This is a genomic window from Streptomyces sp. NPDC051582, assembly GCF_040681715.1.
GTDB lineage: Bacteria > Actinomycetota > Actinomycetes > Streptomycetales > Streptomycetaceae > Streptomyces.
Genome location: NZ_JBFAZJ010000024.1, coordinates 1 through 57,671 on the forward strand (window position 1 = coordinate 1; position 57,671 = coordinate 57,671).

Below are 57,671 nucleotides of genomic sequence, written 5' to 3' on the forward strand. Positions count from 1 at the left end.
ATCCCGAAGAGCGGGGCGAGCTGGCGCATGGTGAGGTTGGTGCGGTAGTAGACGGCCACCAGCAGCACCCGGTCGGCCAGCGGCAGGCACCACGGCCTGCCGCCACCGGGACCGTTCCCGCCCCGCTCCCGCACCACCTTCACCAGCTTCGCGAACCGGTCGATCCGCAAGCCCGTGAACGTCTCCACCCACAACGGCTCAACCCGCAACACCCCACCCATACACGGAAAATGCCCGGAACTCAGCCTTCTGCAACATCCTTTAGGGGGTGTTGGCCGGACGGCGGTCGGTCCGTGCCGGTCAGAATGCGCCGATGGACCAGAACACCCCGACCTCGTCCGCGCCGACGGCGATCACGCCCAGCTCGTCGAACAGGTCCAGGCCCTTGAAGTATTCGACGCTCAGGAACGGGTGGGCCGCGTGCCCGCCCAGCCCCGTCGCGAGGAAGTCCGGCGCCGGGTCCGAGGCGGCGGCCACCGCGTTCGTCCAGAACCGGGCCTCGGGGCCGTAGCGGGCGAGCAGGGTCCGGGCGTCCGCCGTCAGCGCGTCGAGGTCCGGCCGGTCGCGGACGGGACGGGGTTCGGTCATCCACTCCTCGGCCATGACGGTGAGCGCGGCGACCGCCGCGTCCGGCTCCAGCCGGTGGACCCGGTGAACGACCTCTGCCGCGGGAGGCGGAGCGAAGGGATGGGCCGGCCGGACGAGACCGGCGCCATGGTCGCCTGGGTCGGCGTCGATCCGCAGCCATCCTCGTGGATCGGGAACCTGCCGGTGCATCAGGGCGAACACGTCCCGGCCCCAGTCCTCGTGGCGGCGCGGACCCGTCGCCACGAAGACGTGGGGATCTTCGAACAGCCGCAGGGCCGCCGCGTTCCAGGGCGAACGGCGTCGGCGGAACTCCATCACGAGGTCGCCGGCGCCGCGGACGAAGCCGTCCGCCGGCTCCCGGCGCAACCGCGCCAGTCCCGCGAGCCCCCACCGCAGAAGCTCCGAGCCGCCGTCCGCCGCGGAGCCGGCCAGACTCTCCGGAACCGTCGGGAGCGGCTCTTCCTGCCCCCGCGCCCGTGCTTGCGCCGCGTACCAGAGCCTCTCCAGGTGCGCATCGAGGAGGTCGAGGGCGCTGCGGTCGTCGTCCGTGGCCATGACCTCACCCTAAGTCCGCGGCGGCGGCGGGAGTTCCGATGGCCGGCCGGGGGCATGTCGGCGGAGGTGTGGGGCCGCGCCCTGGGCCGCGCATGGGGTGGGAACGGCTGGCCGGGGTGGTCGTGGGCGTGGTGCTGCGCACCGTCGTGCCGCACTGGCCGGCGGACCCTGCCCGGTCCTTCCCCGCCGTGCCGGTCACCTGCTGCGCGGGCACGTACCTGATGGGCCGGCCCGGCGTGCCCAACCAACAGGTCCTCATCACGGCCCCCACGCTGTACGCGGCCGCCGTCCCCGGATACCCGCTGGCCCGCCTGGAGGAGAGCCTCGTCGGCATCGCCGTGGTCGTACTGCTCGGGCCGCTGCTGTGGCCGCCGGGCGGCCCGGCACCGCCGCCGCCCTCGACGACGGGCTGTGCGGCGAGGACTTCACCGCGGAGCCCGACCGGGCCCCGCGCCCTCGACACGGCCCACCGCGCGGCCCACCCCGTCAGGCACGACGCCGTACTGCGCGCAGGGCTCCACCTGACCCACGAGGCCCTGGCCGACCACGCCCCGCACGGCGGTACCGCCGCGGCCGGCGGGACACCACCGTCGGTGTGAACCGTACGAACGACCCCGACCGCCCGGCGGCGTCCCCGTGCCCAGGGCGGGCGGGCGGGATGCTGAGGCCCTGGCCGGAGTATGACCGGACTGTCACAGGATCGGGTTGCGGGAACGGACGGGGAACCTCGTACATCTAGCCGGTCAGCGGGGCCCCTGCGGAGGCCCCGCCTGACGGAATCGGCAAGAACCGGCCGGGTTGGCCGGGGGTGAGTGCAAGGCGGGGCAGGAATGAAGGCGGTAACGGTGGCGGGCGGTTCCCCGGACACTCCGAAGTCTGCGGAGACGGAGGGGACCGAGCTTGCGGGAACGCAGAGCACGCCTCCCGAAGCCGGCGGCCCGAACCCCCCGGAGCACCCGGAGCCCGAAACCCCGGCCGAACCGGCGGCGAGGGAGGAGCCGGAGCCCGAGCCGGAGCCCGACCCGGCCCCTGAGGCGGACGGCACCCGGGAGACCGGGCCCGAGGAGGGCATGCCGGCCGAACTGGTTGCCGCCGCGGACACCGGGACCGAGCTCGACGGAGCCACGGAGGCCGGGTCCGACGAGGACGCGCCGGCCGAACCCGCGGTGGTGACGGCAGCCGCGACGAACCCCGAGGCCGAGGCCGAGGCCGAAGCCGAAGCCGAGGCCGAAGCCGAAGCCGACGCCGCCCGGAAGACCGGCCTCCAGGGCACGCCCGTGTCGACGGCAGAAGCCGGGCGGGAGGCTGAAGCGGCCCCCGAGACGGGGGCCGAGAGCGCACCTGGGGCGGCGGCGGCCGAGAACGGCTCCGAGGCCGACGAGACCGTGCCCGAGGCCGAAGCACGGCCCGACGCGGAAGCCACGGGCGGAGCCGCAACCGAGCCGGACGCAGCGGTGACCGGCGGGGCCGAATCCGAGCCCGGGACCGCGGCCACGAGCGGGGACGTACCCTCGCCCGCGCCCGGAGCCACCGGCGCGGACGCGTCCGAGCGCGATGCCGGGGCAGCCGGCGGGAAGGTGTCCGACCCCCGGTCGGCGGGCACGGACCGGGCGGTGACCGAGTCCGGCGCGAAGGCCGGCGGCGCGGCCGAGCCCGAGCCCGAGCCCGAGCCCGAGGCGGGGGCGGGGGCGGGGGCCGACGGCGGGGACGAACGCGGGGCCGAGGCCGGCGGTGACGGCCGGGACGCGGAGGCGCCGGAGCAGGACGGCGGGGCTGCTGAGGAGTCCGCCGAGGCGGGTCCGGACGACGGCGAGGACGAGGGCGAGGGCGAGGACGCGGGCCCGCAGGACCGGCCGGTGCCGTCCTGGGCCCGGGACGAAGAGACCGACGCGGAGCGGACCAGCCAGTTCGTGGCCCTGAAGGATCTGGACGCCCCGCGGGAGAAGGCCCCTTGGCCGCGCGCCGTACCGCAGAACCGCACCCCGGGCCGGACTTCGGCCCCGCCGGTCACCCCGGACGCGCCCCCGGCCGCGGGCCGTACCCCGGCCCCGGCCCCGGCCCCGGCTCCGGCTCCGGCTCCGGCTCCGGCTCCGGACCAGGCTCCGCCCCGCCCCACGGGCCCCGCCCGGCCGGTGGACCCCGCCCGCACCCCGGCCGCTACCCCGGGCCGGACTTCGGCTCCTGCCCCAGGCCGTACCCCGGCCGCACCCGCCGGGGCCGCCCTGCCGCCCGGTGTCGTCGAGCCCACCCGTGAGGTGCCGGTTCCGCCGCGGCCCCCCATCGACCTGCTGGCCGAGCTCACCAACAACCCGCCCCCGCCCGAGACCCCGCGCCGCACCGCCGTGCGGCGCGTGAAGATCTGGACCCCGATACTCCTGCTCCTCGCCGGCGCGGCCATCGGCGGGCAGCTGCTGCGCCCGCTGCCAGCCCCCAAGATCGTCGCGGCCGAACAGACGCACACCCTCGACGGGCAGTTCTCCGTACCCTGGCCCGCCAAGGGCCAGGGCGCCGTACGCGTCCCCGGCTCCGGGGACATCGGCGCCTTCGGCGAGCAGAAGCCCGTCCCCACCGCCAGCGTCGCCAAGGTGATGACCGCCTACGTCATCCTCAAGAACCACCCGCTGCGCAAGGCCGAGGCCGGCCCCCAGATCGAGATCGACGCGAAGGCCGTCGCGGACGGCACCTCCGAGCACGAGTCCCGCATCGAGGGACTCGTCGCCGGTACCGAGTTCAGCCAGCAGGACATGCTGAAGATGCTCATGATCCCCTCGGGCAACAACGTGGCCCGGCTGCTGGCGCGCTGGGACACCGGCTCCGACTCCGAGGCCGCCTTCGTCGAGAAGATGAACGCCGCCGCCCGGGAACTCGGCATGCGGAACACCACGTACACCGACCCCAGCGGTCTGGACGCCGGGACCGTCAGCACGGCCGCCGATCAGCTGAAGCTGGCCGAGGCGGTGATGAAGGACGAGGCGTTCCGCGCGGTGGTCGCGCTGCCGAGCGCCGAGATCAAGGGGCTGTCCAAGACGCTCACGAACAACAACACCCTGCTGTCGGTCAACGGCCTGAGCGTGCGCGGCATCAAGACCGGTTCCAGCACTCCCGCGGGCGGCACCCTGATGTGGGCGGCGTACAAGTCGGTCGGCGACGAGACCCCGCTGATCCTCGGCACGCTCATGGACCAGCACGTGGACGGACCGGACCTCAACGCGGAGAACAGCCTGAAGCTGGTCCTGGCCAACAGCAGGAAGATCATCGAGGCGGTACGGCAGGCGCTGAACGCGGCGCCGGTCGTCCGCAAGGGCCAGACGGTCGGCCACGTGGACGACGGCCTCGGCGGCCGTACCCCGCTGGTGGCCACGAAGGACCTGAACGTGATCGGCGTACCGGGCCAGCAGCTGGAGCTCACCCTGAGCCCGGGCGCCTCCGGGACCCCGCACGCCGCGAAGGCGGGCACCGAGGTCGGCGTCCTCGCGGTCGGTACGGGGGAGGGCGCGAAGAGCGTCCCCGTGGCGCTCGGAACCAGCCTGGCCGAGCCGTCCTTCACCACCCGGGTCACCCGCCTGCGCTGACCCACGCGCCGGCCCACGTGCCGGCCTGCCCACGCGCCGACCCGCGGCGCCCCCGCGTGCACCGATGCCCGGTACGGACGACATCCCGTACCGGGCATCGGCGTACGCGCCCGACTCCCCCGGGGTGCGGGCGCCCGGTGGACAGGAGCGGGCAGCAGTGGACAGCCGCGGCCCCCGCCGGGCCTGGTGAGTGGACACCGACCGGTACGAACCTGTGGGCCATGGACGCCGCCGACCGGTCGGCACCCCCCACCCCCACCCGGAGGAACACCAGCCATGACGTCCCGCGCGATCCGCACCCTGTCCGTCCTGACCGCCGCGGCGGCCCTCTCCGCCACCGCGACGGCCACCGCCTCCGCCACTGCCGCCCACACCGCGCAGGACTCCGCCCGGCACGCGTCGCCGAGGATCGTCGCCGACTGGGCCCGTGCCTGGAACGGCACCGACCCCCGGGCACTCGGCGCCCTGTTCACCGCCGACGGCGTCTACGTCGACGAAGCCGTGGGCATCACCTTCCGCGGCCGGAAGGAGATCGCGGGGTGGAAGGCCCGGGCCGACAGCATGATCGACAACGTCCAGGTCAGCATCCGCGCCACCCGCGTCGACGGCGACCGCATCACCGTCCGTTCCGTCTACTCGGGCCACCTCAAGGGCGCGCCCAAGCCCTTCGCCGTGCCGATGACCACCCTGCTCGACCTCGACCCGAACCACTGCCGGATCGCCTCCGACCAGGACCGCTACAGCCTGGCCGCGGTCCTCGCCCAGTCCGGTCTCCCCGCCGACTGGACCCCGCCCACCGCCTGACCGGGCGCCGGGCCCATGGCGAGGCCTTCCGGCGGGCCGGGGCGACCCGGGCCCCGGGGCCGAGCTGCGAGAGTGGCTGCCATGGATCGTCTTCCCGCAGACCCGACCGTCCTCCACCCGCTCCCGGACCAGCCGCGCGTGGTGCTGCTGAAGCCGCTGGTGACCTCGCCGCTGATCGAGGTGGGGGAGTACTCGTACTACGACGACCCGGACGACCCGACCGCGTTCGAGACCCGCAACGTCCTCCACCACTACGGTCCGGAGAGGCTGGTCATCGGGAAGTTCTGCGCGCTGGGCACCGGCGTGCGGTTCATCATGAACGGGGCCAACCACCGCATGGACGGCCCTTCCACGTTCCCCTTCCCCATCATGGGCGGCTCCTGGGCAGAGCACTTCGACCTGCTCACCGGCCTGCCGGGCAAGGGGGACACCGTCGTCGGCAACGACGTCTGGTTCGGCCACGGCACCATGGTCATGCCCGGAGTGCGCATCGGCCACGGCGCGATCGTCGCCTCCGGTGCGGTCGTCGTCGACGACGTCCCCGATTACGGCGTCGTCGGCGGCAACCCGGCCCGGCTCATCCGTACCCGCTACGACGAGGACGACGTCGCGCGCCTGCTCGCCCTCGCCTGGTGGGACTGGCCCGCGGAACACCTCACCGCGCACGTCCGGACCCTCATGTCCGGCAGCATCGAGGACCTCGAAGAGGCCGCACCGCGCACCTGAGCCGAGTCCACGACGTCCGCATCAGTGCCCGGCAACCGATCGACGCGCCACGGGGAAATCGAAGTAGGTGTCGGGATACGCCTCGGGCTTGTACGTGAAGTGCCACCACTCCTCGGGCAGGTTGACGAAGCCCTGGCCGGCCAGGGTGCCCTTCAGGAACTGCCGGTTCGCCCTCTGCACCCCCTGGATCCGCGGGTCGTCGGTGTGCGCGAGGGTGTCGAAGCAGTCGAACCCGGTCCCCATGTCCACGGAGTCGTCGGGCCGCCTCTCGCCCTGGGGCGCGTAACAGGGAGGGACGGGTCGCGCCGATCCGCCCGCGGCCCCGGAGGACCCCAGCCTGACGATCGTCAGGTCCACCGTGCTGCCCCTGCTGTGGCCGGACTTCTCCGCGATGTAGCCGTCCGCGAACAGCCGGTCCTTGGCGACCCGCGGGTAGAACTCCGCCTTCATCCGCTCGTCGTCGAGGTCATTCGCCCACCGCACGAAGTGGTCGACGGCCCGCTGCGGCCGGTAGCAGTCGTACACCTTCAGCGAATAGCCCCGCGGCAGCAGCTCCGCCTGCGCCCGGTGCAGCGCCTCGGCGGCCGGCTCGGTGAGGATGCACAGGGGCTCGCGGTAGCCGTCGATGCGCCGCCCGATGAAATTGACCTTCGTGGCATAGCGCATGTCCTGAAGGATCGAAGGATCGACGGAGGACAGCGCGACGAAATCCGCCGGAGCCTTCGACGCCGGCGCGGCGTGTGCGACAGGGGTGAGGGACCCCAGGACCAGTAAGGCGGCGGCGGTGACGAGCGGGGGAGTTCGCATCTTCATGGCTTCCGTTCCGGTTTCCGGTTCGAGATCTGGATCGGCCCTACGCGTGACCGGTGCCCAGCACGTTGTCCACGTAGGCCGCGAGGGAGGACCGCAGGCCCTCCGGTGTCATCCTCTGCTCCTCGATCAGGTGGGTCACGAGGTCGGCGCGGATCGCGGCCAGCAGCGCGTGCGCGGTGAAGTCCGCGTCGCGGACGTTCGGCACCTGCTCCAGTTCCGCGCGCAGCGTCCCGTGCCACCAGCCGTAGTGCCCGGCCCGGTACGGGCTGCTGAGCCCGGCGTCCTCCGCGGCCACCATCAGATGGCGGTTCTCGACCTTGAACCGCAGCGAGGCGTCGAGGAGCTTCAGCACCCGCTCCCGGGGCGAGGACCCGGTCTCGTCCCGCGCCTCCCGCACGGCTCGGTCGAGGGGTTCGAGGCGGGAGGCGATCACGGCGCCGATGAGGCCGGCGCGGTCGCCGAAGCGGCGGAAGAGGGTGCCCTTGCCCACGCCCGCGGCCGCGGCGATGTCGTCCATCGAGACGCTGCGGGGGCTGTTGCTGGCGGCGAAAAGGGCGTCGGCGGCAGCCAGGACGGCTTCTCGGTTGCGCTGGGCGTCCGCGCGCTCTGGGCGCTGGGCCACAGGTCCTCCTCGGTCTCAGGCCCCTCCGGGCCCCGGGAATCATATGCGGCCGTGTCACACGGGCGGCGGCTCGACAGCGCTCGGAGCGGGCGGGCGGCGCGGCAGCAGCAGCGGGGTCGCCAGCAGCAGCACGCCGGCCAGGGCGATCGCCGGCCGCGGGCCGAGCAGCGTACCCAGCACCCCCCACACGGCGGTCAGCAGCGCGGTCGAGGCCTTGGTGGTCACCGCCCAGGCGGACAGCGTACGGGCGACCCGGTCGGCCGCCGTGAGCCGCAGTCGGCAGGTGGCCTGGACCGGGTTGAAGACCCCGCAGCAGAAGATCAGCCCGAGTTCGACGCCCATCACCAGCACCAGCCCCCCGGTCCCCGGCCCCACGAACGCCAGGCCCACGGGCCACAGCGCCCGCAGCGCACCGGCCCCGGCCAGCACCTCCCGCTGCCCGAACCGGGTCACCAGCGGCCCGGCGAGCCGCGAACCGAGCAGCCCGGCGATCGAGGGCACGGCGAAGGCGAGGCCGTACTGCCACGGCGCGAACCCGAGCCGGCCGAGCATCAGGACGGCCAAGAGCGGCTGGACGGCCATCACCAGGCCGTTGAACACGACGGTGTTGAAGAACAGGGGCCGCAGCACCGCGTCGGCCAGCACGTACCGCCAGCCGTCGAGCAGGTCCCCGGCCCGCATGCGCGCGCCGTCCCCCGGGCGCTCCCCGGGCCGCGGCTCGTGCCCGCCGATCGCGCGGATGCCCAGGGCCGAGAGCAGGTGGCTGACCGCGTCGGCCGCCACCGTCACCACCGGGCCGAGGAGCCCGATCGCGGCGCCGCCCAGCGGCGGGCCGATGATCGTGGTCGTCCAGGCCGTGGACTCGAACCGGGCGTTCGCAACGAGCAGGTCCCCGGCCGGCAGCAGCGTCTTCAGGTACGCGCCGGAGGCGGCGCGGAAGGTGATGTCGGCCGCCGCGACGACGACCGAGACCAGCAGGAGCTGAAGGAAGGTGAGCACGCCGAGCTCGAAGGCGGCGGGGACCGTCAGCAGCGCCGCGCACCGCAGAAGGTCCATCGCGATCAGCACCGGCCGCTTGCGGCGGAACTCCACCCACGGGCCGAGCGGCACCGCCACCGCGGCCCCCACCGCAGCCCCCACGGAGGCGAGCGCGGCCACCTCGGCCGGTCCGGCATCCAGTACCCGGATGGCGATCAGCGGCAGCGCGCCGAAGGCGAGCCAGGTGCCGAGCGCGCTGGTCCCGTAGGCCGCCCAGAGCCACCCGAACGCCCGCCCCAGTCGCTGCCCGCTCCCCACGCCCGCCGCCTTCCGCCACTCATCCGTACAACCGATCCGCGTACGGGGTCATCAAAGCGAGCGGCACGACCACGGATCAAACAACCGAGGGGCCATCACCCACAACCCGTGGTTGTACGCCTTAGAATCCAGGTGTGGACCTCGACGCCGTCCGGACCTTCGTCGCCGCCGCCGACACGGGCCGGTTCCAGGAGGCGGCCGCCGAGCTGGCGGTCACCCAGCAGGCCGTCTCCAAGCGCATCGCCGCACTGGAACGCAGCCTCGGCGTACGGCTGTTCACCCGAACCCCGCGCGGCGCCGAGCTCACCATCGACGGGCAGGCGTTCCTGCCCCACGCCCGTGAACTGCTGCGCGTCGCCGAGCGCGCGACCGCCTCCGTGCGCACCGGCCGCCGCCCGCTGCGCGTCGACATCATCGCCTCGCGCGGGGCGGCCTCGGGCCTGATGCGCGCCTTCCACCGGGCGCACCCGGACGTCGAGCTCGACGTGCTCATGCTGTTCGACATCGAGACGGCCGTCGCCGCCATCCGCTCCGGCGAGATCGACGCCTCCTTCCGCGCCGTCGCCGCGCCCGGCCGGCCCCTCCCCGAGGACATCGAGTCCGTACGGGTCCTCGACGAGCCGCTCCAGCTCCTCACCGGCCCCGCCCATGCCCTGGCGGGCGCCCGGTCGGTGCCCCTCGCCGAGCTCGCCGGGCACCGGATCTGGATGCCCGGCATCGTTCCCGGCACCGAGTGGGCCGCCTACTACGAGGACCTCGTCGCCGAGTTCGGCCTCACCATCGAGGCGACCGGCCCCAACTTCGGTTCCGACGCGCTCCTCGACACCGTCGCCGACACCCCGGCCCTGGCCACCTTCATGGGCGAACACACCCGCCTCGTCTGGCCCGCCGGCCACGGCCTGCGCCGCATCCCGGTGACCGGCCCGACGCCCGTGTACCCGCACTCACTCCTGTGGCACCGCGACAACCCCCACCCGGCGCTGTCCACCCTCCGTGCCCACCTGGCCGGCACGACAGCCGCCCCCGAAGCCGGCGGGACCTGGGCGCCGCACTGGGTGCGCCCGCGCTGACCCCGCCGGCGACCGCGTGCGGTCACCGCCTCCCGCTGCGCGTACGCAGCAGCGCGACCGCGCCGACCACCGCGAGGGCGCCCACGCCGAGCGCGGTGAGGGCGGTGAGCGCGGCGTGCGAGCCGGGCGCGCCGGGTGAGTCCGGCGCCCCGGGCGCACCGATCGAGCGGTACGGCCCGGCGGACATCAGGGACCACTTCCCCTGCACGGACAGCACGCTGCCGATGCTCTGGAGGGACCCGGACGACAGCAGCGACATGGAGGACCCGATCGAGCCGACGGACAGCGCGGACCCGATCGATCCGATGGACAGCGCGCTGCCCACCGACCCGATGGACAGTACGGACCCCACGGAGCCGATCGACAGGAAGGAGTCCCTCGACCACAAGGAGAGCGGGGAACTTCCGACCGTGCGGGAAGAGGAGTGCGTCATGGGCCCAGTCTGCCGGGAGAAGGCGCGGCCCACACCGCATCACGCCGCATCACGCCGCATCACACGGCCTCACATCGCCTCACGCGGAAGCGGGGCTGCGCGGGACGTCCTTGACGAACACGAGCCCGTCGCTGGCCGCCAGATGGGCCGGGTCGAACGGGGCGTAGCCGAACCAGGAGGAGACGCGGGGCGCGGGCGGCGCGGCGCCGAGGGCGGTGGCGAGCCGCGCGGTGTCGATGAGGCAGCGGTCCTCCGGGAGCGGGTACAGCAGCCCTTCGAGGGTGTCCGCGGACGGGACGTCCACCCCTTGGTGCCGGATCGTGCCGAGGGCCGTGGCCACGAAGGCGTACTCCTCGCCGAGCTCGGCGCTCACCAGCGCACCGGCGCTCCACCACTCCACCGGCCCCTGCCACATCTGCATCGAGCTCTTCTCCCGCTGGAGGTGGGAGTTGTGGGCGTGGACGAGCGCCGGCCCCCGGCCGGCGAGGGCGAGCAGATTGCGGGCCATCATCAGATCCCGCGACATGCACAGCCGCGTCATACGGGCCGGTGAGGGGTCGGCCATCCCGTGGTGGTAGCGCAGCAGGCCGGTCGCGGTGCGTCCGTACAGGCGCGCCCGGTCCAGGTCCTCCCGCGAGGTCTCCGTGATCAGGTACGGAGCCTGCGCATCGAGCAGCGCCACCAGATCGTCGGCGAGCGGCCGCAGCTCGCGGGCCCCGGCCGAGCGCCCCGCTGAGCGCGCCGGGTCCATCATGGCGCCGGGATCGGTCCACCGGTCGTCGGTGCCGAGCAGGCTGTCGAGCGCTTCCGCGGTGCAGGGGAGCAGGTCCGCGTCCACTCGGGCCGCCAGGTAGCCGTGGAGCGCGGTGAGGGCCTGCCGGGGGCTCGCAGCGTGGGTGATCTCCAGCGGGCCGTCGAAGCCGGCGAAGCGGACCCGCTCGGCGGCCGGCCGGCCTTCGTTGTGGGCGCGCATCCAGCGCACGAGCTCGCGGTTGGCGGCGCAGGCGCCCCAGCCGTGGCTGAAGCCGTGCTCCATGACCTCGTCGAGCGTGCCCGTCCCCGAGACGACGTGGTCGTCCACCAGCAGGCCCGCCATGCAGTCGGTTTCGAGGGCGATCGTCCGGTATCCCTCCTGCTCGACGAGCTGTCGGAAGAGCTCGTTGCGCAGGTCGAGCAGGGCGTCCTCGCCGTGGGTGGGCTCGCCGAGCGCGAGCAGCCGGGGCCGGGCCGGGAGCAGTCCCATGACGGCGGCAGCCTCGAAGGGACGGACGCCGTCCTTGATGTCAGTAGCCATGCCTTCAACGGTATCTTGGAACCTCCGGTTGAAACTTCGTCGCGATACCGTCGGCCTCATGGGCCAAAACCTTCAAAACCCCCAAGACCATGAAAGCCGTCGGACCACCCTGCGAACCCCGCGAACCCCGCGCGGCGGCGAACGGCTCAGGCCGGTGGATCTGGCGCGCGAGCACGGTCTGTCCACACAGGCGGTCAGGAACTACGAGGAGGCGGGCATCCTCCCGGCCGCCGCCCGCACGCCCCACGGCTACCGCACCTACACCCCGCTGCACGCGGCGGCCCTGCGCGCGTTCCTCGCCCTGGCGCCCGCCCACGGCCACCGGACGGCGACGGCGATCATGTGCGCCGTGAACCGGGACGCCGTCGACGAGGCGTTCCGCCTCATCGACGAGAGCCACGCCCAGCTCCTCGACGACCGGCGGACCCTTCAGGCCGTGGAGCGGGCCCTGCGCGACCTGGATCCCCACGTCACCGCTTCCGGGCGAACTGCGGCGGACGGGCCCGGCAGCGCGTTCATCGGACCGCTGGCGCAGACGCTCGGAATCAAGCCCGCGACGCTGCGCAAATGGGAGCGCGCCGGGCTGGTCCAACCGCGCCGCGACCCGCTGACGGGGTACCGCGTCTACGACGAGGCCGACGTCCGGGACGCCCGGCTCACCCACCAACTCAGGCGGGGCGGCTACCTGTTGGAGCAGATCGCCCCGCTCATCGCCCAGGTCCGGGAGGCCGGCGGGCCGGAGCCGCTGGAAGCCGCCCTGGGCGACTGGCGCGCCCGTCTGTCCGCCCGCGGCCGGGCGATGCTGAGCGGCGCCGCGGAGCTGGAGGCGTATCTCGGCGACTGACCGGTGGCTGAGCGGCGACCGGCCGGCGACGGACCGGCGACGGACCGGCGACTGAGCGCCGACTGAGCGGGGGTCGGCCCATTCACCGACAACTCGTCTCGTCTTGACAAATTTTTTTGTCGGTTGGATCCTGGAACGGTGCTGGACGTAGCCGTCATCGAAGAACCCGCCGCGGCCGAGGCCTCCCTGGACCCCATGAGGTCCCGGATCCTCGCCGCCCTCGCCGAGCCCGGATCGGCCGCCATGCTGGCCGTCCGCCTGGGACTGCCCAGGCAGAAGGTCAACTACCACCTCAAGGAGCTGGAGCGCCACGGGCTGGTGGAGCTCGCCGAGGAGAGGCGCAAGGGCAACGTCACCGAGCGGATCTACACCGCCACCGCCGCCTCCTACGTCATCTCCCCCCGGGCTCTGGCCGCCGTCAGCCCGGACCCCTCCCGCTCCCCGGACCAGCTCTCGGCCCACTGGCTGCTGGCCCTGGGCTCCCGGCTGGTGCAGGAGGTCGGTGCCCTGGTGACCGGCGCGACCCGGGCCCGCCGACGGGTCGCCACCTTCGCGATCGACGCGGAGGTGCGGTTCGCCTCCGCGGCCGACCGGATGGCGTTCGCCGACGAGCTGACCCGGGCCGTGACGGCCCTCGTCAGCCGCTACCACGACGAGGACGCCCCGCAGGGGCGCACGCACCGGGTGATCGTCGGCCTCCACCAGATCCCCGGCTCGCCGCCCGGCACTCCCGGCGGCACCTCAGCCGAACCCGAACCCGAACCCGATCCCGAACCCGAACCCGAGCCCGGACCCGAGCCCGAACTTGGACCCGGACCCGGACCCGGACGCGGTCCCGAAGCAGGACAGGAGAACGCGCGATGACCCACCCGTTCGAGATCGAGCAGGAGGCGATCCTGCCGGCGAGCCCCGAACAGGTCTGGGAGGCGATCGCCACCGGACCGGGGATCGATTCGTGGTTCATGGGCCGCAACGAGCTGGAGCCGCGCGTGGGCGGCACCGCCGCCATGGAAACCGGCGGCAACCGGCAGGAAGCGCGGATCACCGCCTACGAGCCCGGCAAGCGCCTCGCCTCGCGCACCGACACCGCCGACGACGGCCGCTTCATGGCCTTCGAGTACTTGATCGAGGGTCGCGAGGGCGGCAGCACCGTCCTGCGCGTGGTCCACAGCGGCATGCTCGGCGACGACTGGCAGGACGAGTACGACGCCCTGCGCCGCGGCTGGCCCTTCCACCTCCACACGCTCCGGGAGTACTTGACCCACTTCCCGGGACGCACCGGCGCCCCGGTCTTCGCCCTCGCCCCCACGGGCGAGCGGTCCGCGGCGCAGGTCCGCGCGGCCCTCGTCGGCGCGCTGTCGCTGCCGGGCCCGGTCGTCGTGGGCGCGCGGGCGCACACCGAGCCGGCCGGGCTGCCTGCGTTCGACGGCGAAGTGACCTGGGCGGACGAGGAACGCTTCGAGGTCCGTACCGCCGACGGCCTCCACACCTTCCACCACGGCCCCGGCGTCGCGCTGATGTTCCACCACCTCTTCGGCCGGAACACGGACGGAGCCGAAGCCGCCTGGCAGCAGTGGCTGACCGGCCTCTTCTCCTGATCTTTCAGACCTTCAGCACCTCCGCCACCTTCAGCACCTTCAGCACCTTCAGCACCCTAGGCATCGTCATCACCTTCGTCCGAGCCGACGAAGCCGCCATAGAAGAGGAACTCCCATGCGCACCCTGATCAGTACGGCGTTCATCTCCCTCGACGGCGTCGTCGAGGCCCCCGGGGGCGAGCCCGGCTACCGCAACTCCGGCTGGACCTTCAAGGACGTCGACTTCGTACCCGAGGCGTTCGAGATCAAGGGGCGGGAACAGGAGGAGTCCACCGCCATGCTCCTGGGCCGCACCAGCTACGAGGCCTTCAGCCCCGTGTGGCCGGACATGGCCGAGTTCGCGCACTACAAGACCGTGCCGAAGTACGTCGTCTCCACCACCCTCACCGACGACCGGCTCGTTCCCGGCTGGGGCGAGACGAGCATCCTGCGCTCCCTCGACGAGGTCGCCGCCCTCAAGGAGACCGACGGCGGCCCGATCATCGTCCACGGCAGCGCCCGGCTGAACCGCGACCTCTCGGACGCGGGCCTGATCGACCGCTACCACCTGCTGGTCTTCCCGCTGTTGCTCGGCGCCGGCAAGCGCCTGTTCAGCACGACGGACAAGGACACCCAGAAGCTGAAGCTGGTCGAGTACGAGGCCTACTCCAACGGCCTCCAGAAGCAGGTCTTCGACGTCGTCCGCTGACCACACCCCTCCGGCCAGTTGCATTTGATTCCCAATTGCATACAAAAGGCATTAAGGCCGCCAGGTAGACGACACCGGATCGAATGAAGCTCCACCCGCCGGGCCCCGGGGAGCGGCGAGACGGGGGAGCGATGAGCGCATGACCGTCACCGCAAACATCGACAGCAGCCGCCCCGTCGCGACGCTGATCAACGTGTTCACCGTCCCGCCCGAGCGCCAGCAGGAACTGATCGACCTGCTCACGCAGGCCACCGAGACGACCATGAAGCACCAGCCGGGCTTCATCTGCGCCAACTTCCACGCCAGCCGGGACGGGCAGCGCGTCATCAACTACGCGCAGTGGGAGAGCGAGGAGCACTACTGGGCCATGCGGGCCGACCCCGGGGCCCGGGTCCACATGGACCAGGCCGCCACCATCGCCACCGACGTCGAGCCGCGCCTGTTCACCGTGGTCTCCCACCACCCCCGGCCCTAGGTCGTGTCGTCAAAGTCTCGTCTGGTCGGCGCGCGGCCGGCCCTACAGCACCACGATCCCCAGGGGCCGCTCGCCCGCCGGGAGGCGGCGCGTCGTACCGCTCGGCAGGTCCACGACGGTGATCCCGTCCCAGTGCCCGTCCCGGGTGAAGCCGCCCGTGACGTACGCGGTGCGGCCGTCCGCGGTGACCGCTACGTCCTCGTGCGGGCCCTCCAGGGGGACCGTGCGCTCCGCGCCGCCGGGGGAGCGGACCGTCAGCGAGGCCGCGTCCCGGTCCTCCGCCGCGCCGACCACCAGCAGCGTGCCGTCGGGGGCGAGCGCGGCGCCGTGCTGGTGGATGTCCGCGGTCATCGGCTCGACGGTGACCCGCCCCGTACCGGGGTCCAGCACCGCCAGCTTCTCGCCCTCGAACGGCAGCAACAGCCGCCCGTCGGAGGGCCTCACCACCGCGTAGTGCGGCTTCAGCCAGGAGCCGAGGCCCCGCTCACCGTACGGCGCGACCACCAGCCGCCGGGCCGCGAGCGTGTCGGCGCGCACCGCCGTCACGTCGTAGGAATCGTGCCCGGTCGCGTACACCTCACTGCCGTCCGCCGCGACGTCCACGTCGAAGGGGCGCCGGCCGACGGGCACGGTGGCGGTCACCGCACGGGTCGCCGTGTCGATGACCTCCAACACGCCCGGTGCGCCGGGCACGTTGACCCCCACGTACAGCCGCTTCCCGTCGGGGGCGAGTGCGAGGCCCATCCCGCCGCCCCGGTACTCGCCGGTGGTCACGGACCCGGTGCGGGTGCGGTACGGGATGCGGCCCAGGCCGGTGCGGGTGGCGGTGTCCACCACCGCGACCCCCTCGGCCGTCGCGACCCAGGCCCGCCCGTCCGCGCCGAGCGCCAGCCCGTACGGGGCGGTCCCCACCTCGACCGATCCGACCGGGCCGCGCGCGGGGTCCACGAAAGTCACGGTCGAACCGCCGAAGTCGGCGACCAGGAGCGTGCCGTGCGCCGTGGGCACGGCCGCGGCGGCCGCAGGCCCGGAGGGGGCGCCCGTACGATCGCCTGCGCCGGCACCGGGTGCGCCGCCGCCCCCGCCGCCCCCGCCCGCCGCGCACCCGGCCAGCAGAGCCGCCCCGGCCAGGCCCAGCGCCGCCCGCCGCGCCCCGGGCCGCCTCGCCCGCCGCACCCTCACCGCAGCAGCTCTGCGAGCTCGGCGTACCCGCGCCGCTCCGCGTGCGCGAGGGCCGTCACGCCGTCGCCGTCCGCCAGCTCCCGGTCCGCCCCGGCCGCGAGCAGCAGCCGTACGATCTCCTGGTGGGCCGGCCCGCCGTCGCCGAGGATCACGGCCTCCAGCAGGGCGGTCCAGCCGAGCCGGTTGACGTGGTCGACCTCGATGTCCGTGACCGCCAGCACCTCCCGTACGTACGCGACGTGCCCGCGCTCGCTCGCCGGAATGTGCGACACGCCGCCGAACCGGTTGGTGCGCCGCAGGTCCGGGCCCGCGGGGAGCAGTGCGCGCAGCATCGCCACGCTGCCCGTCACACCGGTGACCAGCCAGGCGCTGTCCTGGCGGGCGTCCTGGGCGTCGACGTCGGCGCCCGCCGCCACGAGCACCCGGGCCGCCTCCACCCGGTTGGCGAGGGAGGCGAGCAGCAGCGGCGTGCGCAGCTCCTCGTCGCGCACCTCGACGTCCGCACCACCGTCGAGCGCCGCCCGTACGGCAACGGCGTCCCCGGCCCGCGCGGCGTCCAGCAGCTCACGATCGACGGCCTTCATCCCGTACCCCTCATCCGCTCCGCGGCCTCGCGGCCACCTGTCCTGTCCTGTCCTGTCCTGCCCCCGATCCTCCCCCCGCCTTCAAGGCCGCCCCGCCCCCGGACCGGCTCCCGCTCGTCATCCGATCGGCTGATGCGCGAGGAGCAGGGACGGGTACGGTGTCAGCGGCCCCCGGCCCCCGGCCCCCGCCCTCCCGCTTCGCCGGCCCCCCGGTCCCGCGATGCGCAGGTTCGATCCTGATCAGGACGCGGCGCAGCGGGCGAAGCCCCGTGTGAACACGCCCGGCGGGCACGGAAGTTACCGTCCTCGCATGGAACGAACCGACATACTCGGCAAGCTCGTCACGAACGGGACGGTCACCACCCCCGAGGCTCTCACCGAACTCGCGAGCGAGTTCGACATACCGGCGGCCGACCTGCTCGTCATCGCGGGGCACCCGGTGCCGGCGGATCTCCTGCCCCCCGAGCGCAATGGCGGGCTCGCGAAGGAGTTCGCCCACCGCGTCAGCCACTGCGACCACGCACAACTCGCCGAGCTGGAGCGGTTCGTACGTTCACGGCCGCGGCTCAAGGCTTCGCGGCCCTTCGTGCAGCCGACCTCGCCGTACGTCACGCCCGCCGAAAGCGGCCTCGGCGCGGTGCTGAACGGACTGATCCGCAACCGCGGATTCGGCGTCCGGGAACTGCCCTTCGTGGCACTGTCCCGCAGCACCCTGCACCGCATGGTGGAGGACTGGGGGCCGAGTCCGCATCGGCGGCACCAGGTCTGCGCGATGGCCGGCGTGCTGGGGTGGCGGCTTTCCGATCTGTTCGCCGTCTTCGGCGAGCCGTACTCACCGGACTTCCGTCCGACGGTGCTCTGCCGGCACGCCGGGCGGGTGTTCGAGGCTGCCGTGCCCCTGTCCGAAGCCCAGGTGGCCGAGTGCGCACGGGAGGCTGAGCGGCTGAGCGCGCGTGTGAGCCGCGGCGCCTGGCGGCCCGTCTCGCAAGGCTTCGTCGAGGAGTGTCCGGACTTCTCCTGACGGCGCGGGCGGACAGGCGCAGGACTGCGTCCGCGCGTCCGCGCGTCCGCGCGGTCCGCGGCGGGGGTGTGCGCCGGGCGTGTGTCGGCTTCCTCGCGCCCGGCGCGCACCACTGCCCGGCCCCGGACACCGCCCCGGACCCCGGCGTCACGGGCCCGCGACGTCAAGGCCGATTGTCACTCTATTCCCGCCTAGGGATGGCTTGCGTAGGTTCATCGATCTTCGCGTGCTTATGCTTCACGCGCTATGACGGAAAGTCAGAACTCCCGCGCCCCAAGGGAATCAGCCGACGTGATCGTCCTCGGTGCCGGTCCGGCCGGGCTCGTTCTCGCGAACCTGCTGCACGCAGCCGGGATCGACTGCGTCCTCCTCGAACGCGCCTCCCGCACCCACGTCCAGACCCGGGCCCGCGCCGGGTTCCTCGCGCCGAACACGGGGCGGATCCTGGACCGCCACGGCCTCGCCGGGGGACTGCACCGCCACGGCACCCGCCACGGCACCTGCGAGTTCCGCACGCGGGACGGCCGGTTCCGGCTCGACTACGGCGCCCTCGGCCAGGGCGGCCAGGGCGGCCAGGGCGGCCAGGGCGGCCAGGACGGACAGGGCGGGCAGCACCACGTCTACCCGCAGCAGAACCTGGTCACCGACCTCCTGACCCAGTACCTCGACCGCGGCGGCCGCATCCGCTTCCACACCGAGGCCCTCGCGGTGGGCGACGCCGACGGCACCGGGCCGTACGTCACGACGCGCGAACCCGACGGCCGGCCCACCCGCTGGAACGCCCGCTACGTCGCCGGCTGCGACGGGCGCCACGGCGCGGCCCGCCGCTCCCTGCCGCCGGGTGCCGTCCGCCACCACCACGACCACGGCGTGACCTGGCTCGGCCTGCTCGCCGAGGCCCCGCCGAGCCTCGACGCCGTGGGCTACGCCGTCCACGACCGGGGCTTCGCCGGACACATGGCCCGTACCCCGGAGGTCACCCGCTACTACCTCCAGTGGCAGCGCGGCGTCCCGGCCGATGCCTGGTCCGAGCAACGCATCTGGGACGAGCTGGACCTGCGGATGCGAGCCGCGGACCACGGCCCGCTGAACCGGGGCCCCCTCCTGGAACGCGGGATCTTCGACCTGACCTGCGACGTGGTCGAACCGCTGCGCAACGGCTCGCTCTTCCTGGCGGGCGACGCGGCGAGCCTGCTCGCCCCGGCCGCCGCGAAGGGCGCCAACCTCGCCGTCCTGGAGGCCGAGATCCTGGCGGCAGCCCTGACCGATGCCCTGACCCGGGGCGACACCGCGGGACTCGACGGGTACTCCGAGCAGTGCCTGGCGCACATCTGGCGGGCGCAGGAGTTCACCGGGTGGATGACCCGGCTGCTGCACGCGGCCCCCGACGGGGAGCAGGGCGCCGGACCGTCCTTCGACGCCGCCCTGCGGCGCTCCCGGCTCGCTTCGCTGCGTACCTCGCGCGTCCACCGGGAGTGGTTCGCCGAGAACTACGTCGGCGTGTGACGGCCGCCGCGCCCCGTACGCGTACCGCTCGCCCGCTCGCCCCCGTTCCGCTCGCCGCCGGGACTTCCGGCCGCCCGCCACACCCCGCTTCGCCCCGCCTCCACCCCGCTTCTCCCTGCCCTGCCCTGCCCTGCCCTGCCCCGCCCCGTACCGGCCCGAGGAAACCCCCACGATGACGACGACGCTCCCCGACGAAACGATGCTCCTGGACGACACGGCCCGCCTGCGCGCGGCAGCCGAGTTCGTCCGCGAGCACGACAGCGCCGCCCTGCTGCCCCTCCTCCTGCCCGGACTCGGCGGACCGGACCTGCGGGCGCTCGCCGGGCACTGCCGGTTCGCCCACGCGGGGCTGCTGCTCTTCCCGCCGGACGCGGACGGCCTGCGGGCCCAGCTCGCCGACTGCGGGCTGGCCCCGGACACCCCCTCCCACCCCAGCGTGGTGGTCCGCGAACGCCTCGCCCGACGCCACCGGCGCGACCCGGCCGAGCTCGACGTACGGATCCTGCGCCCCCAGGTGCACGGCTGCGCGGGCGAGCGCCGCGCCGTCGAGGTGTTCGCCCTGACCGTGCCCCCGCACTCCGGCCTGGAGCGGATCGCCGCCTACGAACGCACCCGCCGGCACGAGGCACACCTCGCCTTCGAGATCGAGCACTCGGACCCGCTCGCCCTGCGCGGCCTGTGCGCGATCCTCGTCCGCCACGGTGCGCGCCCCGACGGCGGCGGCTACAACCCGCACGAGGACGGCACCGTCCTGTACTTCACCACCCCCGCCGATCCGGCCTGCGGCTACCAGCGCCTGGAGCTCTACGCCCGGGGCGACCACCGGGCCGCCCTCGCCGCGCACCTGGACCACCCCGTCAGCAGTGCGCGACCGTCCGCCGAAACGCTCCTTCAGCTCCTCACCGGCGCGTGGACGACACAGGCGCTCGCCGTGTTCGCCCGGCTGGGCCTGCCCGACGCCATGGACACCCGTACCGCGCACAGCGCCGAGGACCTCGCCCTGCTGACCGGTACCCATCCCCGCGGCCTCGCCACGCTCCTGCGCTACCTGGCCATGGTCGGCGCCGTCACCCCCGCCCCGGAGCAGGAGCAGGAAGGATTCCGCCTGACCGAACTCGGCGCCCTGCTCCGCGCGGACGCGCCCGGTTCGATGCGGCCGCTGGCCCTCATGTACGGAGGCCCCTTCTACTGCTCCTTCGGCGAACTCGACCACGCCGTACGGACCGGACAGCCGGCTTTCGACCGCCTCTTCGGCGAGAACCACTTCGACCACTTCGCCCGCGACCCCGAACTGGCCGCCCTCTTCGACCGGTCGATGGCCGCGAGTTCACGGATGTTCCAGCCGCTCCCCGACCACCCGGTCGTCACGGCCGCGGCCGAGGCACCCGGGTCCGCGACCGTCGTCGACGTCGCCGGAGGGAACGGGGAACTCCTCGGCCGCATCCTCACCGCGCACCCGCGCCTGCGCGGCGTCCTGCTCGAACGCCCGCACGCCGTCGAGGCCGCCCGCCACCTGCTCGACGCCGCGGGCTGCGGTGCGCGCTGCGACTACCGGGCCGGTGATTTCGCCGACGTGCCGCCCGGCGGCGACGTCTACGTCCTCTCCCGCGTCCTGCACGACTGGGACGACGACCGCTGCCGGGAGATCCTGCGCCACCTCGCCGGCGCCATGCCCGCCCACGCGGACCTGCTGATCGTGGAACGCCTGCTGCCCGCCGACGGTTCCCCCTCGCTGGCCACCGCCTGGGACCTGCACATGCTGTGCAACGTCGGAGGCCGCGAACGCCGCGCCGACCACTACGCACGCCTGCTCGCCGACGCCGGCCTGCAACTCGTCGGCCACAGCCCCCTGCCCCTGGACGCGCACGTGCTGCACGCCCGCAGGGCGTCCGTCCCGGACCCCACCGCCCGGCGGAGCTGAACCGGGACGCGTCGCGGACGGTGACCCGGCCGGGCAGGACCCGCCGTGCCGGGTGACCGTCACCGCGGCCCGCCCGGGGCGGCCCGACCGCTGCGTGACGGGGTCATTCGCCCTGGCCGGCGCTTCCGATCGGGCCGACCTTGACCGGGGAGGCGCCGCCCTCGGTGACGGGCAGCGTGGCGGCGCCCGGCCACGCCAGGGTGACCGACTTCGTCTCGTCCGGCGGGGTCACCACGAGTCCCGTGATGCGCACGCCGGAGCCGCCCGACGTGTTGAGCGGGTAGTTGATGCCGAAGGACACCGACTTCCCGGGCTTCAGGACGCCCGGGCCGGACTGCTCACCGCTGCGCTTCGCGGACAGCGACCCCGAGCTGGTCTTCAGGTCGACGCCCGCGTATCCGGAGATCGCGCAGTCCCGGCTGCCGCGGTTCTTCAGCGTCACCGCGACGGTTCCTTCGCCGTCGCCGTCGATGGTGCCGTCCATGGCCGTGATCGTCAGATCGTCGGTCCGGCACTTGCCGGACTTGCCGCTCCCGCCGGAACCGGCCCCGGCGGCGGCGCCCTGCCCGGCCGCCGTGCCCTGACCGGCCGTGCCCTTCCCGGCGGAGTCCTTCCCGCCCCCCTGGTCCGGACTCCCCGAGCCCGCACCGCCGTTCGGGGCGGACGGGGCGGGCGGGGTGGCCGCGGACGACGGGCCGCTCTGCCCCGTGCCGTCGTCGCCGTTCTGGCAGGCCGTGAGCGAGAGGCCGGCGGCAACGGCCAGGGCCGCGAAGGTGAGCTTGTGAACGCGCATCGTCTCTACCTCGGTATCAGTCGGGGGCGCAGCCCGCTCGGTGGGAGTCGACACGTGTCGGTACGAGCGGGCGTTTCCAAGCACCAGGACCCGTCGGCCCGGCGAACCGTTCCGCCCAACCGCCTCCTAATACATTCCTGTTACACAGACAGGACTTCGTCCGGGCCGCCGAGGCGCGGCGCGGCGTCCGTGATCCTCCGGCGCATCGGCCGCCTTCGCAGCGCGTCGAGGGCCTCGCCGACGAGCCGGCTCAACGGGAACGAGAGCTCCGCCTCAAGCTGCGTGGCCGCCGCCGTGGTGGCGGCCCATTCGGCGTCCAGCATCGGCAGCAGCGACTCGGCCTTCGGCGTCAGACGGACGATGCGCTGACGGGCGTCCGCACCGGGAGCGAAGCCGACGAGGGCCTCCTCGGCCATCTGGGCCACCGTCTGGCTCGCCGCGGAATGGGTCACGCCGGTGGCCCGGGCCAGATCCCGGATGGAACTCGGGCCCGAGGCGGCCAGGGCGCGGACGACCGGGGCGAAGCGGGGCCGGAACCCGGTCAGCCCCAAGTCCGCGTAGACGGACGCGACGTCACCGTCCAACAGCTCCAGCAGATGGCGCAGCCGGGTACCCAGCAGTTCGGACCGGGGGCGGGACCGGGGGCGGGACCGGGGCCCGGAGGAACGTCGGGCCACCCCGGCGCGCGCCGGTACTTCGATCCGGACCGTTACCGCGTCGTCCTGTTCGACCAGCGCGGCTGCGGTCGCAGCACGCCCCACGCGGGCGCCTCCCCGGCCGCCACGCGGCACAACACCACCTGGCACCTCATCGCCGACATGGAACGGCTGCGCCGGCACCCGGGCATCGACCGCTGGCTGCTGTACGGGGGCTCCTGGGGCTCCACCCTCGTCCTGGCCTAGGCCGAGCAGCACCCCCGAGAGGTCTCGGAGATCGTCATCTCCGGCGTCACCACCACCCGGCGTTCGGAGATCGACTGGCTCTACCGCGGCGTCGGCCGGTTCTTCCCCGAGCAGTGGGAACGCTTCCTCGCGGGTGCCCCCGGCATCCCGCGCGACGGCGACGTCGTCGGGGCCTACGCCCGCCTGACGGAGCACCCGGACGCCGCCGTACGGGAGAAGGCGACGGCCGACTGGTGCGCCTGGGAGGACGCGGTCCTGTCCGGCGAGACGAAGGGCGCCTCCGCTCCGTACGGGGACCGCCCGCCCGCCGCCCGGCTCGCACTCGTGCGGATCTGCGCCCACTACTTCTCCCACGGCGCGTGGTTGGAGGAGGGCGCGCTCCTGCGCGACGCCGGGCGGCTGGCCGGCATTCCGGGGGTTCTGGTGCACGGCCGGCTCGACATGGCCGGGCCCCTCGACACCGCCTGGGCACTCGCCCGCGCCTGGCCCGGCGCCGAGCTCGTCGTCGTCGAAGACGCGGGCCATCTGGGCGGCGCCACGACGCGCGACCACGTACGCGCGGCCCTCGACCGCCACGCGGCCACTGCCTGAACCCGGTTCGCCGCCGGGCCGCAGCAGGGCCCGCGCCCGGGCCTCAGCCCTTCTCCTCCGGCGGGATGGAGCGCGCGGCGCGGCGCGGCGCCCCTGCCGCCCCTGCCGCCACAGGCTCACACCGGCGAGGCCGCCGGCGGCCACGAAGAAGCCGACCTTCAAGGCGACCTTGCCGGACAGCCAGGCCGCACCGAATCCCAGGTGCAGGCCCAGCCGCCAGAAGATCGCGCACACGCCGGCCGCGGCGAGCACCCCCGCCACGACCCCCGCCGCCACCCGCCCCCACCGGCGCCCGTCCGCGCCGTCCCCCGTGTCACTGGTCATGCGGACCACGCTAGAGACCCGTACCGCCGTCCTCGTCCGCACGGAGGATGACCGCGCGGTCAACTTTCGTCGCGAAATCCGCCCGCGATCCGAGCCGAAAGTACCCGGCGGCGGCCGCGTGGTCCGTGGTGACGGTGGTTGTCCTACTGCGGCTTCGGGCCCTTCATCAGCTTGCTGAGCTGCTCCAACTGGCCGTCCTTCATGCCCCGGACGTAGTCCCAGCCGTTGTGGTCGCCGCCCTGGATCTCGTGGATCGTGACCTTGATCGGGCCCTTGCCGAACTGCTGCTGGAACTTCTCCATCCGGTCGCGGCCGCCCTCCTTGGTGCCGTACTGGAAGAAGACGTTCACCTCGGGGCCCTTGCCGCCGATCAGCTTGGGTGCGATCTTCTCGGGGTTGTTCGCGTCCATCTCCGCCTGGTGGCCCTTCCAGAGCGGGGAGTCCGGGACGATCTCGCCGCCGTTGGCTATGACGGCCCGGAAGCGGTCCGGCTTCTGCAGCAGCTGCTTGAGGCCGACGAAGGCGCCGGAGGAGTTGCCCATGAAGGCCCAGCCGTCGCGGGACTTGTACGTACGGAAGTTGGCGCGGGCGAGGTCGGGCACGTCCTCGCCGATCCAGGTGCCCATCTTGGCCTGGCCCGGGATGTCGGAGCCGTCGTAGTAGTACTTGGCGTCCGGGTTGAGGATGGGCATGACCAGGATGAACGGAAGGCTCTTGCCGGCCGCCGCGCCCTCGGCGACGGCCTTCTGGAGGCCCAGCTGCGGCATGGTCGCCCAGTAGTTGTCGGCGTTCCCGTTGCCTCCGGGCAGCGCGATCATCACCGGGAAGGCGCTCTTCGCGTACTCCGGACGGTCGTACTCCTTGGGCGTCCACACCCAGACGCTGCCCTCGAAGCCGGACTTGGCGCCCTTCACCTTGGCCTTGGATATCCGGGTGCCGTCGTCCAGCTTGACCGTCTGCTTGAACTCGGTGAACGGACCGGTGGGGAGGGACACGTCCGGGTCCGCGCTCGGCGCGGAGGGCTGCTTCCCGCCACCTGCCCCGGTGTCCTTGCCGTCGCCCTTGTCCTTGTCCGCTCCGGCGGAAGGCTTCCCGTAGCTGACGGCCTCCCCGTTCCCGTCGAACCAGTCCGTGGTCCAGAAGATCAACCCGGCACCGGCACCGGCGAGCAGGGCCACGGCCACCGCGGAGCCGATCCACACCTTCTTACGGGATCGTCGCCTGGGCTGCTGCGGCTGCGGCTGCGGCTGCGGCTGCGGGTACACGTGCACGAACTTCGCTCCGAACAGTGGGGCTGCCCTCGGGCGGGCAGAACGGGTGGATGGATGGGTGGGTTCTCCTGTTTGGATGCGGTTTTCGACCGTCGGGTTGCACAAACGTGCGGTGAATGTCGTTCGGGCCGGCCGGAGGGCGACCGGAAGCGCCGGGCGGACCGGGCGGACCGAGCGGACCGAGTGGTTCCGGACAGCTTTTGCGCACCCCGCGTGATGTTCCGGCCGAAGATCGGAGTGGCGGGAGGTGTCGCGCCCGGGGCCTGGCGAAATGTGGTCCATGGGGCGCCTGGCTGGTAACCGACCCATATGCGCCGTTCGAGTCCCTTTGCGGACCATGCGAACTGATCCCTACGTTACGGTAACTTCGCTGTCTGTAACGGGGATATCCATGGAGAACGCGAAGCATGAACACCAGCACACTCGATCGCCACAGCCGGTTGGAGGCCCTGGGGGCCCACCTCCCCGAGACCGTGATGACCAACCGGGAGCTGACCGAGGGCATATCCGCCGTCCGTGACGCGGACCTCCAGCGGATCACCGGAATCGCCGAGCGCCGCGTGTACGACCCGGATCCGGCAGCGGCGGAGAACTCCTTCTCGATGGCCCTGTCCGCCGCGCGGGACTGCCTCACCGCCTCCCGTTACGAGGCCGCCGACCTGGACGTCGTCATATCGGCCTCGATCACCCGGTTCACGGACGGCGGCCGCTTCACCTTCGAGCCGTCCTTCGCCGCAGTGCTCGCCCGCGAACTGGGCGCGCGACGGGCCGTCCACTTCGACGTGTCCAACGCCTGCGCCGGCATGATGACCGGCGTCCATCTGCTCGACCGCATGATCCGCTCCGGCGCCGTGCGCAGCGGCCTCGTCGTCAGCGGCGAGCAGGCCACCGCCGTCGCCGAGACGGCGGCCCGCGAGGTCACCGACTCCTACGACCCGCAGTTCGCCTCGCTCTCCGTCGGCGACTCGGCGGCCGCCGTGGTCCTGGACGCCTCGACCGACGAGGCCGACCGCATCCACTACGTGGAGCTGATGACCTGCTCCGCGTACGCGCACCTGTGCATGGGCATGCCGAGCGAGCGCAGTCAGGGCATCGCCCTCTACACGGACAACAAGAAGATGCACGACCGGGACCGGCTCAAACTGTGGCCGCGCTTCCACCGGGACCTCCTGGCCAAGCAGGGCCGGGAATTCACCGACGAGGCGTTCGACTACGTCATCCAGCACCAGGTCGGCACCCGTTTCATCGACTACGTGAACCAGACCGCCGAGGCGGAGTTCCAGGCCCCGATGCCCACCTCCCTCGCGATCGTCGAGAAGTACGGCAACACCGCCACCACCTCCCACTTCCTGACGCTGCGCGAGCACCTGCGGGCCGGCACGGCCCGCACCGGATCCCGGTTCCTCATGGTCCCCGCCGCCTCCGGCGTGGTGACCGGCGCCCTGTCGGCCACGATCACGAACATGGGGGTCTGAACCATGGGAATGGTCATCGCCGCGGCCCACACCGCCACCCACCACGGCACGGGCCCCGCCTCCGCCGTCGAACTCGCCGGCCGCGCCGCCCGCGCCTGCCTGGAGCAGGCACAGGTCTCCCCGTCATCCGTCGGTGTCCTCGTCAACGTCGGCGTCTACCGGGAGTCCAACACCTTCGAACCCGCCCTCGCGGCCCTGGTCCAGAAGGAGGTCGGCATCAACCTGGACTACATCGCCGACCCGGTCCCCGCCGCCGGGTTCTCCTTCGACCTCATGAACGGCGCCTGCGGAGTCCTCAACGCCGTACAGCTCGCCCAGAGCCTCCTGGACACCGCCAGTGCCGAGCGCGTCCTGATCACGGCCGCCGACGTACACCCCGGGGGCGACGGCCGCCTCGACCCCGACTATCCGTACGCGGACCTGGGCGGCGCCCTCCTGCTCCAGCGCAGTGCGGACACCGGCGCCGGGTTCGGCCCCGTCTCGTCGTACGCGGGCGACGGCCCCACCGACACCGAGGGGTACCTCGACACCGCGGCCATGGGCAGCGACGGCCGCTCCCGGATCACGGTCCGCCGTACGGAGGGACACGGCGCGCGGCGCGGCGCACTCGCCGCCGCCTGCGCCGCCGGGTACGCCCGCGAGCACGGCATCGACCTGGACCGCACCCTGGTGGTCGGCCCGAGTGCGGGGGAGCGCGTCCAAGGCGAGCGCGAGGGCGAGGGCGAGCACGAGGGCGAGCCGCACACCGCCGCCCCGATCCTCGGCTACCTCCGGGCCGTGGCCGCCCCGCGTCCCCGAGGCCGCGACCGGCTGCTCCTGGTCACCGCAGGCGCAGGCCCCAGCGCCGCCTGCGTCTCCTACCGGCCCGAAGGCTGGTGACACGGAGCCATGAGTACGAGCACGAGCACGAGTACGGGCACGGGCACGGGCACGGGCACGGGCACCGTTCCCGCTTCCGCGCCGACGGCACCCACGGCACCCACGGCACCGACCGCACCCACGGCACCCACGGCACCGACCGCACCCACCGCAGACGCCGCGCGCAGCCTGGCCGACCGCCTGGCGCGCAACGCCGCCGCCTTCCCGCACAAGCCGGCCGTCATCCACCCCGGCCCCGGCGGCCGCCCGCGCTACCGCGAAGTCACGTACGGGGAGTTACAGGACACGGTCGAGGAGATCGCCCACGGACTCGCCCGCGCCGGGATCACCCGAGGGACCAAGACGGTACTGATGGCCCCGCCCGGACCGGAACTCTTCGCCCTCGCCTTCGCGCTGTTCCGCCTCGGCGCCGTCCCCGTCGTCGTCGACCCGGGCATGGGCGTGCGCCGGATGCTCCACTGCTACCGCGCCGTCGGCGCCGAGGCGTTCATCGGGCCACCGCTCGCCCACCTCGTACGGGTCCTCGGCCGGCGCACCTTCGGCCGCGTGCGCATCCCCGTCACCCTCGGCCGCCACCGGTTCCGGGGCGGCCACACCCTCGCCGCCCTCCGTACCGCCGGTGGACCGAGGACCCCCGCCGCCGACGTCGGCGGCGACGACCTCCTGATGATCGGGTTCACCACCGGAAGCACCGGCCCCGCCAAGGGAGTCGAGTACACCCACCGCATGGCGCTCTCCATCGCCCGCCAGATCGAGGCCGCCCACGGCCGCACCCGTGACGACACCTCACTGGTGACCCTGCCGTTCTACGGCATCCTCGACCTCGTCTACGGCTCCACCACCGTCCTCGCCCCGCTCGCGCCGGCCAAGGTCGCCCGGGCCGACCCCGCCCTGCTCGTGGACGCGCTGGAACGATTCGGCGCCACCACCATGTTCGCCTCGCCCGCCCTCCTGCGGAACCTCGCCGACCACCTCACCACCCTCGGCCGCACCCTGCCCGACCTGCGCTGCGTCGTCTCCGGCGGCGCGCCCGTACCCGACTCGGTCGTCGCCGCCCTGCGCACCGTCCTCGACGGGGAGGCGTCCGTCCACGTCACGTACGGGGCCACCGAAGTGCTGCCGATCACCTCGATCGAATCCGAGGAGATCCTCGCCGAGACCTCCGCCGGAAGCGCCGGCGGAGCCGGCACCTGCATCGGCCGCCCCGTCCCCGGCACCCGCGTCCGCATCATCCCCGTGACCGACGGCCCGCTCGCCCGCCTCCCCGCCGGTACCGCCCTGCCCGCCGGCAGCGTCGGCGAGATCCTCGTCGAGGGCGAATCCGTCAGCCCCCGCTACCACCGGGCGCCCCACTCCGACGCCCTGCACAAGGTGCCCGAGATCGGGCCCGACGCCGCCGCCCCCCTCACCTGGCACCGCACCGGCGACCTCGGCTACCTCGACGACCGCGGCCGGCTCTGGTTCTGCGGCCGCACCTCCCAACGGGTGCGCGCCGCGGGCCGGGACCTTCACACCGTGCGCTGCGAGGGCGTCTTCAACGCCCATCCGCTGGTGCGCCGCAGCGCCCTCGTGGGGATCGGCCCGGCCGGCGCCCAACGCCCCGTCGTCTGCGTGGAGACCACCGTCCCGGCCGGCGGCCCCGCCTGGCGGGACCTGGTGGCCGAACTGCGCGCCCTCGGCGCCGAACACGCCCCCACCCGAGGACTGGAGGAGTTCCTGCACCACCCCGCCTTCCCGGTGGACGTCCGCCACAACGCGAAGATCGGCCGCGAGCAGCTGGCCCGCTGGGCGCAGCGCCGCCTCGCCCCGCCCCCGCCGCCGTTCTCGCGGGCCCGCGCGGCCCGGCTCGTACCGCTCGCGGGCTGGGCGTACCTCCTCGGCGGCGCGCTCTGGGCGGCCTTCGCCGACGTCCCCGACGTACCGCTCCTGCGCCTGCTCTGGTGGGCCGACGCCTTCCTCAGCATCCCGGTGCACGCCGCGCAGATCCCCCTCGCGCTCCCCCGGGGCAGGGCCGCGGGCCACGGCGGCGCCGCCACCGCCGCACTGACCATGCTCTACGGCGCCACCTGGTGGCGGTCGCTGTGAACGTCCTGATCACCGGTGCCACCGGATTCCTCGGCGGCCACCTCGCCGACGCCTGCCTGCGCGACGGCCACCGGGTCCGCGCGCTGGTCCGGCCGGGCAGCGACACCGCCCGCCTGAGCTCCCTCGGACCGGGACTCGAACTCGTACCCGGGGACCTCGCCGACACCGCCTCCCTGGCCCGCGCGGCCATCGGCTGCGACGCCGTCCTGCACAGCGCCGCCCGCGTCGTCGACCACGGAAGCCGCGCCCGGTTCGAGGAAGTCAACGTCGCCGGAACGCAGCGGCTCCTGACGGCGGCCCGCGCGGCGGGCGCCACCCGCTTCGTCTTCATCAGCAGCCCCAGCGCCCTCATGCACCGGCGCGAAGGCGATCGCCTCGGCATCGACGAGAGCACCCCGTACCCCACCCGCTTCTTCAACCACTACTGCGAGACGAAGGCCGCCGCCGAACAGTACGTACTGGCCGCGAACACCCCGTACTTCACCACCTGCGCCCTGCGTCCGCGCGGCATCTGGGGCCCCCGCGACCGCGCGGGCTTCCTGCCCCGCATGGTCGCCTCGATGCGGGCGGGCCGGCTGCCGGACCTGTCCGGCGGCAAACGGGTACGGGTCTCGCTGTGCCACGTCGACAACGCCGTCGACGCCTGCCTGCGCGCGACCGCCGCCCCCGCCGAACGCATCGGCGGCAAGGCGTACTTCGTGGCGGACGCGCAGGAGACGGACCTCTGGGCCTTCCTCACCCGCGTCGGCGCCCTCCTGGACTGCCCGCCCCCGCACCCCCGCATCCCGCTCGCGGCCACCCGCGTCCTCGCCGCGGCCGTCGAGACGGCATGGCGCCTCCACCCGTCGGCCGCCACCTGCCCGCCGCCGCTGACCCGCTACATGACGGCCCTCCTCACCCGCTCCACCACGTACGACACGGGCGCCGCCCGCCGCGATCTCGGCTACGACCCGCCGCGCACGCAGGAGGACGGCGTGAACGGCCTGCTCCGCTGGATCCACGCCAACGGCGGCACCGAGGCCTGGACCCGGCCGGTCGGCACCGGAACCGGCACCCGCCCCCGCACCCGCACCGACCAAGGAACCACGCGACGATGACGCCCCCGCACATCCCGTACCGGCGCCCGGTATCGCCCACGGAACACCTCTACCTGGCCGCGGGGCACGCGCGCGGCGCCATGGCCCTGCGCATCGTCGTGGAAGGCCGCACCGCCCCCGGACCGGCGGCCCTGCGCGCGGCGATAGCCCGGGCCGCCGAAACCTGCCCCGGCTCCCGCCTGGTACGACGCGGAGCCGTCTGGAGCGCCGAGGGCCCGCTGCCCGCGATCCGGTACGCGGCCCCCGCCGCCGGGCGCGTCGACGTGTCGCACCCGGCCACGGCGGCACTCTTCACGGGCCACGCGCACCGAGGCGCCCCACCGGGCTGCGGGGTCCTGGTCATCCCCGGCGCCGCATCCGACACGGCCACGCTCGTATTCAGCGCCTCCCACGCCCTGATGGACGGTCACGGCGCCCTGACCTGGGTACGGGAGGTCTTCCGCGCCCTGCGCGGCGAACCCGGCGCCCCCGCCCTCGCCCGGGACACCGACCGCGCCGTGCTCCGCCGCCTGGGCGCCACCGCCCGGCGCCCCGCACTCCTCCCGGCCCACCCGTCCCCTCTGGGCCCCCGGCCGCCGGGCCCCGAACAGACCCTCTGGCTCCGCCGCACCCTCCCCACCCGCCACCCGGCCCTCACGGCGCGCCTGGCCCAGGCCCTGACGGACAGCGCGGCGGCGGTCGGCACCCGCTCCGGCGGCGCGGGCCGCGGCGGCACGCGGGTCATGGTCCCGGTCGACCTGCGGCGCCACCGCCCCGGCATCGCCGCGACCGGCAATCTCACCCTCCCCCTGTTCCTGGACCTGGGCCCCGGAGGGGAGTGGGCGACGGCACAGGTCACCCTGCTCCGGGCCCTGGCCGACGCCCAAGAGCTCGCCGAGGGCTTCGAATCGTCCCTCCTCCCGCTGCCGCCGACCGCCACCCGCCTCCTGCTGCGGGCCGCCCAGGCGGGCACCGTACGGGCCGACCGCCACCTCGCCTCGGCGGTCCTCTCCCACCTCGGCCGCCTGGACCCGGCCGAGTTCTCCGGCGGGGGATTCACGGCGACGACCCTGTACGCACTGCCCGTCCACGCTCCGCTGGTCCCCGTCTCGATGGTCGCCACCGAGACCGACACCGCCACGGAACTCACGATGGGCGTCCGCGGCGGCCCCGGCCTGGCCGAACGCGCCACCCGCCTCCTGGACGAGATCCTGACCCACCTCCCGGCCGCCACCGAGCAACTGCCGGAGCCAGCGCCGGAGCCCGCGCCGCAGCCTCCGCCCGCGCCGCAGCCCGCGCCCGCGCCGCAGCCCGCGCCCGCGCGCGCAGCGGTGTCCGCGCCGCAGCCCGCGCCCGCGCCGCAGCCTCCGTCCGCGCCCGGCGCCACCGTCGTGGAACTGTTCCGCGCCCAGGCCGCCCGTACGCCCGGCGCGGCCGCGCTCGACGGGCCGGACGGGGTGCTCACGTACGCCGAACTGGACCGCCGCTCCGACGCCGTGGCCGCCGCGCTGCTGCGCCGCGGCATCGGGCGCGAAGACCTCGTCGGTCTGGTCGTCGACCGCACCCCGACCGGGATCTGCGCCCTCTGGGGCATCCTCAAGGCGGGCGCCGCCTACGTGCCGCTGGATCCCGACCACCCCGCCGCTCGGACCGCCGAGGTCCTGCGCGCCTGCGGGGCCCGACTCGTCCTGACCCGGCGTCACCTCGCCGAAGCCCTCGCCGCATTCGCCCCCTGCCCGCTGGTCGCGGCCGAGGACCTCGTCACCGGCCCGCCGCCGCCCCACCACCCCGTACCGCCGGCCCCCGCGCCCGGGGACCTCGCGTACGTCATCCACACCTCCGGCTCCACCGGCCGCCCCAAGGGCGTGCAGATCGAACACCGCGGCCTCGCCGGCTTCGTCCACTGGATGACCCGGGTCTGCCGCGTGGACGCCCGGACCCGCTTCGGCTTCGCGTCCTCCTACGGCTTCGACATCTCCTGCTTCCCCCTCTTCCTGCCCCTCCTGGCCGGCGGCACGGTGGTCCTCGCGCCCGACGCACCCTCGCGCGCCACCCTGCGCCGGCTCGTCACCGACCACCGGGCCGACACCCTCGCCCTCACCCCCTCCCACCTGCTCCTGCTGCCCGACGCGGGTGCGGGTGCGGGCGGGGCAGCGGGCGCGCGTTCGGGCGGCGTACGCACCCTGCTGCTCGGCGGCGAACCGCTGACCCCGGCCGCCGTACGCACCGCCCGTACCGCCTTCGGCCCCGACTGCCGGATCGTCAACGGCTACGGCCCCACCGAGACGACCGTCGTCTGCCTCGCCCACGTCGTCGACGACGCGCGCCCCACCGCCTCCGCGACCCTCCCCATCGGCACCCCCGGCCCCTACGCCCGCGTCGACCTCGTCACCGAGGACGGCGAGCGCATCGGGACCGGGGCCGAGGACGCCGGCCGTACGGGGGAGATCGTCGTCACCGGCCCCCAGGTGGCCCGCGGCTACCTCGGCCCGCCGGACGGCAGGCCCTCCCCGTTCACCGAGCACGAGGACGGCACCCGTACCTACCGCACGGGCGACCTCGGCCGCCGACTGCCGGGCGGGGAGGTCGAGTTCGCCGGGCGCATCGACGGCCAGCTCAAGATCGCCGGACACCGCATCGAGCCCGCGGAGATCGTCGCGGCGCTCGAAGCCCGGCCCGAGGTGAGCCGCGCAGCGGTGGCCGTCCGGCGCCGCCCGCACAGCACCACGCCGGTCCTGTGCGCGTACGTGGTGCCCAGCGCGTACGCCCCGTACGACGACGCCGCCGGCCGCCGCGAGGCCCGGCCCGGCCCGCACGACCCGGAGGGCCCGCTCCGCCCGACGGATCCGCCGGGACCGCCCGGCGGTCCCGGCCTCCCCGCCACCCTGCGCTCCGCGCTCACCGCCCTGCTGCCCGCCGCCATGGTCCCGGCCCACGTCATCCCCGTGGACGCCATCCCCAGCACGGTCAGCGGCAAGGCCGACCTCGACGCGCTGCCCGACCCCTTCACCTCCGCGAACCCCTCGCTCCGCGCCCCGGCCCACGACCCGGCCGAACCCGCCCCCGCCCTCGCCCTTGTCCCCGTCCCCGTCCCCGTCCCCCTCCAAGCCCGGGTGGCCGCCCACTGGTCCGCGATCCTCGCCGTGGACACCGCCCGGCTGTCCGCGGATTCCGACTTCCAGGCCCTGGGCGGAGACTCCCTCGCCCTGGTGGAGATGCTCACCGCCGTCTCCGGAGACCTGCTGGAACCCGCCCAGGCCCGCCGCTTCATGGCCGGCCTCGACTGCCTCGTACGGAACCTGACGCTCGCGCAGGTCTGCGCCCACCTCACCGCCGCCCGAGAGGAGCTCCCCGCATGATCTTCGTCGGAGACGGCGCGCTCCTGCGCCGAGCCGTCGCACACGCCGCGGCGCAAGGCCACCCCGTGGACCTCGTCTGCTCGGCGGACCCGCAGGACGCGACGGGCGGCGCCGCCCCTCCGCACCTCCCCGCCCCGCACCTCCCCGCCCCGCACCGGCCCGCTCCGTACCTGCCCGCCCCGCCGCACCTGCACCTCCCCGCCCACGCCGACGTCAACGCCCACGCCGACGCCCTCGCGGATGCGTGCACGGACGGCATCGTCTGGTCCCTCAACAACCTCCGGATCTTCCGCGCACCCCTGCTCTCCCGGGGCCTGCGCATCCTCAACATCCACAACGGCCTGCTGCCCCGCCACCGCGGCCTGCCCTCCGTGGCCGTCCTCTTCGCCCTGCTGAACGGCGAGCGCGAGTACGGCGCCACCCTCCACGAGGTGGACGCGGGCATCGACACCGGCCGCGTCCTGGCCGTACACCGCTTCCCGGTCGCCCCCGACGCCCGCCACTTCCAGGTCATGCTCCACGGGGTGCGCGCCTGCCAGGCCCTGTTCGAGGAGACCCTGCCGACGGTCGCCGCCGGAGTACCCCTCCCGCCGCCACCCGCCCCGGCGGGCCCGTCGGCGTACCACGGCACCCGCGCCCTGGGCAGCCTGGCGGCCCACCGTGACCACCCGTCGTACGAGCGCGCCACGGACCTCGGCCCCTTCGCCGCGCACGCCCCCGAACTGGCCGCGGCGATCGCGACGGTGACGGGGTCTCACGCCGCCCGTTGCCCGTAGCCCAGGTGAGTTATACCCTCTAGCGATAGTGCAAGCTTCTAGCGTGCGGCCGTGCGTGCCGTCCGTTCCCGTGCCCGACGCCAGAGGAGATCCCCCATGTCCGCCGTTCGCCGCCCCCTCGTCCCCGCCGCCCTGTTCACCTTCCCGCTCGTCGCCGGCCTCCTCGCGACCACCGCGTTACCCGCCGGCGCGGCCACCCTTCCCGGCCCCCGCCCCACCCCGTCCCTGACCTGCCGCGGAGTCGGGGTGGACCCCGGCGCCAAGGTCCGGCACCGGGCCGAAATCCTCATCGACGCACCGCTGCGCACGATCTGGAAGCTCCAGACCGACGTCGAACGCTGGCCGTCCTGGCAGGCCCCCGTGACGACCGCGGAACGCCTCGACCGCGGCCCCCTCCGCCCGGGTTCGGCCTTCCGCTGGAGCACGCCGGTACCGCCCAATCCGACTCCGGCCGTCCGTCTGGAGATCACCTCGACCGTCGAACAGCTCCGCCGCCACTCCTGCCTGCGCTGGACGGGCCCCGCGACCGGCGAGGGGCTGCACATCGACGGCGTCCACGTATGGAACTTCACCCAGACCCCGCACGGTGTCAGGGTGACGACCGAGGAGACCCACACCGGCCCCCAGGTCGACGCGGACGTCCCCACCGCGACCGCCATCCTCCGCCAGGGCCTCGAAGGATGGCTGAAGGACCTCAAGACCACCGCGGAGTCCGGCACCCACCACCGCCCGAAGGGCGCGTGACGCGAACCGTGAGGGGGCCGCGGCTGCGGCCCCCTCACGCATCTCACACCGTACGGGCGGCCCCGACGGGCGAGCGGTGCGACGGGGACGCCGCGTCGGATCCGAGCGCCCCGAGGATGTCCTCCATCCGCTGCTTGGCGTCGCCGAAGAGCATCTGGGTGTTGTCACGGAAGAAGAGGGGGTTCTGCACGCCCGCGTATCCCGTCGCCATCGAGCGCTTGAAGACGACGACGTTCTGCGCTTCCCACACCCGCAGCACCGGCATGCCGGCGATCGGGCTGGCGGGGTCCTCGGCCGCGGCCGGGTTGACGGTGTCGTTGGCGCCGATGACGAGGACGACCGTGGTGTCGGAGAGTTCGTCGTTGATCTCGTCCATTTCCAGGACGATGTCGTACGGCACCTTCGCCTCCGCCAGCAGCACGTTCATGTGCCCCGGCAGACGTCCGGCCACGGGGTGGATCCCGAAACGCACGTCCACCCCCCGCTCGCGCAGCCTGCGGGTGAGCTCGGCGACCGGGTACTGGGCCTGCGCGACGGCCATTCCGTACCCCGGCGCGATCACGACGGACGAGGCGTTCACGAGCAGTTCGGCGGTGGCTTCGGCGGTGATCTCCTGGTGCTCCCCGAGGTCGGTGTCGCCGCTCGCGGCGGCCTCGACGCCGAAGCCGCCCGCGATCACGGAGATGAACGAGCGGTTCATCGCCTGGCACATGATGTACGAGAGGTACGCGCCGGAGGAGCCGACCAGCGCTCCGGTGACGATGAGCAGGTTGTTGTTCAGCAGGAACCCGGACGCCGCCGCGGCCCAGCCGGAATAGCTGTTGAGCATCGAGACCACGACCGGCATGTCGCCGCCGCCGATCGAGGCGACCAGGTGCAGGCCGAGGGCGAGCGCCACCGCGGTGACCGCGATGAGCAGACCGAGGCTCGGGTGGATGACGAAGAAGACGGTGAGGACCACGAAGGCGGCGAGGGCCCCGAGGTTGATCAGGTTCTTGCCGGGCAGCACCAGCGGGCTGGACTTCATGCGCGCCGAGAGCTTCAGGTAGGCGACGATCGATCCGCTGAAGGTGACGGCGCCGATGAACACGCCGATGAACACCTCGGCGTGGTGGATGCCGAGCAGGTCCTGGGCGACCGCGGCATGCCCGGGGCCCTCCGCCTCGACCTCGAAGTAGCCGTTCCAGCCGACGAGTACGGCGGCCAGCCCGACGAAGCTGTGCAGGAGGGCGATGAGCTCGGGCATGCCGGTCATCTCGACGACCTTGGCACGCCAGAACCCGACCCCGGCGCCGACCAGCATGGCGACGACGAGCAGGGTCAGGCCCGTCGCGGTGATGCTGCGCGAGGCCAGGCCGATGGTGGCGGCGAGGGCGATCACCATTCCGCAGGCGCCGAACACGAGACCCGAGCGGGAGCTCTCGTGTTTCGAGAGCCCGGCGAGGCTGAGGATGAACAGGAGCGCGGCGACGATGTAGGCGGCCTGCGCGGCCGTGGCGGCAGTCATGGGGGATCAGCCTCTCGAAAACATGGCGAGCATGCGGCGGGTGACCGCGAATCCGCCGAAGATGTTGATGCTGGCCAGCAGGATCGCGACGGACGACAGCACCGTGATCGTGGTGTCCGAGTGGGCGATCTGCAGGAGGGCGCCCACGACGACGATCCCGGAGATGGCGTTCGTGACGGACATCAGTGGCGTGTGCAGGGCGTGGTGGACCTTGCCGATGACGTAGTAGCCGATGACGATCGCGAGCACGAAGACGGTGAAGTTGCCGATCAGCTGGGACGGGGAGAAGGCGGTCAGGAGGAAGAGCGCCGCCATCCCGGTGCCGGCGAGCACGTACTTCGCCGCAGCGGACATCGGCTTCTTCTCGGGAACGGCCGGCTTCGAGGCCACCGGCGCCTGCGCCTGCGCGGCCGGAGCGGCGGACACCTGCACCGGGGGCGGCGGCCAGGTCGTCTCGCCGTCACGCACCACGGTCATGGACCGCTGCACCACGTCCTCGAAGTCGATCACGTGCCGGCCGTCCTTGGCCGGGGTGAGCAGCTTCATCAGGTTGACGAGGTTCGTCCCGTACAGCTGCGAGGCCTGGGCCGGCAGCCGGGCGGGCAGGTCGGTGTAGCCGATGATCGTCACGCCGTTGTCGGTGACGACCACCTCTCCCGCGACCGTTCCGGCGACGTTCCCGCCCTGCGACGCGGCCATGTCGACGATCACGCTTCCGGGCCGCATGCTCGCGACGTCCTGAGCGGTGAGCAGCTTCGGCGCCGGCCTTCCGGGGATCAGCGCGGTGGTGATGACGATGTCGACGTCGGCGGCCTGCTCGCTGTAGATCTCCGCTGCCCGGCGGTCGTACTCCTGCGAGGTCGCCTTGGCGTACCCGTCGGTGCTCGCCGCCTGCTCCACCTCGACGGCGAGGAACTCCCCGCCCAGGGAGCGGACCTGCTCCGCCACCTCGGGGCGCGGATCGGTGGCGCGCACGATCGCACCCAGGCTGCTGGCGGCGCCGATGGCGGCGAGCCCCGCCACGCCGGCGCCGGCGACGAGGACCTTCGCGGGCGGCACCTTCCCGGCCGCGGTCACCTGACCGGTGAAGAACCGGCCGAACGCGTGCGCCGCCTCGACGACCGCGCGGTAGCCGGCGATGTTGGCCATGGAGCTGAGCACGTCCAGGGACTGCGCGCGCGAGATCCGCGGTACCGCGTCCATGGCGAGCACCGTGATGGGACGCCGCGCCAGCTCGTCGACCAGGCCGGGGTTGAGCGCCGGTCCGATCAGGCCGACCAGCGTCGCGCCGTCGGCCAGCTGCCCGATCTCCTTGCCGGTCGGTGCGTTCACCTTCAAGACGATGTCGGCGCTCCAGGCGTCACCGACCTTGGCGCTCTGCGCGACGTACGCGTCGTCGGTGAACCCGGAGGCCCTGCCCGCCCCCGCCTCGACGACGACCTCGTAGCCCAGCGCGACCAGTTGGCGCACGGTGGACGGCGTGGCCGCCACGCGCGTCTCTCCCGGGCCCGTCTCGGCCGCGACACCGATCCGTTGCGGTGTGGGATGACCCATTGCTTACCTCCCTTGTGATGAACGTGAATGTGGAACGAAGCCGACAGCGGCCGCAGTCCGAAGCCGCCGCAGATCAGTACCCCATGACCGCGTCCGAGCCCGCCCAGATTCTGATCACGCACGCACCCCCTCCAGATACGCGAGAGCCGCTACTCCGTCACATGTCCGCGCAGGCCGCGGCGCAGGGCCGCTTGCGCCCCCGGTGGAACCGGGAGATGCCTGCCGACGCCTGTGATCAGATGCTCGGGACGATCGAGACACCACAAGAGAACAGCCGACGGAGGAGCAAGGGATGCAACTGCGCGATGTCCGACTCGATGATGTCGATGCTTACGTTCGCATGCGCTGTGACCCGGCCATGATGGCCGATCTCGGTGGTCCGCTTCCCCGGGAAGGCATGGAGGAGAAGGTCGGTCGCGATGTTCGGGGTGTGGAAGCGGGCACTCAGTGGATCAAGATGATCGTTCTCGACGAGGCACGTCCTGCGGAGGTGGCGGGAACCGTGACCCTGTGGTCCCACGAGGAAGACGGCGAGCGGATCTCCGAGATCGGCTGGATGGTACTGCCGGAGTTCCAAGGACGCGGGGTGGGCAAACGGGCTGTCCGCGCACTGCTGGAGCTTGCCTGGGCCGACGGCCGGTGGGGGCCGGTGCACGCGTTTCCCGCGACGGCGAACGCCCCTTCGAACGGCATGTGCCGCTCGCTGGGGTTCCGGTTCCTGAAAGGGCGGGACGTGGACTTCGCCGACCGGATCCTGCGAACCAACCACTGGGTCGTCGACCCCCACCCCGAGCACCGCACCGCCGACTGACGCCGCCGCCCCGAGCCTGCCGGCCACCCGCCTGCCCGCCTGCCCGCCTGCCCGCCTCCGAGCCCGCGCGCGGCGAGGTGGTGGACACCGGCGTGGCCGAGGTCGTGGGCCCGGCGGCGGGTAGGGCCGGGGTGTGCGGGAAGATCACTTCGTGACCACCCTTGTCCCGCCTCCCGGGCCCGGCCGGCACCGGGCGATCGTCAGCAGCTCCGTGCGGCCGTCGCGCTGCTGGCGCGCTCGACGGAGTACCGGCAGGGACTCGGGGTCTTCCGGGGCTTGCTCGCGATGGCCGAACTGATGCTCGCCGACGGAGCCTGAGCCGGTCGCCGCCCGGGCCCTCACCCATGGTCGAAGAAGCTCTGACGTCGGCTCACAGCAGATCCGGCATTCAGGTGGCTGACCCGGTAGGCGCGGGGGTGTCGGTACTTCGCGCGCGGGCGTTCCCACGCGGCGACCACGAAGACGATGAAGGGCGCCTGGCCGATGGCCTCCTGGTGGGCGCACAGGGCCCCGGCCTCGGTGTGGGTGAATCGGATCGCGACCCAGAGGTCCGCGACGAGGCCCTGTCGCGGCTTTCACGCGGGGACCGGAAGGCGGGTACCGGAAGGCGGGGACCGATCTTCCGTGAGAATGGTCGGCCGCCGGTGAGACGGGGCCGGTTCCCCGGATCCGGCGGGGGTCAGCCACGGGGCGAGGCGGCCGACCACGACTGCGTCAGCCGTGCTCAGACTGCTGGTAAAGGCTCTGCGCGAAGGCCCCTAGTGCCGTTCCGTAGCTGGTGTCATCGTCGCCGCTGACGTTCACCGCGACGACGCTGCCGGCCGCCGGGTCGCCCGAGAGGTACGGGCCGCCGCTCGACCCCATCCCCATGTGGCAAGGGATGCGTACCAGGGCCTTGGCGGCCGCCCACTTGGTGACGCCGGAGCAGTGCAGGACGCGGTCCGTGTACGGGTAGCCGAAGAAGTGCCCGGCTGTGCCCGGTGCAGAGGTGAACGAGATGGGCTGGGCGCCGACCACCTCCGAGATGTTCCGCCCGTCGGGGCCGGGGTTCATCTCCAGCATTGCGACGTCCTGCCCGTCCGTCTGCCAGTCTTCGGCCATCCGCACCCGGCGCACCGTGAAGCCGCCGTGAGGCCCCGACTCGCCCTGATATCCCGGCACGAAGTAGAGGTTCCGGTCCCAGGCGGCCGCCCGCGCAGGAGATCCCTCGGTCGATGTTCTGACACAGTGCCCGGCGGTGATCACGGTGCGCACCCCCACGACGGTCGCCGTGCAAGCACCAGGGCCCCCGCCCACACCCGAGGACGCATACAGCCGGCCGACCGTTCGGGCTATCAAACCGCCGCCGGTCCACGCCGGCTGGACGAAGTCGTCCTTGACGTCCGTGCCGGCCACCTCGGCCATGCCACCACCACCCCAGTGGGCCTCGACCTCGCGGCGGTCCTCCTCGGTGACGGAGCCGTCGTGGACCACGGTGCTCACCTCGGCGGGCACCGTCCCGCTGCTTCCAACCGTCGTGGCCGGACCACAGCCCACGGCCCCCGCCAGGACCAGAGCGGCCGCTGGTGCCAAGCCCCACCTGCGTGTGTTCCCCATACCCCTTGCACCCTCATCCCGGTTCATGCTCGCCACCCGGGCCCATCGGGGCAAAGTGCGCTCCCGCTCGCGCCTCGATCGTCTGCGTGCGTTGTCGATCAACGGCGTGGAGCTTACGGCAGAGCCGGGAACCAGGTTCGAGGGGGTCGGCCCTCCGGTCGCGGGGTCGCGAAGCGCTGCACTCGCACCATAAATCGAACACGTGCTTGAATTGGTGGATGCAGTGCACCTCCTTCCCCGACGACCTGGTCGGCCTCCAGGCCGACTGGCTCCGTACGTACCGGGAGCTGGCCCGTCGGCCCGCGGCCGCCGGCACGACCCCGCTCCGCCGCCGGCTGATCGCCCTCTCGTGCGCGATCTCCACCCACCCGTACTGGTCGCGCCCGGCCCGTACGGCGGGAGGCCCGGCAGAGCTCCGCCGCGCGGCCGGCGCCCGGTCCTGGGCGAGGGCGGCATGACGAGCGCCTGCCCCGGAAGCGACCACGGGCCCGGCGAGCCGGGCCCCGCCCCCCGGCTGGTCGTCCATCCGCCCGACCACCGGGGGTGGCGCCGGGTGCGGTGCGACGGGCGGAGCCTCGGCACGGCCTACCGGATCAGCGACATAGCCGTCTTCCTCGCGGCGACGGGGATGGAGGACGCCGAGGACTTCGACCTCACGGACCCCGCTCTGGTCGACTGGCGCGGCGGCGGCCCGGACTGCTGGACGCCACCCCCGGCATAGCGCGCGCCTGGAAGAGGAGGCCCGGTGACCGCGTACCTGACGTACTGGCTGGAGGCAGTCGCCGTCCACCAGCTCCGCGAGAACACCCACACCCGCTACACCGCCTGCGTCCGCCAGCACCTCATCCCCGGCCTGGGCAAGAAGAAGCTCGCCAAGCTCACCGCCAAGGACGTCCGCATCTGGCTCAACCAGCTCCGCACCACCTACCAGTGCTGCGCCCGCAGCATCGATGCCGGCCGTGATCAGCCCCGTTGCTGCGCCGCCGGAGCGTGCTGCTCGAAGCGGCTCTCCCCGCTGACGCTGGCGTACATCCACTCCGTACTCAAGTCCGCCTTGGAGCACGCCGTCCGGGAGGAGGAGATCCCGCGCAATGTCGCCCGCAACGTCCGCACGGGCACGCCCCGCCCCCGCCGGTTCGAACCGCTAACGGCAGATGAAGCCCGCCAGTTCCTCGCCGCCGCCCGCGTTGACCGCCTGTTCGCGCTGTACGAACTCGCCCTCCGCACCGGACTCCGCAAGGGCGAACTCCTCGGCCTCCAGTGGGAAGACCTCGACCTCCGCAACGGCACTGCCAGCATTCGCCGCACCCTCCAGCGCACCCAGACCGGTGGGCTGACCGCCCTGCCCACCAAGACCCGAGCATCCGAACGGCGCATCGCCCTCCCCAGCGAGTGCATCCACTCACTCAAGGAACACCGCGAGGTGCAGGAACGAGAACGAGAGGCGGCAGCGGGGCACTGGAGGGACAACAGCCTCGTCTTCAGCACGCCGGCAGGAGGGCCGATCGATCCGGCGAACCTCAATCGCAGCTTCCGCGCCCTCCTCGATCGGGCAGGGCTCCGCCGGATTCGCTTCCACGATCTACGGCACTCCACCGCCACCCTCCTCCTGGAGCAGGGCGTCGAACTCGTCGTGATCAAAGAACTCCTCGGCCACGCCCACATCGGCGTCACCGCCACCGTCTACGCTCACGTCCGGCTCCGCCTCCAGCGCGACGCCATCGACCTCCTGGGACGCACGCTCCGCAACTCCACTGAGACCACCAGTCCAGACGCCATTGCCGACCCACCTCCTTGCGGACCGGCCATCCGCTGACGTTGCCGTCAGCTACTGCCGTCAAGCGCGCAGAAGCCCCACCAGAATCGAAATCCGACGGGGCTTCAAAATTTCCCCTGCGACCAGAACGGAGGGAAATTAGCGCGATTCATCGGCTACGCATGCGCCATACTCTCAGGGTCTATTGAGTGCCACCCTTAGAGGCGCTGCGACGTCGATCCTTGGAGAATTCAATAGCCAAACGCTCTTCGAATTCATCCTTTTGGCCCACATTCCAGTACTTAACGTGACGCCACCGCTCATGGTCGTAATCGTCACGCCACTGCCATGGAGAAACAAGCGCCCAGAGAGTATTCCATGGCAAGGTGATCTGTAGGTGCAGCTGTAGCAGTTCAGCTTCCGATAGCGAGTCTGGGTCGAGAAATGACAGCGAATGCTGAAGCGTCCCAACGAGTTGCAAGAGTGCAACTCTTACGCCGCGTGCAACGTGCCTTTCAATGCTTCCCCGATGCGCGCTGGAAAGCGGATCCGTTCGTGCGACGAGGAACGATTGGATACCCTCGACGTCCGCAATGGTGACATCCTCTCCGTAGCACACTGCCTTCCTATTCGGCAGGGGCATGATTGCCGTCTCCTTTCTCGATCATAGGTGAAATGACGGGTCACCGCTCCCAGATCGGCGCATCGAAATCGAAGTCCACGTCACCCCATTCATCTTTCTTCCAAACCCTAGTTACATGTTCCCAAGAAATTCCGCCGTCGAATGCTATCTCGGCTTCATGGGGAGTCGGGTTCGCCGGGCCGAGTTCCTTCTTCACGTCAATCCCACCCGGGGCCCCTCTAATCTCATAAACATAGCCGTCACGGCCGCCGAACAGGTCTCGGGCTATATCTCGATTCGTAGATGTCCCGACATATCGACTGTGGTTTCGCTGTGCGGACACGTAATCAAGGAGGGACGTCTGGCTGTGCGGCGCCTGGGGCATAAATCCTCCGGCAGCTTCGATTACCTCCGGTCCTCGCGAGTCACCTCGGTAGACGGTGTCGCAGTTATGCACGAGGACCGGCGTGGCGCCTGCCAGCACATAGTACGTGTGGAAGTCGTTGACGGTCAGGTTGTGTGTCGTTACCGCGTAGGGGTAGTTGCGCTTGGCCTTGACCGTGAGGGTGGTGCCGTCCGGCTGGCGGAGGTGTTCGTCCGGGGTGAGTTCGCCGGCGTCGACCCACTGGTGGCGGGTCTCACTCCAGTAGGGGTGGTGAGAGGTGGAGGTGATTTCGGTCGGCGGACCGCGGGGGCTTGCCTCGTCGGTGAGGGTGAGGTCGGTGAAGTCCTTGTCGTCCGGGGTCGTGATGGTGGTGGTGACCGTCTTGGGTCGGGTCTGGCCGGTCTGCGGGTCGGTGGCCATGACCACGTCGCCGTCCTTGACGTCCTCGATGGGCTTCGACGTACCGTCGGCCATCAGAACGCGGACGCCGGCCGGGAAGCTGTTGCACGAGGTCGGTTCGGCCTTGGCCTCCGCCCCACCGCCCTTGACGTCCGCATCAGCCGTCTCCTTGGCGGCTTTGCTTTCCGTACTGGCGGTATCGCTGGCGGTTTCTGTTGCCGCTTTTCGTTCAGCTGATTGGGCTGCCTTGGCTTCGGCGTCCTTGGCTTCCTTGAAGGCCTTCTTGGCCTTGCTGAAGGACTCGGCGGCTTGGGCCGCGCCGCGTTCGGCCGCGTGGACGGCGTCGTAGGCCTTGTTGACCTCCTTGTAGATCTTGAAGGCCTTGATGCCGACCTTGATGGCCTTGGCGATCTTGCCCCAGGGGACGAAGTTGAGGGCCGTGTTGATGCATGCCATCACGTCGCCCTTGGTGAAGCAGTCCCGGGCGTCGTTGTAGCCGATCAGGTCACCGATGAGGTCGACGACCTGGCCGATGAGCTGGTCACGCTTCTTCTTGGTCTGGGTGACCTTGTCGTTGGCCGCGTCCAGGCCGCTGCTGTCCGGCCCGTCATCGCCCCACGAGATGGGAGACACGTGGCTCTCCACCCACTCCATCTCGGGAGTGCAGTCGTTGGTGCACGTGATCGACTTCAGTCCGCTGGGGTCCGATGCGTTGACGGGGCTGTTGTTGGAGTACGCGTACGCGTTCCACTGCTGTGGGTCGCCCGCGTCGATCAGCGGGTCGGGGCTGAGGAAGCGGCCCGTCGTCGGGTCGTATTCGCGGGCGCCGAGGAGGGTGAAGCCGGTGGACTTCTCCTTGGTGCCGCCTACGAAGCCCTTGTCGCCGGCCCAGGCGCCGGGAGCGGGCTGGGTGCCGCGCTCGTTGCCGAAGGGGTCGGAGGCGCGGCGGACCTGGGCCAGGTCCGTGGCGCGGAACTGGACGCCGCCCGTGCCGTGGTGATCGGAGCTCTGATAGGTGAGCGTGGACGTTCCGGCGGTCGTGGTGCGGGTGATGGACAGGCCGCCGGGGGCCGCGTAGGTGCGGACGTTGGAGACCTTGCCGGTGGCGGTGTCCAGGGTGATCTGGTCGGTGCCGAGGTTGAGGGTGGTGGTGCCCGGGTCGCGGCGGATGAGCTGGTTGCCGGCCGTGTCGTACAGGTAGCCGGTGCCGGCGCTCTCACCGGTGCCGGTGATCTTGTCGAGCTTGCCCTGGTCGTTCCAGGTCAGCTTCCTGGTGCCCGGGGTGCTGGTGATCGACGCGGTGTTGCCTCCCGCGTCGTAGGTGTACGAGGTGGCCTTGGTCCCGGACGGGCCCGTTTCGGTGGAGGTCATCAGGGCGTGTGGACCGCCCGTGCCGCCGCCCGTCTTCGGGTCGTTGGACGGGGTGTTCTGGCGGCCGCCGAAGGTCTGGGTGACCGTCGTGTCCTTGGCCGCCTTGCCGCCAGTGTCCTTCCTGACCAGCTTGGTGCGGTTGCCGAGGAGGTCGTACTCGTACTGCTGCCAGTACGGTGCCGGGCCGCCCACGCTGGGCTTGCCGGTGCCGTCGACCGCCGGGCCGTTGACGTTGGTGCAGCTGCCAAGGCCGCGGACGTTCGGCTGCGGGGCCGTGGTCTGGGTGCCGGTGTCGGTCCAGGCCTGGGTCAGTCGGCCCAGGTAGTCGTGGGTGAAGCACTGCAGGTCGCGGGTGGCCCCGTCCTGCGTGTTCCCGATCGAGGTCAGCTGACCGATCTTGTCGTAGGTGTAGTCGACGACGTCGACGCTGGCGGTTGCCGCGGTCTGCTTGTCGAGCGTGGAGTGGATCTGCCGGCCGGTCGCGACGTCGTAGTCGACGGTGGATACGAGCTGCATGCCCGCCTCGCCGACCGTGGTCCGTATCGCCTGCCCGTACGGGTCGAAGAACATGCGCGGGACGTACGTGGCGCGAAGCCCGCCGATGTTGCTGCCCAGCGAGGAGAAGTTGCCGGAGGCGTCCGAACCGATGGTCAGGGCCTCGGAGGCGAGCCCGGCGTTCGGGATGGCCGGCAGGGCCGTCTTGGTGAGCTGACCGTAGGCGTTGTAGGTGCTCTTGGTCTCGTAGACGCCGGCCAGACCCTTCTCGGCCGCAGGGATGGTGATCTTGGTGCCGAGAGCGCGGTAGCCGCCGTCGTAGCCGGTGACTTCAGAGAGGTAGGCGCTGCCGCCGGCTCCGCCGACGTACCGGGTGTTCGTGGAGGGTTTGCCCAGGGCCTTGCTGTCGTAGGTGAAGGCACTGACCTGCTTGGCCGGGTCGACGGCCTTGCCCTCGTACGTCGCGATGGTGCGGCCGAGGAGATCGGTGACGGACGTGGCGCTCTTGCCCCTGCCGTCCGTGACCGTGGTGAGGTTCTTGTCGTCGTCGTAGACCGTCGTGCTTGTCCCGGCGTCCGGATCGGTGGTCTTCACCGTCCGGCCGAGCAGGTCGTAGGCGAAGGTCCACTCGTTGCCGGCGGAGTCCTTGCGCCGCAGTTCCTTGCCCTGGGTGTTGGTCTCGTACGTCGTTTCGTCGTACGGGCCGGTGGGTGTGTTCGCCTTGTACTGGCGCAGCAGCGAGGTGGTGCCGTTGCTGATGGTCGCGGTGGCGTAGCCGCCGTTCGGTGGAAGGGTGCGGGTCTCGTCAACGCCGGGGTACTCCGTCTTGGAGCGCCACTGCTCCACGCCGTACGACTGGAAGACGGAGGCCGTGGGACGGCCTAGACCGTCGAAGACGGAGATGCTCTGAGCAGGTATCTTGCTATCGGGGTTGACGCCTCCGTTGGGCAGGAAGAGTGCGCCCGACGGACCGGCCTCGTCGTTGTAGTACTGGTTGCTGGTCTTGACCTGGCGACCGTGCGAGTCGAACAGGGAATCGGTGATGAGGCGGCCGTCGGCGCCGGACACCGCGCTCGCCTGTGTCTGGCGGACGCGGCCGAGTCCGTCGTAGATCGTGTAGCTGGTCGTGTAGTTCTGTCCCACACCCATGAGCGCCTGGCTCAGGACGGTGGACGGCGCGTTCGTGCCGTTCATCGCGTACGAGAACTTGCGCACGGGCAGGGCGCCCTTCGCGCGCTCCTGGCCGGGCTGCCAGATGGAGGTGACGCGGCCGAAGCCGTCGTACTCGCGTTCGGCGACGTGCTTGTTCTCGTCCGTGGTCACGAGCGGGAGGGAGCGGCCGACGTCGAGGGTGGTGGTCGTCTTCCAGCCGAGCGGATTGGTGTGCGTGACCTCGGTGGGTGCGGTGCCGGTGGCCGGCTTGTACTCCGTGGTCGTGACCGCGCCGTCGGGGTGGGCGGCGTCCTTCCGGGTCTTGTTGGTGTTGCTGGTGACGCGTCCGTACGCGTCGTACGTCGAGGTGGAGTTGAGGCGGTAGACCGGCTTTCCCGCCGCGTCGTACTTCTCAAGGACCGAGGTACCGGTCTGGTCGGCGCTCGCGCCCGACTGTCCGGCGGGCAGGCCGTCGAAGGAAGCCAGGGTGTCGCCGACGGTGTTCGCGGCCGTGGGGGTCTGCCCGCACGCGTCCGAGAGGATCAGGGTGCGCGAAGCCAGCTGGGTGAGGGCGCCGCCGGGGCCGGTGGCGTAGTCGAAGGCGGTGCACAGGCGCTGCTCGGGCCGGGACAGGTCGCCGTTGTCGTCGACCTTGGTCGGGCGGGAGAGCAGGGTGTCGTCGTACTCGGAAGTACGCTCGCTCACGCGCCAGGTGCCGTCCGCAAGCTTGGCGCGGCTGGTGACCTTGGCCGTGTTCTGCGCCCGGGCGGTGATGGCGGGCAGGTCGCCCGACTGGGCGCGGGTCGCGGTGACCTTCTTGCCGAGCCAGGGGGTGGTGACCTCGTCGGCGACGACGGTTGCGCCGTCGCCGTCTCGGTCGTACGTCTGCGTCTGGCGGACCCGGCCGGAGAGGACCTCCTCGTCCTGGATGGTGCCGCCCTGCGCGTCGGGGACGCTGACGCTGCGCTTGGTGCCGTTGGCGAGGACGTCGCCGTCCATGCCGCGCAGGTAGGTGGTCACGCTCTTGGTGCGCGGGGCTTCGGCCTCGTTGCCGTTGCCGGTACGGGTCGTGACGGTGGCGAAGCCGCGGAACTGGTCCCACGTACGGGTCTTGGGGTCGGCGAACTCGGAGTCGTTGCGGTGCCAGGCGATACCGCCGCCGTACTCGTAGTCGGTGACCGTGCTGACCTGGCCCGCCACCATGTCCTGCTGGGTGACGGACTGGACGACGACCTTGTTGAACCAGTCGTTGACCGGGTCCGGGTAGGACTGCTTGGGCAGGTACCACTTGACCGGCATGCAGGCCATCGTGTTGCCGTCCTCGGAGGACGGCATGGTGCCCTTGACCCGGGAGCACTCCGGGGCCTTGTAGACGACGTTGATCAGCCCACCGGTCTCGGTGGTGATCTTCTGGATGCGGGGGCGGTAGTAGCGGGGCGCCGAGGCGTCCGTACCGTCCGGGCGCCGTACGACACCGTCGACACGGTTGGGGATCTGAAGCGGCTGGAAGGAGACCGCGGGCAGTTCCTTCTCGGGCTGTCCGTTGGACGCCTTGCGGACGATCGAATCGAGCCAGAGAGTCGGGGAGGTGCCGTCGCCCGGGTCCTGGAACGACTGGTTGAGGACGTAGGAGTCGACGCGGCGGTAGTCCGTGCCGGCCAGGACCTCGGTGTCGATCTGGTTGATCCGCTTGGTGGAGAAGTAGGTGGGCGACAGGTTCAGGCACTGGCCGGTCGCCGCGCACTCCTGATCGACCGGGGTGTCGGCCCAGGACTTCGCGTTGGCCTTGGTGCGCTGTGCCGGGTCACAGGTGGTGGCGCCGCTGGCGAAGCAGCGCTCCGCGCCGCGCAGCCACACCTGGGCGGCGGGCTTGGCCGTGCCCTTCGCGGCGATCTGGTCGGGCAGGCGCTGGCCGTAGCCGATCCAGGTCGGATAGCTGCCGCGCTGGTACTTGGTGGCGGTGCCGGTGCCGTTGTTCTGGCCGCCGCCGCGCCCGTAGTAGTTGTCCTCCTGCTCGTAGCGGTAGGAGACCAGGTTCTGGTGCGGGTCCACGACGTAGTCGAGGTTCCACTGCCAGCCCAGCTGCTGCCAGGTGCCGTTGGCCGGGGTCTGGGCGCCCAGGCACTTGTCCTGGCCGCTGTTGAAGTACACCGGGACCGTGGAGACGGACTTGGCCTCCGGGTCGGTGCCGTCGCCGCCGGGCAGGCGGTTGGAGCCGAAGTAGTACTGGGTGCCGTCGGTCGTGGTGACCTTGAAGCCCTCGCCCTTCCAGGCGGAGTTCCGCTGGCCGGTCAGGCGCTCGATCTTCGTGCCGTCGTCGCCCTGGAGGCGGTAGACGCAGCTGGTGTCGTCGCGGACGATCTGGCCGGCGTGGCCGGCCAGGTTCAGGGAGAGGATGTCGCCGGCCCAGCACTCATCACCCGAGTCGTTGATGCCCGCGTCCTTGCAGCCCTTGTACGAGCGTGAGATCGAGCCGGGGCTCCACTCCCAGCCCTCGCCGAACGGACCCGCCTGGGCGTTCGTCGACGCGGTGCGGCCGTCCACGGAGGAGGAGTCGTATCCGAGCGAGATGCCCGGGCCGGCGCCGGCGATGCCGTTGGGGACCTCGACGGTGTAGCCGTACGTGAAGTTGGCGGCGTTCGCCCCGGCCTGCCAGGAGGCCGAAGGCAGCAGCGGGGTGGCGCTGTAGTCGCCGTTGGGGCCGCTGGGGCCCGGCTCCAGCGCGATCGCCACGTCTTGGGCGGCGAGCATCTGCGGGGCTTGCGGCGCTGCCGACTTGGCCGCGCCGGATCGGCTCTTCGGCGCGGCCACCTCCGCGACCAGCCGCCCGGAGGGGTCCCGGTGCGAGGCGAGGGGCGTACGGGTCGTGCAGCCGGGGGCGCCGGGGGTGATCAGGGCGCACGTGGGCAGCTGCACCAGACGGGCCCGGTCGCCCCAGTTGGCTCCGGCGGACTTGGCCCACGCCGAGACGTCGAGTCCGACCTCCATCTTGCCCGAGGGGCCGGGCCCTGCGGGGGAGCTGAGGGCGACGAGCGCGCCGTTGACCCCGGCGGCACGGGTCTTGGCGGCGTCCTCCACCTCGACGCGCAGCGTGCTGTCGTGGCTGGAATCGGCATCCGCACCGCCCACTGCGAGGGCGGAGAGATTGATTGAATGATTCGCGCCATTCACTGGCGCAATCCAGACAGGGAGCTTGCCGGCTTGAACCGCCGCGCGCCCGGAGGTGCCGCGAGCCGCGTCCTTGGTACCTAAGGAAACGCTCACCGAGCCGGATGGAATCCTTATGTTCGAATCAGGGGTCCATTTCCGGCCGGACGTCGCTTGTCTGGCCGGAAGCTTCGCGTCGGCCCCCTTGACGGGTTTCGCGTCCGGCAGGGGCGTATTGGGCGGGACCCACACCTTTGGCGGTTTGTCGGCGGCTTCGACGGCAGGAAGGCCGAGGCCGGAGAAGAGAACTGAGAGTGCGGCGATGACCGCGACGCGCGATCGTCTGGTGCGCGAGCGCACGGCGGAGCCACTTCTGCGAGACAACCGAATCCCCCCACAGGACACAGAAAGCACGAACTCCGGACCGGCGGGGTCCGGAACAAACGCACTTTACGAAGCATCCGTTCGATTTATCAGCGGAGTCTCATATTCCTCATGAGTGACTCATGTCACTCATGGCACACCTGGGGTGTTCGTTACCCAAATCGGACACCAGAACCTGATAAATCGTTGACAGAATTGCAGACGTGAAGGGATTGTGCCGCTGACTTCTGTCCGTCTCACAGCTCAGGGGGGCCATCACGTGAGATCGTCATTTTCAGCGTCGCGGACACCAAGGCCGGGGGGCCGCGGTCGGCGGGCCTTGCGCGTCTCGATGCTGCCCGTCGCCGGGGCGGCCGTGCTCTCGCTCGGAGCCGGCCTGATCGCGGCTTCGACCGCGGCGGCCGACGACGGCGCGCGCGGCCATGGGCCAGGGCCGAGCGCCTGGCCCGCACCTCCGCCCAAACCGGCGCCCAGTGCGCAGGAAGCGGCTGTCACCAAAGCTCTCGGTGAGGCGAAGAAGAGCGGCAAGCGGGTGGCCATCGCCGATCTGACCACCCCGGGCTCGCAGACGTTCGCCAACCCCGGCGGCACGCTGACCACCGAGTCAGCCGCCGTACCGGAGCGCCTCAAGGGCGCGGACGGGCAATGGCATCCGCTCGACGCCACCCTTCGTGCCACTGCCGAGGGCGCGGTCGTACCGGCCGCCGTCTCCTCGAAGCTCAGCTTCTCCGGCGGCGGTACCGGCCCCATGGTCTCCATGGCCACGGCGGACGGCCGGAAACTGGCCTTCAAGGCCCCGTTCCCGCTCCCCAAGCCCGCGCTCGCCGGGGACAGCGCCCTCTACCGGAACGTGCTCGCGGATGTGGACCTGCGGCTGAGCGCCGACCGGCAGGGTGGCTGGAGCCAGGTGCTGATCGTGCGGACCGCGCAGGCCGCTGCCGGCCCGGAGATGAAGAAGCTCCGGCTGGAGGTCCAGGCGGAGGGACTGACCGTCGCCGCCGACGGCGCGGGCAACCTCGACGTCAAGGACACCGACGGCCGGACCCGGTTCACCGGCCCGACCTCCCTGATGTGGGACTCCGCCGCCGCGCCCGCCGGAGCCCCGTCGTCGGGCAAGTCGGCCGGAGCCCCGCGGTCCGCCCCCGCCTCGGAGGGGGCGCCCGAGGCCTCCACAGCGGACGGCCCGGGCGCCGGCGCCGCCGTTAAGCCGGTCAAGACGACGGCGGACGCGAAGGGGATCGAACTCGTCCCCGATCCCGAACTGCTGGGCAAGGGAACCGGCCCCTGGTACATCGACCCGGGCTTCAACCTGGTCCTCGACAACACCAACCAGGCGTGGGCCCAGGTCCAAGAGGCCTATCCCGACACCAACGAGTTCAACGGCACCGAGCACGGCCAGGACAAGCCGGCCACCGGGTACTGCGGGTACAACATCGGCAACCCGCCCTGCACCGGGATCGGCCGCACCCGCGCCTACTTCCAGATCGGGGTGGACTCCAGGCTCTACAACGCCGAGATCCTCAACGCGACGTTCTCCGCGACCGTGATCTCCTCGTCCAGCCCGAGCACACCCACCCCGATGGGCCTGTACTCCACCAACGCCATCGGCAACCCGACCAGCTGGAACCGGCAGCCGTGCGGAACCGGCTCCACGATGCAGGGCTGCGGCCAGGTCGGGCACACCAGCATGTCGGGCACCGGCCAGATCGACTTCAACGTCACGGACCTGGTGAAGAACGCCGCCCGGTACCAGTGGCCCACCATCACCGTCGGCCTCGCCCCCGACGACGAGTACAACAAGTACTACCGGCAGCGGTACGAGAACACCCCGCACATCGTCGTCGAGTACGACGTCACGCCCACCGTGTGGTGGCCCCGTACCCGCCCGACGCCCGGATTCGCGAGCTCGGCTTCGTACGCCGACTGCCGTACGCCCGGCACCGCGAACCCGTGGGACAACCCCGGCTGGGTCGGCGCCAACAACAACGTCACCCTCACCACCTCCACCTACTCGGCCACCAAGCGGCAGCTCCAGACGACCTTCCAGTACTGGGACGACGACACCGGCAAGACCGCGTACGCCCAGACCGGCTGGAACGGCGACTACGGGGACGCGACGGTCGACATCGGCCCGCTGGCCGACGGACACCAGTACGGCTGGGCGGCACGCACCACGGACGGCACGCTGACCAGCGCGCCCACCGACTGGTGCTTCCTGCGCGTCGACCGCACCCCGCCCACCGCGGCGGTCAGCTCCACCGACTTCCCCGCCTCCGGCACCATCGGCGCCCACCCCAAGCAGACGGGCGACGAAGGCACCTTCACCCTGACCGGCACCGACCCCGCACCGGCAGCCGGCGGCCGCTCCTCGGGCCTGGCCTGCGCGCGCTGGACCACCGACCCCGTCAGGGCCTTGGCCGGAAACTGGAAGTGCACCGACCCGGACACGGCCAAGTTCACCGACGGTAAGGCCGATATCAAGTTCACTCCCCAGGGCTGGGGCACCCACTACCTCTACGTACAGACCCAGGACAACGCGGGCAACCTGTCCCGGCCCGTCGTCTACGGCTACTACGTTCCGTCCAACCCGAACGCCACGAAACCGATCTTCGGTGACGTCACCGGCGACCGGAAGGCAGACGTCCTCCTGCCCGACACCACGGGCGTGCTGCGCGTGATCGGCGCCGGCGCGGACCCGGCTGCGGCCCCGAAGGCGAGCATCAACTCCGCCCCCGGCAACAACGGCTGGAACAACATCCAGATCAGCCACCGGGGCAGCACCGGCTCCCAGAACGTGGACGATCTGTTCGCGCACGCGCCTTCTTCTCCGTCGCTCCACCTGTACCGCAATGACGACAGGAGTCCTGGCCGGTTCGACGCTCAGGCACCCGTCCCCATGGTCAAGCCGAGCGACTGCGCCACGCCGGCGCACGCCCCTCTCGACTGCGCGGCGGTCGGCTACGGCCCGGACTGGTCCAAGGTCGACCAGATCGCCGCGTTCGGCTCGATCACCGGTGACACCAGCACCAAGCCGAACACCCTGCCGGAGACCTCGCTGCTGTTCGTGGAGAACGGACGGCTGTGGCTGACCGCCGCCGTCGGACCCGATGAGCTTGAGTCTCCGGCCGTCCTCCTCTCCGCCAACGACACCCGGTGGGACGGCTACGACCTGATCACCCCCGGCCGCGCCCAGGGAACCGACTTCCCCACCTTGTGGGCCCGTTCCAAGACCGACGGCGCGCTGCACGCCTTCTCCGTCAAAGGCACCGCGCAGGCACCCGACCTCACCGGCTTCACCGACCCGGCCGCCGGGCTGATCTCCGGCAAGGTCGAACCGAAGACCTACCCCCGTGTCGGTTCCAACGGCGACCTGAACGGGGACGGCATCCCCGACCTGTGGGCCGTCGACAGCAATCAGCAGCTCGTCGCCTTCAACGGCTCCGGCACCATGACCGGGGGCACGGGCGCCTCCTACCCGATGACCAGTGGGGTCGGCACAGCCGCCGTGACACTGGGCAACCTCAACATCCCCACGGGCCAGTGGCCGCTGACCGGGCAGGCCGGCACCACCACCCCCGACACCGTCGGCAAGAACGACGCCACGACGGCCGGCATGAGCTTCCTCTCCGACACGATCGGCATACGCGCCACCACGTACGCGAGCTTCCACGGTTCGGAATCGGAGTCGACCATCACCACCGCCCGACCGGCCGTCGACACCAGGAAGAGCTTCACCATCAGCACCTGGGCCAAGGCGGGTGCACAGGGCAAGGTCGTCGCCAGTCAGGACGGCAATCGGACCAGCTCCTTCATCCTGTACGCCGACGACTCCTCGAACTGGCGCTTCGCCCTCGCCAACGCCGACGCCGACGGATGGCCCTTCGACTACACCAACACCGCCAACGACGCTGCCCGGTTCGTTCCGGGCGCGTGGACCCGTTTGACAGCCGTCTACAACGCGGACACCGGACTCATCAGCCTCTACGTCAACGGTGTACTGGCCGGCACCGGAGCGCACCGGGCCGCCACGAGCCCCGCCCCCGGCGGGCCCCTCGTCCTCGGCCGGTACAAGGCCAACGGAACCGCTCGGGACCTCCTCGACGGCGGTATCAGCGACTTCGCCGTCCACCCCTACGCCGTTGCCCCCACCGCACCGGACGCGGCCGGCCCCATCGCGCTGTCCGCTTCGGCCGCCAACTGCGTCGACAACGACTTCAACCGCCCCAACCCCGGCAACAAGATTCAGATCGCCGCCTGCAACGGCAGCAACGCGCAGAAGTTCCAGATCCGGGGCGACGGAACCATCCGAACCAATGGAATGTGCCTCGGCGCGACGAACGCGGGCACCGCGAACACGACGCCCATCGAGCTCCAGGTCTGCGACAGCAGCGCCCCGGGTCAGCGGTTCCTGCCCCGGGCCGACAACAGCATCCACAACCCGGTCTCCGGCCGCTGCCTCGACCTCGGCAACCTCGACACCCATCCCGGAACCCCGGTCTGGCTGTACGACTGCAACGCCAGCCCCGCCCAGCGCTGGACCATCCCCACCCTCGGCACCGCGCCCCTGCCCGCCCCCGCCGCGTAGCGGAAGCATGCCGAAGGGGCGGCGCCCGGTCTTCCGGTCGCCGCCCCTTCGGTTTGCTCGGACACCCCGGCGGGAGGCGAAACGGAGCAGTTCTTGTCTCTCCTTTGTTCCTGGCGTGCGTCCCGGTAACCACCCCTTGCCGAATCTATCGAATCTCGATAGATTCCAATCGTAACTCGATGGAAGGATGGGTCATGGGAAAGCTGACCGTGGGTGCGCTGCGGGCGGTGCTCGTGGTGGTGTTCGCCGGCACCGTGTTCGTGCAGGCGGGGATGGTCTGGGCGCTGGTCAGCGGGAACGATCCGGAGGACGGGTCGCTGCCGTTGACCCCGCTGCGCGTGATCACGATCCTGGGCATGATGTCGGCCCAGGTCGCCCTGGTCTGCGTATGGCGGCTGGTGACGATGGTGCGCCGCGGGACCGTTTTCTCCCACGCAGCTTTCCGGTACGTGGACGTCATGATCGGCGCGATCGTGTCGGCCGCCCTGGTGTGGTTCGCGGTCACGGCCATCAACGCGCCGGGGCAGCGGGAGGATCCGGGCGTCACCGTCATCATGGCCGGGGTCGGGGTGGCCATCCTGGGGGTCGCGCTCATGGTTCTCGTACTGCGGATGCTGCTCGCGCAGGCCGTCGCGCGTGACGTCCAGGCGGCGCAGATGCAGGCCGAGTTGGACGAGGTGATCTGATGCCGATCAGCGTCGACATCGACGTGATGCTGGCCAGGCGCAAGATGTCCGTGGGCGAGCTCGCGGAGCGCGTGGGGATCACGCCCGCCAACCTGGCGGTACTGAAGAACGGCCGCGCCAAGGCGGTGCGCTTCGCGACGCTCGCCGCGCTGTGCGAGGTGCTCGGCTGCCAGCCGGGCGATCTGCTGCGCTGGGAGGCCGAGGAGTCCGAGGAGGCCGAGGGCGTCGCGGAGGGCGCAGCCGCCGTGCCGGCCGCGGAGGCCGCGGACGGGTGAACCGCCCCACGGCCGCGTCCCGCGAGCGGACCGCCGTGCGATCGCAGTCCTCCGGGGCGCCCGACCGCTGATCCAGCGTGCCGGGCGCCGTCGGCGTCAGCGGGGGAGCTCCTCGCCGGCCCGGCCGCCGAGGCGGGCGACCCCCGGAACCGCCAGGCACAACAGGCTCGACGCGATGACCAGGATGCCGCCGCCGGTCAGGACGGTGGCCGAGCCGAAGGCGTCGACGGCCGGGCCGACCAGGACGTAGCCGAGGGGGAGGAGGGCGTAGGCGCTGAGCTGGTCCAGGGCGAAGACCTTGCCCAGCACGTCGGAGGGGAAGGCCCGCTGGAGCGCGGAGGCCCAGTACACGAAGTACATCTCCACGACGAAGCCGCCCAGGGCGAAACAGGCGGCGACCCCGACCAGGGGGAAGGGGCCGACCAGGGAGAGCGGGACCAGGGCGTAGCCGGTGAGTACGAGCATCGCCACCGTGCCCGGCGCCTTGGGGCGCCAGCGGCCCGCGACCACGATCGCCGGGAGCGCGCCGATGGCCATCGCGGAGAGCACCACGCCGTAGGCGACGTCGCCGCCGAAGTGCTCGCGGGAGACCACCGGCAGCAGGGTCAGGGCCGTCGCGGAACCGGCGAACAGGTGCAGGCAGACGGTGAACATCACGGCCGTCGCCCACGGCCTGCGCCGGACGGCCCGCAGCCCGTGGGCCGCGTCGGCGAGCACCGAACGTCGTGCCCGGCCCGAGGAGGGCACCTCTTCCGGCACCTTCAGCACCGTCAGGGCGCCCAGGGCGAAGACCAGCCCGGCGAGGACCAGCGCCGTGCGCACCCCCACGAGGGCCACCAGCGACACGCCGACCAGGGCGCCCAGAACGGCGGAACTCCGGTGCGCGGCGGCGACCAGCGCGTTGCCGCGTTCGAGCAGCGCGTCGGGCAGCAGCGAGGGGATGAGGGAGCGGGCCGCCGGTCGGGACATCGCCTCTCCGGCACCCATCAACATCGTCAGCAGGGGCAGCGAGGCGACGGGCAGCCACGGGAGCAGCGCGGCGGCCGTGAGGATCAGGACGGCGCGGAACAGATCGGCGC

At 72.2% G+C, this 57,671-nt stretch carries 45 protein-coding genes and 1 pseudogene (1 of these 46 running past the window's edge); 28 read left to right on the forward strand and 18 right to left on the reverse strand.

The window, feature by feature from the left end:
* Both AB0M92_RS27305 and AB0M92_RS27310 read right to left on the reverse strand, forming a co-directional pair.
* On the reverse strand, positions 1–221 hold a 221-nt coding region (locus AB0M92_RS27305; RefSeq protein ID WP_366104948.1), incomplete at its 3' end, for a transposase family protein.
* Positions 222–300: 79 nt separating this feature from the next.
* On the reverse strand, positions 301–1,143 hold the full coding sequence (locus AB0M92_RS27310; RefSeq protein ID WP_366104949.1) for a hypothetical protein: 843 nt from the start codon (positions 1,141–1,143) through the stop codon (positions 301–303).
* Positions 1,144–1,235: 92 nt separating this feature from the next.
* Here AB0M92_RS27310 and AB0M92_RS27315 point away from each other — a divergent pair, with 92 nt between their 5' ends.
* The 4 genes from AB0M92_RS27315 to AB0M92_RS27330 all read left to right on the forward strand — a co-directional run bounded on the left by AB0M92_RS27315 (position 1,236) and on the right by AB0M92_RS27330 (position 6,245).
* Positions 1,236–1,742: a hypothetical protein gene (locus AB0M92_RS27315; protein WP_366104950.1), complete on the forward strand. Its 507-nt coding sequence runs from the start codon at positions 1,236–1,238 to the stop codon at positions 1,740–1,742.
* A 231-nt stretch (positions 1,743–1,973) separates the two neighbouring features.
* On the forward strand, positions 1,974–4,715 hold the full coding sequence (locus tag AB0M92_RS27320) for a serine hydrolase (protein ID WP_366104951.1): 2,742 nt from the start codon (positions 1,974–1,976) through the stop codon (positions 4,713–4,715).
* Positions 4,716–4,991: 276 nt separating this feature from the next.
* Positions 4,992–5,519 (forward strand): nuclear transport factor 2 family protein, encoded by a 528-nt coding sequence (locus AB0M92_RS27325; RefSeq protein ID WP_366104952.1) that lies wholly within the window; start codon positions 4,992–4,994, stop codon positions 5,517–5,519.
* Positions 5,520–5,600: 81 nt separating this feature from the next.
* Positions 5,601–6,245: a CatB-related O-acetyltransferase gene (locus AB0M92_RS27330; RefSeq protein WP_366104953.1), complete on the forward strand. Its 645-nt coding sequence runs from the start codon at positions 5,601–5,603 to the stop codon at positions 6,243–6,245.
* Positions 6,246–6,266: 21 nt separating this feature from the next.
* On the opposite strand, the gene AB0M92_RS27335 is transcribed toward AB0M92_RS27330, so the two are convergent.
* Genes AB0M92_RS27335 through AB0M92_RS27345 form a run of 3 tightly spaced genes read right to left on the reverse strand, consistent with a single transcriptional unit; the run spans position 6,267 to position 8,976 of the window.
* Positions 6,267–7,058 carry a M15 family metallopeptidase gene (locus AB0M92_RS27335; protein WP_366104954.1) on the reverse strand — a complete coding sequence of 264 codons (792 nt, stop codon included), beginning with the start codon at positions 7,056–7,058 and terminating at the stop codon, positions 6,267–6,269.
* A gap of 40 nt (positions 7,059–7,098) precedes the next feature.
* The gene (locus tag AB0M92_RS27340; RefSeq protein ID WP_366104955.1) at positions 7,099–7,680 is read right to left on the reverse strand and encodes a TetR/AcrR family transcriptional regulator; all 582 of its coding nucleotides are present in this window, start codon (positions 7,678–7,680) and stop codon (positions 7,099–7,101) included.
* A 54-nt stretch (positions 7,681–7,734) separates the two neighbouring features.
* Positions 7,735–8,976, reverse strand: a complete 1,242-nt coding sequence (locus AB0M92_RS27345) for an MFS transporter (RefSeq protein WP_366104956.1) — start codon at positions 8,974–8,976, stop codon at positions 7,735–7,737.
* A gap of 134 nt (positions 8,977–9,110) precedes the next feature.
* Between AB0M92_RS27345 and AB0M92_RS27350 the strand changes: the two genes are divergently transcribed.
* Positions 9,111–10,046 (forward strand): LysR family transcriptional regulator, encoded by a 936-nt coding sequence (locus tag AB0M92_RS27350; protein ID WP_366104957.1) that lies wholly within the window; start codon positions 9,111–9,113, stop codon positions 10,044–10,046.
* A gap of 22 nt (positions 10,047–10,068) precedes the next feature.
* Here AB0M92_RS27350 and AB0M92_RS27355 read toward each other — a convergent pair whose 3' ends face one another.
* Positions 10,069–10,479, reverse strand: coding sequence for a hypothetical protein (locus AB0M92_RS27355; protein WP_366104958.1), 411 nt, complete (start codon positions 10,477–10,479; stop codon positions 10,069–10,071).
* Between the two features lie 79 nt (positions 10,480–10,558).
* A complete protein-coding gene (locus tag AB0M92_RS27360; RefSeq protein WP_366104959.1) occupies positions 10,559–11,773 on the reverse strand; it encodes an erythromycin esterase family protein in 1,215 nt (404 codons plus the stop codon).
* Positions 11,774–11,927: 154 nt separating this feature from the next.
* Here AB0M92_RS27360 and AB0M92_RS27365 point away from each other — a divergent pair, with 154 nt between their 5' ends.
* From AB0M92_RS27365 to AB0M92_RS27385, 5 genes are all read left to right on the forward strand, one after another.
* Positions 11,928–12,617, forward strand: a complete 690-nt coding sequence (locus AB0M92_RS27365; protein WP_366104960.1) for a TioE family transcriptional regulator — start codon at positions 11,928–11,930, stop codon at positions 12,615–12,617.
* A gap of 138 nt (positions 12,618–12,755) precedes the next feature.
* Positions 12,756–13,481: a helix-turn-helix domain-containing protein gene (locus tag AB0M92_RS27370; RefSeq protein ID WP_366104961.1), complete on the forward strand. Its 726-nt coding sequence runs from the start codon at positions 12,756–12,758 to the stop codon at positions 13,479–13,481.
* On the forward strand, positions 13,478–14,215 hold the full coding sequence (locus tag AB0M92_RS27375) for an SRPBCC domain-containing protein (protein WP_366104962.1): 738 nt from the start codon (positions 13,478–13,480) through the stop codon (positions 14,213–14,215). Before AB0M92_RS27370 ends, AB0M92_RS27375 begins: the two co-directional genes overlap by 4 nt.
* Before the next feature lie 115 nt (positions 14,216–14,330).
* Positions 14,331–14,903 carry a dihydrofolate reductase family protein gene (locus AB0M92_RS27380; protein ID WP_366104963.1) on the forward strand — a complete coding sequence of 191 codons (573 nt, stop codon included), beginning with the start codon at positions 14,331–14,333 and terminating at the stop codon, positions 14,901–14,903.
* Between the two features lie 139 nt (positions 14,904–15,042).
* Positions 15,043–15,378 carry an antibiotic biosynthesis monooxygenase family protein gene (locus tag AB0M92_RS27385; protein ID WP_366104964.1) on the forward strand — a complete coding sequence of 112 codons (336 nt, stop codon included), beginning with the start codon at positions 15,043–15,045 and terminating at the stop codon, positions 15,376–15,378.
* A gap of 42 nt (positions 15,379–15,420) precedes the next feature.
* On the opposite strand, the gene AB0M92_RS27390 is transcribed toward AB0M92_RS27385, so the two are convergent.
* Together AB0M92_RS27390 and AB0M92_RS27395 are read right to left on the reverse strand one after the other, a co-directional pair.
* Complete coding sequence (locus AB0M92_RS27390) at positions 15,421–16,560, reverse strand: hypothetical protein (protein ID WP_366104965.1); 1,140 nt, start codon at positions 16,558–16,560, stop codon at positions 15,421–15,423.
* The gene (locus AB0M92_RS27395) at positions 16,557–17,144 is read right to left on the reverse strand and encodes an ankyrin repeat domain-containing protein (RefSeq protein WP_366104966.1); all 588 of its coding nucleotides are present in this window, start codon (positions 17,142–17,144) and stop codon (positions 16,557–16,559) included. Before AB0M92_RS27395 ends, AB0M92_RS27390 begins: the two co-directional genes overlap by 4 nt.
* A gap of 310 nt (positions 17,145–17,454) precedes the next feature.
* On the opposite strand from AB0M92_RS27395, the gene AB0M92_RS27400 reads away from it, so the two are divergent.
* The 3 genes from AB0M92_RS27400 (at position 17,455) to AB0M92_RS27410 (ending at position 21,592) form a co-directional block, all read left to right on the forward strand.
* Complete coding sequence (locus tag AB0M92_RS27400) at positions 17,455–18,165, forward strand: hypothetical protein (protein WP_366104967.1); 711 nt, start codon at positions 17,455–17,457, stop codon at positions 18,163–18,165.
* Positions 18,166–18,456: 291 nt separating this feature from the next.
* Positions 18,457–19,671 (forward strand): 4-hydroxybenzoate 3-monooxygenase, encoded by a 1,215-nt coding sequence (locus AB0M92_RS27405; protein ID WP_366104968.1) that lies wholly within the window; start codon positions 18,457–18,459, stop codon positions 19,669–19,671.
* Positions 19,672–19,843: 172 nt separating this feature from the next.
* Positions 19,844–21,592: a methyltransferase gene (locus tag AB0M92_RS27410; RefSeq protein ID WP_366104969.1), complete on the forward strand. Its 1,749-nt coding sequence runs from the start codon at positions 19,844–19,846 to the stop codon at positions 21,590–21,592.
* A gap of 103 nt (positions 21,593–21,695) precedes the next feature.
* Here AB0M92_RS27410 and AB0M92_RS27415 read toward each other — a convergent pair whose 3' ends face one another.
* Both AB0M92_RS27415 and AB0M92_RS27420 read right to left on the reverse strand, forming a co-directional pair.
* Positions 21,696–22,385, reverse strand: a complete 690-nt coding sequence (locus tag AB0M92_RS27415) for a DUF4232 domain-containing protein (RefSeq protein ID WP_366104970.1) — start codon at positions 22,383–22,385, stop codon at positions 21,696–21,698.
* 140 nt (positions 22,386–22,525) lie between these two features.
* Positions 22,526–22,969: a MarR family transcriptional regulator gene (locus tag AB0M92_RS27420; RefSeq protein ID WP_366104971.1), complete on the reverse strand. Its 444-nt coding sequence runs from the start codon at positions 22,967–22,969 to the stop codon at positions 22,526–22,528.
* Between the two features lie 93 nt (positions 22,970–23,062).
* Between AB0M92_RS27420 and AB0M92_RS27425 the strand changes: the two are divergent.
* Positions 23,063–23,878, forward strand: a pseudogene (locus AB0M92_RS27425) (alpha/beta fold hydrolase); the annotation flags it as partial.
* Between the two features lie 467 nt (positions 23,879–24,345).
* Here AB0M92_RS27425 and AB0M92_RS27430 read toward each other — a convergent pair.
* Positions 24,346–25,473 carry an alpha/beta hydrolase-fold protein gene (locus tag AB0M92_RS27430; protein ID WP_366104972.1) on the reverse strand — a complete coding sequence of 376 codons (1,128 nt, stop codon included), beginning with the start codon at positions 25,471–25,473 and terminating at the stop codon, positions 24,346–24,348.
* 407 nt (positions 25,474–25,880) lie between these two features.
* On the opposite strand from AB0M92_RS27430, the gene AB0M92_RS27435 reads away from it, so the two are divergent.
* The 7 genes from AB0M92_RS27435 to AB0M92_RS27465 all read left to right on the forward strand — a co-directional run bounded on the left by AB0M92_RS27435 (position 25,881) and on the right by AB0M92_RS27465 (position 35,867).
* Positions 25,881–26,948 carry a 3-oxoacyl-[acyl-carrier-protein] synthase III C-terminal domain-containing protein gene (locus AB0M92_RS27435; protein WP_366104973.1) on the forward strand — a complete coding sequence of 356 codons (1,068 nt, stop codon included), beginning with the start codon at positions 25,881–25,883 and terminating at the stop codon, positions 26,946–26,948.
* 3 nt (positions 26,949–26,951) lie between these two features.
* Entirely contained in the window at positions 26,952–27,827 is an 876-nt protein-coding gene (locus AB0M92_RS27440; protein ID WP_366104974.1) for a hypothetical protein, read from the forward strand.
* Positions 27,828–27,836: 9 nt separating this feature from the next.
* Positions 27,837–29,912, forward strand: coding sequence for a fatty acid CoA ligase family protein (locus AB0M92_RS27445; protein ID WP_366104975.1), 2,076 nt, complete (start codon positions 27,837–27,839; stop codon positions 29,910–29,912).
* Positions 29,897–31,009: an NAD-dependent epimerase/dehydratase family protein gene (locus tag AB0M92_RS27450; RefSeq protein ID WP_366104976.1), complete on the forward strand. Its 1,113-nt coding sequence runs from the start codon at positions 29,897–29,899 to the stop codon at positions 31,007–31,009. The genes AB0M92_RS27445 and AB0M92_RS27450 overlap by 16 nt, the downstream gene beginning before the upstream one ends.
* Positions 31,006–34,347, forward strand: coding sequence for a non-ribosomal peptide synthetase (locus tag AB0M92_RS27455; RefSeq protein WP_366104977.1), 3,342 nt, complete (start codon positions 31,006–31,008; stop codon positions 34,345–34,347). Before AB0M92_RS27450 ends, AB0M92_RS27455 begins: the two co-directional genes overlap by 4 nt.
* A complete protein-coding gene (locus AB0M92_RS27460) occupies positions 34,344–35,123 on the forward strand; it encodes a formyltransferase family protein (protein WP_366104978.1) in 780 nt (259 codons plus the stop codon). The genes AB0M92_RS27455 and AB0M92_RS27460 overlap by 4 nt, the downstream gene beginning before the upstream one ends.
* 96 nt (positions 35,124–35,219) lie before the next feature.
* On the forward strand, positions 35,220–35,867 hold the full coding sequence (locus tag AB0M92_RS27465) for an SRPBCC family protein (RefSeq protein WP_366104979.1): 648 nt from the start codon (positions 35,220–35,222) through the stop codon (positions 35,865–35,867).
* A gap of 43 nt (positions 35,868–35,910) precedes the next feature.
* Here the strand turns inward: AB0M92_RS27465 and pntB are convergent, their stop codons facing one another.
* Both pntB and AB0M92_RS27475 read right to left on the reverse strand, forming a co-directional pair.
* Entirely contained in the window at positions 35,911–37,374 is a 1,464-nt protein-coding gene (pntB, locus tag AB0M92_RS27470) for a Re/Si-specific NAD(P)(+) transhydrogenase subunit beta (RefSeq protein ID WP_366104980.1), read from the reverse strand.
* Between the two features lie 6 nt (positions 37,375–37,380).
* Positions 37,381–38,928: a Re/Si-specific NAD(P)(+) transhydrogenase subunit alpha gene (locus tag AB0M92_RS27475; protein ID WP_366104981.1), complete on the reverse strand. Its 1,548-nt coding sequence runs from the start codon at positions 38,926–38,928 to the stop codon at positions 37,381–37,383.
* 292 nt (positions 38,929–39,220) lie between these two features.
* Between AB0M92_RS27475 and AB0M92_RS27480 the strand changes: the two genes are divergently transcribed.
* The gene (locus AB0M92_RS27480) at positions 39,221–39,739 is read left to right on the forward strand and encodes a GNAT family N-acetyltransferase (protein WP_366104982.1); all 519 of its coding nucleotides are present in this window, start codon (positions 39,221–39,223) and stop codon (positions 39,737–39,739) included.
* 714 nt (positions 39,740–40,453) lie between these two features.
* On the opposite strand, the gene AB0M92_RS27485 is transcribed toward AB0M92_RS27480, so the two are convergent.
* Positions 40,454–41,233 (reverse strand): trypsin-like serine protease, encoded by a 780-nt coding sequence (locus AB0M92_RS27485; protein ID WP_366104983.1) that lies wholly within the window; start codon positions 41,231–41,233, stop codon positions 40,454–40,456.
* Positions 41,234–41,553: 320 nt separating this feature from the next.
* Here AB0M92_RS27485 and AB0M92_RS27490 point away from each other — a divergent pair, with 320 nt between their 5' ends.
* From AB0M92_RS27490 to AB0M92_RS27500, 3 genes are read left to right on the forward strand one after another with little or no spacing between them, the layout of a single operon-like run.
* On the forward strand, positions 41,554–41,793 hold the full coding sequence (locus tag AB0M92_RS27490) for a hypothetical protein (protein WP_366104984.1): 240 nt from the start codon (positions 41,554–41,556) through the stop codon (positions 41,791–41,793).
* Entirely contained in the window at positions 41,790–42,056 is a 267-nt protein-coding gene (locus AB0M92_RS27495) for a hypothetical protein (RefSeq protein ID WP_366104985.1), read from the forward strand. The genes AB0M92_RS27490 and AB0M92_RS27495 overlap by 4 nt, the downstream gene beginning before the upstream one ends.
* A gap of 24 nt (positions 42,057–42,080) precedes the next feature.
* Positions 42,081–43,151 carry a site-specific integrase gene (locus AB0M92_RS27500; RefSeq protein ID WP_366104986.1) on the forward strand — a complete coding sequence of 357 codons (1,071 nt, stop codon included), beginning with the start codon at positions 42,081–42,083 and terminating at the stop codon, positions 43,149–43,151.
* A 142-nt stretch (positions 43,152–43,293) separates the two neighbouring features.
* Here the strand turns inward: AB0M92_RS27500 and AB0M92_RS27505 are convergent, their stop codons facing one another.
* On the reverse strand, positions 43,294–43,734 hold the full coding sequence (locus AB0M92_RS27505) for a hypothetical protein (protein ID WP_366104987.1): 441 nt from the start codon (positions 43,732–43,734) through the stop codon (positions 43,294–43,296).
* Positions 43,735–43,774: 40 nt separating this feature from the next.
* Positions 43,775–50,644, reverse strand: coding sequence for a polymorphic toxin-type HINT domain-containing protein (locus AB0M92_RS27510; protein ID WP_366104988.1), 6,870 nt, complete (start codon positions 50,642–50,644; stop codon positions 43,775–43,777).
* 721 nt (positions 50,645–51,365) lie between these two features.
* Between AB0M92_RS27510 and AB0M92_RS27515 the strand changes: the two genes are divergently transcribed.
* The 3 genes from AB0M92_RS27515 to AB0M92_RS27525 all read left to right on the forward strand — a co-directional run bounded on the left by AB0M92_RS27515 (position 51,366) and on the right by AB0M92_RS27525 (position 56,592).
* Entirely contained in the window at positions 51,366–55,631 is a 4,266-nt protein-coding gene (locus AB0M92_RS27515; RefSeq protein ID WP_366104989.1) for a ricin-type beta-trefoil lectin domain protein, read from the forward strand.
* Between the two features lie 194 nt (positions 55,632–55,825).
* Positions 55,826–56,317: a DUF2975 domain-containing protein gene (locus AB0M92_RS27520; protein ID WP_366104990.1), complete on the forward strand. Its 492-nt coding sequence runs from the start codon at positions 55,826–55,828 to the stop codon at positions 56,315–56,317.
* Positions 56,317–56,592, forward strand: a complete 276-nt coding sequence (locus AB0M92_RS27525; protein ID WP_366104991.1) for a helix-turn-helix transcriptional regulator — start codon at positions 56,317–56,319, stop codon at positions 56,590–56,592. The genes AB0M92_RS27520 and AB0M92_RS27525 overlap by 1 nt, the downstream gene beginning before the upstream one ends.
* Before the next feature lie 96 nt (positions 56,593–56,688).
* Here the strand turns inward: AB0M92_RS27525 and AB0M92_RS27530 are convergent, their stop codons facing one another.
* A protein-coding gene (locus AB0M92_RS27530; RefSeq protein WP_366104992.1) for an MFS transporter crosses the window boundary here: on the reverse strand, positions 56,689–57,671 show its 3' portion. It continues 277 nt past the right edge of the window; only the last 983 of its 1,260 coding nucleotides appear in the window; its start codon lies off the right edge, out of view — the gene reads right to left on this strand; the stop codon is at positions 56,689–56,691.

Excerpts from the sequence above, each read along its gene's own strand:
- AB0M92_RS27400 (WP_366104967.1), top strand. The coding sequence starts at position 17,455 with ATGGAACGAACCGACATACTCGGCAAGCTCGTCACGAACGGGACGGTC.
- AB0M92_RS27475 (WP_366104981.1), bottom strand. The coding sequence starts at position 38,928 with ATGGGTCATCCCACACCGCAACGGATCGGTGTCGCGGCCGAGACGGGC.
- AB0M92_RS27490 (WP_366104984.1), top strand. The coding sequence starts at position 41,554 with ATGCAGTGCACCTCCTTCCCCGACGACCTGGTCGGCCTCCAGGCCGAC.
- AB0M92_RS27320 (WP_366104951.1), top strand. The coding sequence starts at position 1,974 with ATGAAGGCGGTAACGGTGGCGGGCGGTTCCCCGGACACTCCGAAGTCT.
- AB0M92_RS27375 (WP_366104962.1), top strand. The coding sequence starts at position 13,478 with ATGACCCACCCGTTCGAGATCGAGCAGGAGGCGATCCTGCCGGCGAGC.
- AB0M92_RS27440 (WP_366104974.1), top strand. The coding sequence starts at position 26,952 with ATGGGAATGGTCATCGCCGCGGCCCACACCGCCACCCACCACGGCACG.
- AB0M92_RS27410 (WP_366104969.1), top strand. The coding sequence starts at position 19,844 with ATGACGACGACGCTCCCCGACGAAACGATGCTCCTGGACGACACGGCC.
- AB0M92_RS27495 (WP_366104985.1), top strand. The coding sequence starts at position 41,790 with ATGACGAGCGCCTGCCCCGGAAGCGACCACGGGCCCGGCGAGCCGGGC.
- AB0M92_RS27325 (WP_366104952.1), top strand. The coding sequence starts at position 4,992 with ATGACGTCCCGCGCGATCCGCACCCTGTCCGTCCTGACCGCCGCGGCG.
- AB0M92_RS27360 (WP_366104959.1), bottom strand. The coding sequence starts at position 11,773 with ATGGCTACTGACATCAAGGACGGCGTCCGTCCCTTCGAGGCTGCCGCC.
- AB0M92_RS27335 (WP_366104954.1), bottom strand. The coding sequence starts at position 7,058 with ATGAAGATGCGAACTCCCCCGCTCGTCACCGCCGCCGCCTTACTGGTC.
- AB0M92_RS27435 (WP_366104973.1), top strand. The coding sequence starts at position 25,881 with ATGAACACCAGCACACTCGATCGCCACAGCCGGTTGGAGGCCCTGGGG.
- AB0M92_RS27385 (WP_366104964.1), top strand. The coding sequence starts at position 15,043 with ATGACCGTCACCGCAAACATCGACAGCAGCCGCCCCGTCGCGACGCTG.
- AB0M92_RS27310 (WP_366104949.1), bottom strand. The coding sequence starts at position 1,143 with ATGGCCACGGACGACGACCGCAGCGCCCTCGACCTCCTCGATGCGCAC.
- AB0M92_RS27415 (WP_366104970.1), bottom strand. The coding sequence starts at position 22,385 with ATGCGCGTTCACAAGCTCACCTTCGCGGCCCTGGCCGTTGCCGCCGGC.
- AB0M92_RS27460 (WP_366104978.1), top strand. The coding sequence starts at position 34,344 with ATGATCTTCGTCGGAGACGGCGCGCTCCTGCGCCGAGCCGTCGCACAC.
- pntB (WP_366104980.1), bottom strand. The coding sequence starts at position 37,374 with ATGACTGCCGCCACGGCCGCGCAGGCCGCCTACATCGTCGCCGCGCTC.
- AB0M92_RS27445 (WP_366104975.1), top strand. The coding sequence starts at position 27,837 with ATGAGTACGAGCACGAGCACGAGTACGGGCACGGGCACGGGCACGGGC.
- AB0M92_RS27465 (WP_366104979.1), top strand. The coding sequence starts at position 35,220 with ATGTCCGCCGTTCGCCGCCCCCTCGTCCCCGCCGCCCTGTTCACCTTC.
- AB0M92_RS27480 (WP_366104982.1), top strand. The coding sequence starts at position 39,221 with ATGCAACTGCGCGATGTCCGACTCGATGATGTCGATGCTTACGTTCGC.
- AB0M92_RS27525 (WP_366104991.1), top strand. The coding sequence starts at position 56,317 with ATGCCGATCAGCGTCGACATCGACGTGATGCTGGCCAGGCGCAAGATG.
- AB0M92_RS27380 (WP_366104963.1), top strand. The coding sequence starts at position 14,331 with ATGCGCACCCTGATCAGTACGGCGTTCATCTCCCTCGACGGCGTCGTC.
- AB0M92_RS27505 (WP_366104987.1), bottom strand. The coding sequence starts at position 43,734 with ATGCCCCTGCCGAATAGGAAGGCAGTGTGCTACGGAGAGGATGTCACC.
- AB0M92_RS27455 (WP_366104977.1), top strand. The coding sequence starts at position 31,006 with ATGACGCCCCCGCACATCCCGTACCGGCGCCCGGTATCGCCCACGGAA.
- AB0M92_RS27355 (WP_366104958.1), bottom strand. The coding sequence starts at position 10,479 with ATGACGCACTCCTCTTCCCGCACGGTCGGAAGTTCCCCGCTCTCCTTG.
- AB0M92_RS27395 (WP_366104966.1), bottom strand. The coding sequence starts at position 17,144 with ATGAAGGCCGTCGATCGTGAGCTGCTGGACGCCGCGCGGGCCGGGGAC.
- AB0M92_RS27330 (WP_366104953.1), top strand. The coding sequence starts at position 5,601 with ATGGATCGTCTTCCCGCAGACCCGACCGTCCTCCACCCGCTCCCGGAC.
- AB0M92_RS27315 (WP_366104950.1), top strand. The coding sequence starts at position 1,236 with ATGGGGTGGGAACGGCTGGCCGGGGTGGTCGTGGGCGTGGTGCTGCGC.
- AB0M92_RS27520 (WP_366104990.1), top strand. The coding sequence starts at position 55,826 with ATGGGAAAGCTGACCGTGGGTGCGCTGCGGGCGGTGCTCGTGGTGGTG.